Origin of the sequence: Synechococcus sp. CS-1333 (assembly GCF_025128015.1) — a bacterium.
Lineage (GTDB): Bacteria > Cyanobacteriota > Cyanobacteriia > PCC-6307 > Cyanobiaceae > MW101C3.
The window spans coordinates 1-55,377 of the sequence record NZ_JAHLYO010000016.1; the positions used below are offsets into that span (position 1 = coordinate 1).

55 protein-coding genes, 1 tRNA gene and 1 pseudogene (1 of these 57 only partly in view) are annotated in these 55,377 nt (G+C 66.7%); 28 read left to right on the forward strand and 29 right to left on the reverse strand.

All coding sequences use genetic code 11. The features are described from left to right. Window positions 1-465 precede the first annotated feature (465 nt). Genes KQ303_RS06965 through KQ303_RS06975 form a run of 3 tightly spaced genes read left to right on the forward strand, consistent with a single transcriptional unit; the run spans window position 466 to window position 1,438 of the window. On the forward strand, window positions 466-603 hold the full coding sequence (locus KQ303_RS06965) for a hypothetical protein (protein WP_259729742.1): 138 nt from the start codon (window positions 466-468) through the stop codon (window positions 601-603). 42 nt (window positions 604-645) lie between these two features. Continuing rightward, on the forward strand, window positions 646-975 hold the full coding sequence (locus KQ303_RS06970; protein ID WP_259729743.1) for a hypothetical protein: 330 nt from the start codon (window positions 646-648) through the stop codon (window positions 973-975). A 31-nt stretch (window positions 976-1,006) separates the two neighbouring features. After that, window positions 1,007-1,438 carry a hypothetical protein gene (locus KQ303_RS06975; protein ID WP_259729744.1) on the forward strand — a complete coding sequence of 144 codons (432 nt, stop codon included), beginning with the start codon at window positions 1,007-1,009 and terminating at the stop codon, window positions 1,436-1,438. Between the two features lie 12 nt (window positions 1,439-1,450). On the opposite strand, the gene KQ303_RS06980 is transcribed toward KQ303_RS06975, so the two are convergent. After that, entirely contained in the window at window positions 1,451-2,416 is a 966-nt protein-coding gene (locus KQ303_RS06980) for an aspartoacylase (protein WP_259729745.1), read from the reverse strand. Between the two features lie 86 nt (window positions 2,417-2,502). Here KQ303_RS06980 and KQ303_RS06985 point away from each other — a divergent pair, with 86 nt between their 5' ends. The 4 genes from KQ303_RS06985 to KQ303_RS07000 all read left to right on the forward strand — a co-directional run bounded on the left by KQ303_RS06985 (window position 2,503) and on the right by KQ303_RS07000 (window position 6,465). Then, window positions 2,503-3,471, forward strand: a complete 969-nt coding sequence (locus KQ303_RS06985; RefSeq protein ID WP_259729746.1) for a glutathione S-transferase C-terminal domain-containing protein — start codon at window positions 2,503-2,505, stop codon at window positions 3,469-3,471. Further along, window positions 3,468-4,130, forward strand: a complete 663-nt coding sequence (locus KQ303_RS06990; protein ID WP_259729747.1) for a DUF2301 domain-containing membrane protein — start codon at window positions 3,468-3,470, stop codon at window positions 4,128-4,130. The genes KQ303_RS06985 and KQ303_RS06990 overlap by 4 nt, the downstream gene beginning before the upstream one ends. After that, window positions 4,127-6,100: an ABC-F family ATP-binding cassette domain-containing protein gene (locus tag KQ303_RS06995; protein ID WP_259729748.1), complete on the forward strand. Its 1,974-nt coding sequence runs from the start codon at window positions 4,127-4,129 to the stop codon at window positions 6,098-6,100. The genes KQ303_RS06990 and KQ303_RS06995 overlap by 4 nt, the downstream gene beginning before the upstream one ends. Before the next feature lie 146 nt (window positions 6,101-6,246). Beyond that, the gene (locus tag KQ303_RS07000; protein ID WP_094512775.1) at window positions 6,247-6,465 is read left to right on the forward strand and encodes a Calvin cycle protein CP12; all 219 of its coding nucleotides are present in this window, start codon (window positions 6,247-6,249) and stop codon (window positions 6,463-6,465) included. Here the strand turns inward: KQ303_RS07000 and cgtA are convergent. After that, window positions 6,453-7,472, reverse strand: coding sequence for an Obg family GTPase CgtA (cgtA, locus tag KQ303_RS07005; RefSeq protein WP_259729749.1), 1,020 nt, complete (start codon window positions 7,470-7,472; stop codon window positions 6,453-6,455). The two genes, KQ303_RS07000 and cgtA, sit on opposite strands and share 13 nt — an antisense overlap. A 64-nt stretch (window positions 7,473-7,536) precedes the next feature. Between cgtA and KQ303_RS07010 the strand changes: the two genes are divergently transcribed. Next, on the forward strand, window positions 7,537-8,796 hold the full coding sequence (locus KQ303_RS07010) for an ABC transporter ATP-binding protein (protein ID WP_259729750.1): 1,260 nt from the start codon (window positions 7,537-7,539) through the stop codon (window positions 8,794-8,796). Window positions 8,797-8,947: 151 nt separating this feature from the next. Here KQ303_RS07010 and KQ303_RS07015 read toward each other — a convergent pair whose 3' ends face one another. From KQ303_RS07015 to KQ303_RS07035, 5 genes are all read right to left on the reverse strand, one after another. Continuing rightward, a complete protein-coding gene (locus KQ303_RS07015; protein WP_259729751.1) occupies window positions 8,948-11,344 on the reverse strand; it encodes an endonuclease MutS2 in 2,397 nt (798 codons plus the stop codon). Next, window positions 11,341-11,823, reverse strand: a complete 483-nt coding sequence (locus KQ303_RS07020) for a VOC family protein (protein WP_259729752.1) — start codon at window positions 11,821-11,823, stop codon at window positions 11,341-11,343. The genes KQ303_RS07015 and KQ303_RS07020 overlap by 4 nt, the downstream gene beginning before the upstream one ends. 61 nt (window positions 11,824-11,884) lie before the next feature. Beyond that, on the reverse strand, window positions 11,885-12,133 hold the full coding sequence (locus KQ303_RS07025) for a hypothetical protein (RefSeq protein ID WP_259729753.1): 249 nt from the start codon (window positions 12,131-12,133) through the stop codon (window positions 11,885-11,887). Beyond that, a complete protein-coding gene (gene hemB / locus KQ303_RS07030) occupies window positions 12,130-13,131 on the reverse strand; it encodes a porphobilinogen synthase (protein WP_259729754.1) in 1,002 nt (333 codons plus the stop codon). The genes KQ303_RS07025 and hemB overlap by 4 nt, the downstream gene beginning before the upstream one ends. Before the next feature lie 71 nt (window positions 13,132-13,202). Next, the gene (locus KQ303_RS07035; protein WP_094512768.1) at window positions 13,203-14,183 is read right to left on the reverse strand and encodes a DnaJ C-terminal domain-containing protein; all 981 of its coding nucleotides are present in this window, start codon (window positions 14,181-14,183) and stop codon (window positions 13,203-13,205) included. A gap of 149 nt (window positions 14,184-14,332) precedes the next feature. On the opposite strand from KQ303_RS07035, the gene KQ303_RS07040 reads away from it, so the two are divergent. After that, a complete protein-coding gene (locus tag KQ303_RS07040) occupies window positions 14,333-14,779 on the forward strand; it encodes a hypothetical protein (RefSeq protein ID WP_259729755.1) in 447 nt (148 codons plus the stop codon). On the opposite strand, the gene KQ303_RS07045 is transcribed toward KQ303_RS07040, so the two are convergent. Next, a complete protein-coding gene (locus tag KQ303_RS07045; protein WP_259729756.1) occupies window positions 14,757-15,452 on the reverse strand; it encodes a GAP family protein in 696 nt (231 codons plus the stop codon). The two genes, KQ303_RS07040 and KQ303_RS07045, sit on opposite strands and share 23 nt — an antisense overlap. Window positions 15,453-15,457: 5 nt before the next feature. Further along, window positions 15,458-16,000 (reverse strand): hypothetical protein, encoded by a 543-nt coding sequence (locus KQ303_RS07050; RefSeq protein WP_259729757.1) that lies wholly within the window; start codon window positions 15,998-16,000, stop codon window positions 15,458-15,460. Between the two features lie 105 nt (window positions 16,001-16,105). Between KQ303_RS07050 and KQ303_RS07055 the strand changes: the two genes are divergently transcribed. After that, entirely contained in the window at window positions 16,106-16,315 is a 210-nt protein-coding gene (locus KQ303_RS07055; protein WP_259729758.1) for a hypothetical protein, read from the forward strand. A gap of 41 nt (window positions 16,316-16,356) precedes the next feature. Here the strand turns inward: KQ303_RS07055 and KQ303_RS07060 are convergent, their stop codons facing one another. Continuing rightward, complete coding sequence (locus KQ303_RS07060; RefSeq protein WP_259729759.1) at window positions 16,357-16,992, reverse strand: M23 family metallopeptidase; 636 nt, start codon at window positions 16,990-16,992, stop codon at window positions 16,357-16,359. 496 nt (window positions 16,993-17,488) lie between these two features. Continuing rightward, window positions 17,489-17,686 carry a hypothetical protein gene (locus KQ303_RS07065; RefSeq protein ID WP_259729760.1) on the reverse strand — a complete coding sequence of 66 codons (198 nt, stop codon included), beginning with the start codon at window positions 17,684-17,686 and terminating at the stop codon, window positions 17,489-17,491. Between the two features lie 144 nt (window positions 17,687-17,830). Here KQ303_RS07065 and KQ303_RS07070 point away from each other — a divergent pair, with 144 nt between their 5' ends. From KQ303_RS07070 to KQ303_RS07085, 4 genes are all read left to right on the forward strand, one after another. Continuing rightward, window positions 17,831-18,001: a hypothetical protein gene (locus tag KQ303_RS07070; RefSeq protein WP_259729761.1), complete on the forward strand. Its 171-nt coding sequence runs from the start codon at window positions 17,831-17,833 to the stop codon at window positions 17,999-18,001. Between the two features lie 179 nt (window positions 18,002-18,180). Beyond that, on the forward strand, window positions 18,181-18,405 hold the full coding sequence (locus KQ303_RS07075) for a hypothetical protein (protein ID WP_259729762.1): 225 nt from the start codon (window positions 18,181-18,183) through the stop codon (window positions 18,403-18,405). Window positions 18,406-18,594: 189 nt separating this feature from the next. Further along, entirely contained in the window at window positions 18,595-18,984 is a 390-nt protein-coding gene (locus tag KQ303_RS07080; protein WP_259729763.1) for a hypothetical protein, read from the forward strand. 886 nt (window positions 18,985-19,870) lie between these two features. After that, window positions 19,871-20,125 (forward strand): hypothetical protein, encoded by a 255-nt coding sequence (locus tag KQ303_RS07085; RefSeq protein ID WP_259729764.1) that lies wholly within the window; start codon window positions 19,871-19,873, stop codon window positions 20,123-20,125. 1,072 nt (window positions 20,126-21,197) lie between these two features. Here the strand turns inward: KQ303_RS07085 and KQ303_RS07090 are convergent. Next, a complete protein-coding gene (locus KQ303_RS07090; RefSeq protein WP_259729765.1) occupies window positions 21,198-21,956 on the reverse strand; it encodes a virulence-associated E family protein in 759 nt (252 codons plus the stop codon). Between the two features lie 1,043 nt (window positions 21,957-22,999). Between KQ303_RS07090 and KQ303_RS07100 the strand changes: the two genes are divergently transcribed. Beyond that, window positions 23,000-24,175, forward strand: a complete 1,176-nt coding sequence (locus KQ303_RS07100; protein WP_259729766.1) for a class I SAM-dependent RNA methyltransferase — start codon at window positions 23,000-23,002, stop codon at window positions 24,173-24,175. A gap of 48 nt (window positions 24,176-24,223) precedes the next feature. Here the strand turns inward: KQ303_RS07100 and KQ303_RS07105 are convergent, their stop codons facing one another. Together KQ303_RS07105 and KQ303_RS07110 are read right to left on the reverse strand one after the other, a co-directional pair. Continuing rightward, on the reverse strand, window positions 24,224-24,628 hold the full coding sequence (locus tag KQ303_RS07105) for a phage holin family protein (protein ID WP_255101124.1): 405 nt from the start codon (window positions 24,626-24,628) through the stop codon (window positions 24,224-24,226). After that, window positions 24,625-25,041, reverse strand: coding sequence for a glycine zipper domain-containing protein (locus tag KQ303_RS07110; protein ID WP_259729767.1), 417 nt, complete (start codon window positions 25,039-25,041; stop codon window positions 24,625-24,627). The genes KQ303_RS07105 and KQ303_RS07110 overlap by 4 nt, the downstream gene beginning before the upstream one ends. A gap of 111 nt (window positions 25,042-25,152) precedes the next feature. Between KQ303_RS07110 and smc the strand changes: the two genes are divergently transcribed. Both smc and KQ303_RS07120 read left to right on the forward strand, forming a co-directional pair. Then, the gene (gene smc, locus KQ303_RS07115) at window positions 25,153-28,737 is read left to right on the forward strand and encodes a chromosome segregation protein SMC (protein WP_259729768.1); all 3,585 of its coding nucleotides are present in this window, start codon (window positions 25,153-25,155) and stop codon (window positions 28,735-28,737) included. Window positions 28,738-28,816: 79 nt separating this feature from the next. Further along, window positions 28,817-30,016, forward strand: coding sequence for a PRC-barrel domain-containing protein (locus KQ303_RS07120; protein WP_259729769.1), 1,200 nt, complete (start codon window positions 28,817-28,819; stop codon window positions 30,014-30,016). A 136-nt stretch (window positions 30,017-30,152) separates the two neighbouring features. Here the strand turns inward: KQ303_RS07120 and msrB are convergent, their stop codons facing one another. The 3 genes from msrB to KQ303_RS07135 all read right to left on the reverse strand — a co-directional run bounded on the left by msrB (window position 30,153) and on the right by KQ303_RS07135 (window position 32,000). Further along, entirely contained in the window at window positions 30,153-30,593 is a 441-nt protein-coding gene (gene msrB, locus KQ303_RS07125; protein WP_094512758.1) for a peptide-methionine (R)-S-oxide reductase MsrB, read from the reverse strand. Between the two features lie 38 nt (window positions 30,594-30,631). Beyond that, window positions 30,632-31,903, reverse strand: coding sequence for a glycosyl transferase (locus tag KQ303_RS07130; RefSeq protein ID WP_094512757.1), 1,272 nt, complete (start codon window positions 31,901-31,903; stop codon window positions 30,632-30,634). A 15-nt stretch (window positions 31,904-31,918) separates the two neighbouring features. Then, window positions 31,919-32,000 (reverse strand) — tRNA-Leu (locus KQ303_RS07135). 228 nt (window positions 32,001-32,228) lie between these two features. Here KQ303_RS07135 and accC point away from each other — a divergent pair. Then, window positions 32,229-33,578, forward strand: a complete 1,350-nt coding sequence (accC, locus tag KQ303_RS07140; protein ID WP_094512756.1) for an acetyl-CoA carboxylase biotin carboxylase subunit — start codon at window positions 32,229-32,231, stop codon at window positions 33,576-33,578. Window positions 33,579-33,732: 154 nt separating this feature from the next. Here the strand turns inward: accC and KQ303_RS07145 are convergent, their stop codons facing one another. Continuing rightward, entirely contained in the window at window positions 33,733-34,035 is a 303-nt protein-coding gene (locus tag KQ303_RS07145; RefSeq protein WP_259729847.1) for a YggT family protein, read from the reverse strand. 105 nt (window positions 34,036-34,140) lie between these two features. Here KQ303_RS07145 and psbX point away from each other — a divergent pair, with 105 nt between their 5' ends. The 5 genes from psbX (at window position 34,141) to KQ303_RS07170 (ending at window position 38,265) form a co-directional block, all read left to right on the forward strand. Continuing rightward, window positions 34,141-34,263: a photosystem II reaction center X protein gene (gene psbX, locus KQ303_RS07150; protein ID WP_094512754.1), complete on the forward strand. Its 123-nt coding sequence runs from the start codon at window positions 34,141-34,143 to the stop codon at window positions 34,261-34,263. 312 nt (window positions 34,264-34,575) lie between these two features. Beyond that, complete coding sequence (locus KQ303_RS07155) at window positions 34,576-35,589, forward strand: Ycf66 family protein (RefSeq protein ID WP_259729770.1); 1,014 nt, start codon at window positions 34,576-34,578, stop codon at window positions 35,587-35,589. Between the two features lie 13 nt (window positions 35,590-35,602). Beyond that, window positions 35,603-36,163: a TolB family protein gene (locus KQ303_RS07160; RefSeq protein ID WP_399233163.1), complete on the forward strand. Its 561-nt coding sequence runs from the start codon at window positions 35,603-35,605 to the stop codon at window positions 36,161-36,163. After that, window positions 36,160-36,645, forward strand: a complete 486-nt coding sequence (locus KQ303_RS07165; RefSeq protein ID WP_259729771.1) for a hypothetical protein — start codon at window positions 36,160-36,162, stop codon at window positions 36,643-36,645. Before KQ303_RS07160 ends, KQ303_RS07165 begins: the two co-directional genes overlap by 4 nt. An 87-nt stretch (window positions 36,646-36,732) precedes the next feature. Then, entirely contained in the window at window positions 36,733-38,265 is a 1,533-nt protein-coding gene (locus tag KQ303_RS07170; protein WP_259729772.1) for a DUF2079 domain-containing protein, read from the forward strand. Between the two features lie 21 nt (window positions 38,266-38,286). On the opposite strand, the gene KQ303_RS07175 is transcribed toward KQ303_RS07170, so the two are convergent. The 3 genes from KQ303_RS07175 to KQ303_RS07185 are packed head-to-tail and all read right to left on the reverse strand — an operon-like array spanning window position 38,287 to window position 40,930. Next, complete coding sequence (locus KQ303_RS07175; protein WP_259729773.1) at window positions 38,287-38,520, reverse strand: chlorophyll a/b-binding protein; 234 nt, start codon at window positions 38,518-38,520, stop codon at window positions 38,287-38,289. Between the two features lie 7 nt (window positions 38,521-38,527). Next, window positions 38,528-40,513, reverse strand: a complete 1,986-nt coding sequence (locus KQ303_RS07180; RefSeq protein ID WP_259729774.1) for an ABC transporter ATP-binding protein/permease — start codon at window positions 40,511-40,513, stop codon at window positions 38,528-38,530. Window positions 40,514-40,570: 57 nt separating this feature from the next. After that, entirely contained in the window at window positions 40,571-40,930 is a 360-nt protein-coding gene (locus tag KQ303_RS07185; protein ID WP_094512749.1) for a histidine triad nucleotide-binding protein, read from the reverse strand. A gap of 56 nt (window positions 40,931-40,986) precedes the next feature. Between KQ303_RS07185 and KQ303_RS07190 the strand changes: the two genes are divergently transcribed. Beyond that, window positions 40,987-42,615, forward strand: coding sequence for a YifB family Mg chelatase-like AAA ATPase (locus KQ303_RS07190; protein ID WP_259729775.1), 1,629 nt, complete (start codon window positions 40,987-40,989; stop codon window positions 42,613-42,615). Window positions 42,616-42,988: 373 nt separating this feature from the next. Here KQ303_RS07190 and rpsU read toward each other — a convergent pair whose 3' ends face one another. The 4 genes from rpsU to def all read right to left on the reverse strand — a co-directional run bounded on the left by rpsU (window position 42,989) and on the right by def (window position 45,078). Next, complete coding sequence (rpsU, locus tag KQ303_RS07195) at window positions 42,989-43,159, reverse strand: 30S ribosomal protein S21 (RefSeq protein ID WP_006172073.1); 171 nt, start codon at window positions 43,157-43,159, stop codon at window positions 42,989-42,991. 56 nt (window positions 43,160-43,215) lie between these two features. Continuing rightward, window positions 43,216-44,205 carry a DUF3747 domain-containing protein gene (locus tag KQ303_RS07200; RefSeq protein WP_259729776.1) on the reverse strand — a complete coding sequence of 330 codons (990 nt, stop codon included), beginning with the start codon at window positions 44,203-44,205 and terminating at the stop codon, window positions 43,216-43,218. 63 nt (window positions 44,206-44,268) lie between these two features. Then, window positions 44,269-44,466 (reverse strand): hypothetical protein, encoded by a 198-nt coding sequence (locus KQ303_RS07205; RefSeq protein ID WP_259729777.1) that lies wholly within the window; start codon window positions 44,464-44,466, stop codon window positions 44,269-44,271. Between the two features lie 6 nt (window positions 44,467-44,472). Continuing rightward, entirely contained in the window at window positions 44,473-45,078 is a 606-nt protein-coding gene (def, locus tag KQ303_RS07210) for a peptide deformylase (RefSeq protein ID WP_259729778.1), read from the reverse strand. A gap of 34 nt (window positions 45,079-45,112) precedes the next feature. Here def and KQ303_RS07215 point away from each other — a divergent pair, with 34 nt between their 5' ends. Both KQ303_RS07215 and KQ303_RS07220 read left to right on the forward strand, forming a co-directional pair. Beyond that, on the forward strand, window positions 45,113-47,212 hold the full coding sequence (locus KQ303_RS07215; RefSeq protein WP_259729779.1) for a prolyl oligopeptidase family serine peptidase: 2,100 nt from the start codon (window positions 45,113-45,115) through the stop codon (window positions 47,210-47,212). Next, window positions 47,209-48,633: a sodium/glutamate symporter gene (locus KQ303_RS07220; protein WP_259729780.1), complete on the forward strand. Its 1,425-nt coding sequence runs from the start codon at window positions 47,209-47,211 to the stop codon at window positions 48,631-48,633. Before KQ303_RS07215 ends, KQ303_RS07220 begins: the two co-directional genes overlap by 4 nt. Before the next feature lie 870 nt (window positions 48,634-49,503). Here the strand turns inward: KQ303_RS07220 and purB are convergent. Beyond that, complete coding sequence (purB, locus tag KQ303_RS07225) at window positions 49,504-50,805, reverse strand: adenylosuccinate lyase (protein WP_259729781.1); 1,302 nt, start codon at window positions 50,803-50,805, stop codon at window positions 49,504-49,506. A 176-nt stretch (window positions 50,806-50,981) separates the two neighbouring features. On the opposite strand from purB, the pseudogene KQ303_RS07230 reads away from it, so the two are divergent. Beyond that, window positions 50,982-51,737, forward strand: a pseudogene (locus tag KQ303_RS07230) (TlyA family RNA methyltransferase); the annotation flags it as partial. Between the two features lie 582 nt (window positions 51,738-52,319). Here the strand turns inward: KQ303_RS07230 and KQ303_RS07235 are convergent. Both KQ303_RS07235 and KQ303_RS07240 read right to left on the reverse strand, forming a co-directional pair. Then, window positions 52,320-52,658: a P-II family nitrogen regulator gene (locus KQ303_RS07235; RefSeq protein ID WP_094512742.1), complete on the reverse strand. Its 339-nt coding sequence runs from the start codon at window positions 52,656-52,658 to the stop codon at window positions 52,320-52,322. Window positions 52,659-53,012: 354 nt separating this feature from the next. After that, a complete protein-coding gene (locus tag KQ303_RS07240; RefSeq protein ID WP_094512741.1) occupies window positions 53,013-53,234 on the reverse strand; it encodes a DUF4278 domain-containing protein in 222 nt (73 codons plus the stop codon). Between the two features lie 350 nt (window positions 53,235-53,584). Between KQ303_RS07240 and queF the strand changes: the two genes are divergently transcribed. Beyond that, window positions 53,585-53,989 carry a preQ(1) synthase gene (gene queF, locus KQ303_RS07245; protein ID WP_094512819.1) on the forward strand — a complete coding sequence of 135 codons (405 nt, stop codon included), beginning with the start codon at window positions 53,585-53,587 and terminating at the stop codon, window positions 53,987-53,989. A gap of 76 nt (window positions 53,990-54,065) precedes the next feature. Here the strand turns inward: queF and KQ303_RS07250 are convergent, their stop codons facing one another. Continuing rightward, on the reverse strand, window positions 54,066-55,377 hold the 3' portion of the coding sequence (locus KQ303_RS07250; protein ID WP_259729782.1) for a cytochrome c biogenesis protein ResB. 53 nt of this gene lie beyond the right edge of the window; only the last 1,312 of its 1,365 coding nucleotides appear in the window; its start codon lies off the right edge, out of view; its stop codon occupies window positions 54,066-54,068.

A 55,377-nucleotide genomic window follows, 5' to 3' on the forward strand; every position in this document is an offset into this window, starting at 1 on the left:
AGTAAGGCGAAAGCGTCGGGGGAACGTCCCCTCCGCAGGCCGGAGCCTTTCGCCTGACGCAATGTAACAGCACATTGCGGGATGTGTGGGGCGCTTAAGGTTTGGCTTCGGTTTTCAGCAGTGGCGGCGCAGGAGCGTTCAGCTCGGACGCGGTCAGGTTCAATTTTGAGAGGCGCAAAGGGCCCGCGCTGCGGCCGAGCGTGATCGGGAAGGTCCCAGCTAGCCAGTTCTCTCGCCAGTGCGTTGGCTCACGGCGGAGGAGCGCCGATGGAGTGGCTGGCAGGCACAAGGTGTCCCTGACTGGCAGGCGATCGAAACACGCTGCCAACACTGGGATCAGACAGCAAAGGAGGGGGGCATGCTCCCAATACAGACGCGGGGTGGGGGTCATGAATCGACCACATAGCGACCGCGCCACCGGCAGCGGTCTTAAGGTTTTCTTTGTATTCCCGGCCACCTGTCGCCATGGTTCTGATTTGCTGGGACCTGCACGGAAACCGTTGCACCGAAACGGTTCCTGTCCACCAAGCCCGCCACCGCCGCCTGCAGCTTGAGCAGCAAGGTGCCGTCGTCTATTGGAGCGAGCGGCTGGCCAACGTCTAGTCCGATTGCTAGGAGTGCATCGACCTGACTGCGCTTCCGGCGATGTCGTTGCCTGCACCCTCAAGACTGACCCTCACGGTGCTGGCACTAGGGGTCAGTGCTGCCGGCCTGAGCGGCTGTTTCAAAACAGCGGACCAGACGCCTGAACGGCTGGATCGGGTCGAACTCAGGCTCCAGCAGCTGGAGCAGCGGCTGGCTGCTCCCTCCCGCCCCAACCCTGCCGACCCCGCAGGTAAACCGCCTGCCGGCGTCGTCAAGTCGCTCACCTTCCGTATGGGTAGCCAGGACGACCGGCTCAGGATTTACTGGGCAGATGGATCCAGCTCGGACCTTCCCTGCACCAAGGAGCAAGGCACCTGGGTCTGCGGTTGATCTCCGGCGCCCCTGCCGCTCTTTTCCCCTGATGCGACTCTCCCCCGTTCTCCTGGGCGCCAGCCTGCTGCTGTCGGCCTCCGCCGTGATCGGCCAAACCACCGATCCCTACAACACCTTCCCCTTCACCCGCCAGCGGGCCACCAACCTGGCCCGCATGCAGGCCGAGAAACTCAATGGCGGGCTCAGCATTTACCGCCCTGACGCCTGCATGTACAACCGTGCCGCCGGCAACTGCTTGATCAAGGCCGATGCCGAGGGTTACACCTTCCGTTTTCTGGGAGGCCCTCCTGGCTGGCAGGTGCTCGGCCTGCCGCCGAACACCGAAACCGAGCTGAGGATTTCGGCCGATGGCCGCCAGGTTCTTGGCGTGGTCTACAACGGCGTTCCCCGGCCCACCCCCGCCCCCCAGGCAGCTCCGCTGAATCAGGCCAGCCCCGATGGTGGCCAGGCCCCTCGCTGAGCGCCTCACCCTTCAACGGGCACAAGCGAGATCCCGGGCCAGCTGCTGGAGGGCTTCCCCCCACGCCTGGCTGCGGGGCCACCGCTCCCGGGTGGTGAGGCTGAGGGCAATTCCCTTCTCGCCATACGCCGCTTCGTTGATGAACACCGGCCAGGCGCAATCTCCTGCTGCCATGGCAGCGCCGATCATGCCGGCCGCTTCCGCCTCGAACGGCACGGTGGCCCCATCGGCGCCTTGAAACAGGGGATCGCCGAGCTGCAAGGGCTGCCAATCGCGGTGCTGACGACTGGGATGCAGGCAGCAGGCCGGACGGCCATCCGGATGGCGCGGCAGATCGAGGCTGCAAAGGTGGCGGTGGACGGTGAGAGCCACCGGCAGCCGTAGCGACCCGGCGCGTGCCGCTGCCAGGGTGGCCAGCGCCGCCTCCACGGCCAGGGCCGTCTGGTGGCAGATGGTGGCGGTGATCACCCCCTGCGGCACCGGACCCACCTCGATCACCACACCGCAGGGCCAACGCTCCACCAGAAAGCCGCTCTGGGCGGGGTCGCCCTCGTGCAGGTAGATCGGCAGCCCCAGCTGCGCCTGAATGCCGGCGGCCAGGGCCAGGTCGGTGGGGCGGCGCCCGTAGAGCACCAGGGAGCTGCCCATCGCCGCCGTGGTGCTGTGCAGATCGAGAACCACCCCGCAGGGGGTGGCGCCTGTGGGCCCGAAATCGGCGAGCAGCTGGCGCGCCCGCAGCAGCTCCAGGGAGCTGCGCTCGGAATCCGCCAGAGCCTCCAGGCCAAAGGAACGATTGAGATCGTGATCGAGGTAGCGCACCCCTGCCGCCAGAGCCGCGGGATTGCCCACCGCCAGCTCCACCGCCAGCCCGGCGCGGTCGAGGTGGGCGGTGTGGCGGCCCCAGTGCTCCAGCAGCCAGGGGGCATTGCGTTCGTTGCCGTGGGTTCCGCCCACCACCAGCACCTTGTCTGCGGCCATTTGCGCCCGTCCCTGCGAACACCTGCGCCACAGGCTGGCAGGGGATCCCGGCCAGGCCAGAGTCGGAGCACTCGCCCGTAGTGGAAATGGCCGTTCCTCCGCCCGTGGTGGCCTGCGTTCGCGCGGCCTGGCGCTGGCAATGGCAACAGCTGATGGGTGGATTGGGCCCCGCTGACGCCGAGGGCAACTACTGCCGTCCCGCCGGGGCCTTCGCCGTGCTGCCGCCCCTGCCGGCCACAGCCGGCACCAGCGCGGGCCATGTGCTGATCGTGGGCCGCAGCTGCCCTTGGGCCCATCGCGCCTGGCTGGTATGGACCCTGCGCCAGCTGCAATCGACGATTGATCTGGTGGTTGTGGAACCGGACCCCGGCGCCGGCCGCTGGCAGTTCTCAACGCCCTTCGAGGGGGCCCAGGCTCTGGCCGACCTCTACAGCAGCTGCGGAGCTCCAGCGACCGCGCCGGCTTCGGTGCCGGTGCTCTACGACCGCGCCGAACGCCGCATCGTGGTGAATGAGAGCGCGCGGCTGATCGAACTGCTCAACCGCTGGCCGGCACCCGAGGGGGTGCCCGATCTGGAACCTGCCGATCAGAACGAGCGCCGCGATGCCTGGCGCCAGCGCCTGCAGGGAGACGTCAATGACGGCGTGTACCGCTGCGGCTTCGCCCGCAACCAGGCGGCTTACAACCGCGCTGAATCGGCCCTGTTCGAGGCCCTCGAGGCCGCCGAGGCGGAGCTGCAGGCCGCCGGGCCCTGGCTGTGCGGCACCGCCCCCAGCCTCGCCGACGTGGTGCTTTTCCCCACCTTGATTCGCCTGGAACTGGTCTATGCCCCCCTGTTCGGCTGCAGCCGCCGGCCGCTCTGGCAATTCCCCGCCCTATGGGGCTGGCGGAGCCGCTTCCATGCGATCGAAGGAGTCGCCAAGACCTGCTTCCCCATGGCGTGGCGGCAGGATTACTTCGGTGCTCTGTTTCCACTGCACCCCTCCGGCATCATTCCGGCCGGCCCCGACCTGACCACACTGGTGAAGGCTTCTCCCCTCGAGATGATGCGATGAACGCCCGATCGATCGATCCCAGCGCCAGCACCGATCCGGTGTTCGAGGGTGTCTACGGACTGTTCACGATCACGGCCGAGGACCGGCGTGAGGTGCTCGGCTATCGCCTCGCTCTGCTGACGCTCGCGATCGCGGAGCTGGCCCTGCTGTGGCAGTGGCAACGCTTCGGCGGGGTCTGGTCGTGGCCGTGGCTGGTCGTGATGGCGGCAGGGCTGGGGCTGGCGCTGCAGTGGATTCACATCTACCTGCGGCCTCTGCACCGGGCGCTGCAGCTGTTCTGGCTGCTGGGCTGCGCCGGTGGTGTGGGACTGGCGCTGCGGGTGGGCCCCGACGCCATGCTCGACTCGCTGGCGGCCGATCCCCGCTGGATCTGGGCGATCGGCCCCTTCTTCGCCGCCCAGGCCGGCATCGGCTTCAAGGAGTTCTTCTGCTTTCAGCGGCCGGAGGCGATCGGCGTCACCCTCGTGCTGCCCGTGGCCCTGCTGGGCCGGCTCAGCGGGCTGCTGGATCCCCGCCAGACGTTCGGGTTGCTGCTGCTCCAGGCGGCCCTGTTGCTGGTGCTGTGCCTGCGCAAATTCCCGATGGCGGCGCAGGCTGATGTGGGTGACAAAAGCGTGTTCGCCCATCTCGAGGCCCAGGCGCAGGGCGTCAGCCGATGAGCCTGATCAGCCTGGTGGGGGTCGCCAAGGACTTCGGCATCAAGACCCTCTTCCGCGACCTCACCCTGCACGTGGGCGAGCGCGATCGGCTCGGGCTGATCGGCCCTAACGGCGCCGGCAAATCGACCCTGCTCAAGGTGCTCGCCGGGGTGGAGCCGGCGGGGGAAGGGGAACGCCGCTGCTCGCCCCGCCTGAACGTGGTGCTGGTCGACCAGGACCCCACGCTCGACCCCCAGCGCACCGTGCTGGAGCAGGTGTTCGCCGGCAGTGGCGAGAAGACGGAGCTGCTGCGGCGCTTCACCGCGGTGAGTGAGGCGCTGGCCGGATCGTCCGGGGCCAGGCACGACGCCCTGCTGGCGGAGCTGGGCGATCTGCAGAGCCGCATGGACCACTGCCAGGCCTGGGATCTGGAGCAGCAGTGCCGCGAGGTGCTCGACCGGCTCGGCATCCGCGACACCCAGCGCAAGGTGGGGGAGCTCTCCGGTGGCTTCCGCAAGCGCCTGGCCCTGGCCTCCGCACTGGTGGCTGAGCCGGACGTGCTGCTGCTGGATGAACCCACCAACCACCTGGATGCCGACTGCATCGAATGGCTGCAGAACCACCTGGACCGCTTCCGCGGCGCTCTGGTGCTGGTCACCCACGACCGCTACGTGCTCGACCGGGTCACCCGCCGCATCGTGGAGGTGGACCGGGGCGAAGCCCGCACCTATGAGGGCAACTACGCCAGCTACCTGCAGATCAAGGCGGGTGAGGAGGCCGCCGAAGCAGCCAGTGCCGCCAAGTTCAAGGGAGTGCTGAGGCGCGAACTGGAATGGCTGCAACGCGGACCGCAGGCCCGCAGCACCAAGCAGAAGGCCCGCATCCAGCGGATCGAGGCGATGCGGGAGGCGCCGGTGCGCGCCGGCAAGGACCAGCTCAGCCTGGCCACCACCAGTCGGCGGCTGGGCAAGAGGGCGATCACGGCGGAGCATCTCAGCGTGTGGGCGCCGCAGGGCCCGGCCAGGGCAGAGGCGGCCACCACGCCCACCACCCCAAGCGGCACGCCGTTGCTGCGCGACTTCAGCTACGACTTCAGCCCGGAAGACCGGGTGGGCATCATCGGCCCGAACGGCTCCGGCAAGTCCACCCTGCTCGACCTGATCGCCGGGCGGCGCCAGGCCCAGCAGGGCCGCCTGGAGCTGGGCAGCACCGTGCAGCTGGCCTACTTCGACCAGCAGACCGACGATCTGTTCGCCGGCAAGGGCATGGAGCGCAAGGTGATCGATTTTGTGCAGGAGGCAGCCAGCCGTATCGATCTGGGCGGTGTGCAGGTGAGTGCGTCCCAGCTGCTGGAGCGCTTCCTGTTTCCCCCCGCCCAGCAGCACAGCCCGATCGGCAAGCTCTCCGGGGGCGAGCGGCGGCGGCTCTGCCTGTGCCGGCTGCTGATTCAGGCGCCCAACGTGCTGCTGCTCGACGAACCCACCAACGACCTGGACGTGCACACGCTCACGGTGCTGGAAGACTTCCTCGAGGATTTCCGCGGCTGCGTTGTGGTGGTGTCCCACGACCGCTACTTCCTCGATCGCACCGTGGACCGGCTGTTCTGCTTCGAGGGCGGGGTGCTGCGGCGCTTCGAGGGCAACTACAGCGCCTACCTGGCCCAGTCCGCCCAGGCCGCGGCCAAACCCTCACCGGCGCCCACTGCAGCGCGACCCACGCCTGAAGCGTCCGCCCCGCCGGCCAGGGGAACGGGCGAACGCACCGAGCGGCCCCGGCGCCGCAGCTACCGGGAAAGCCGCGAGCTGGCGGATCTGGAGCAGCAGTTGCCGGGCTGGGAGGAGCGCCGCAGCCGGCTCGAAGCAGAGCTGGCCGGCGGCGGGCAGGGCGACTACGCCCGGCTGGAGAGCCTCACCCAGGAACTGGCCGCCCTGGTGGAACGCATCCATGCCGGCGAGGAGCGGTGGCTGGAACTGAGTGATCTGCCGGCCTGAGACCAGGGCAAAACCACCCGCTGGCAGAGGGATCTACCCCATGCTGGCGGGGGGTTGATGAGCTGGAGCCCACACGGCCCGGCGAAGCTGGCGCACGACCCGTAGGGTGGACTGGAAAAATTCGGTTGCCGCAGGTCGGCCGTCTTATGACTTCCATCGACGAGCACATCCTCAAGGACCAGATCGAAATCGAAACCGCCAAGGCCACGGGCAACGAGGCCAAGGTTCGTCACCTTGAGGAAGAGCTCAAGTCTTTGCAGGAATACAAGACCCATCACCCCGAGGACAATCACGATCCCAATTCGCTCGAGGTCTACTGCGACCTGAACCCTGAAGCCCCTGAGTGCCGCGTCTACGACGACTGAGCCACCAGGGCCTGTTCGCTGCGGTCGAGTTCCTTCCAGACCGCTTCCAGCAATCGATCGAGCCCCTGACGCGTTGCCCCGGAGATGGCCAGCACCTCCCGGGGCCAACGCTCCTTCAACGCGTTTGAAGCCGCTGCCAGAGCATCTTCATCCAGCAGTTCCACTTTGTTAATGGCCAGCAGCCGGGGGCGATCGGCCAGCCCATGGCCGTAGGCCACCAGCTCCGCTTCCACCACTGCCAGGTCGTGGGCCACATCCGTGCTGGAGCCATCCACGAGGTGCACCAGCAGTCGGGTGCGCTCAATGTGGCGGAGAAAGTCGTGGCCCAGCCCCGCGCCCTGGGCGGCGCCGGCGATCAGACCGGGGATGTCGGCGAACACCGTGCCATCCCCACTGGGTTTGCGCACCACACCGAGATTCGGGATCAAGGTGGTGAAGGGGTAATCGGCGATCTTCGGCTTGGCGGCCGACAGCACACTGATGAGGGTGCTCTTGCCTGCATTCGGCAGCCCGATGATGCCCACCTCCGCCAGCAGCTTGAGTTCGAGCTGCAGTTGCCGCTCTTCCCCGTCCTTGCCTTCGGTGAACTTCTCGGGGGCCCGGTTGCGATTGCTCAGGTAGTGGGCGTTGCCCAGCCCGCCGCGGCCTCCGGCTGCCACCCGCAAGCGATCCCCTGGCTCGATCAGATCGCCGAGCAGGGCTTCGGTGTCAGGGTCGCGCACCTCGGTGCCGCAGGGCACCCGCACCACGAGATCCTCCCCGCCGGCGCCGGAGCAGCGGTTCGGGCCGCCGCGGCGGCCTTCCGGGGCGGCAAACAGCCGCTTGTATTTGAAATCCAGCAGGGTCTGCAGGTTGGCATCGGCCTGCAGCCATACGGCCCCACCATGGCCGCCATCACCGCCGGAAGGACCACCGGCCGGCACATATTTTTCCCGACGAAACGCGACGATGCCGTCGCCGCCCCGGCCGCCCTGGACCGCTATGCGGGCTTGATCGATGAACTGCAAGGAATCCCTTAACGAAGGCCGAACCTGAGGCCAACCCTAGGATCGGCCGGTCAGAGGCTCCGTCTTGGCAGAGGTTCGCTTCCAGCAGGTCAGCAAAACATTTCCACCACGGCGGGGCAGCGAGCCTGTGGAGGTGCTTCGCCAGCTCGACCTCGACGTGCCCGATGGTGAATTCCTGGTGCTGGTGGGTCCCTCCGGCTGCGGCAAGAGCACTCTGTTGCGCATCCTGGCGGGCCTGGAAACCCCCACCGATGGCGAAGTGCTGGTGGGCGGGAGGCCCGTGAGTGGCCTGCGCCCGGCCCAGCGGGACGTGGCGATGGTGTTTCAGAGCTACGCGCTCTACCCGCACCTGAGCGTGGCCGACAACATCGGCTTCGGGCTGCGGCGCAGCCGTCCCCGCAGCGTGGCCCAGCAGCTGCAGGACAGCCTGCATCGCTGCAGCCGCGGGCTGCCCGCCCCCCTGCGCCTGCCCTCGAAGCGGGAGCAGCGCATTGAGGCGCGCATCGCCGGGGTAGCCGAGGAGTTGGGCCTCACGCCCCTGCTCGACCGGCGTCCCAAGGAGTTGTCCGGCGGCCAGAAGCAGCGGGTGGCCCTGGGGCGGGCGATCGCCCGGGAGCCCGCCGTGTTCCTGATGGATGAGCCGCTCAGCAACCTCGACGCCAAGTTGCGCACGGGCACCCGCGCCCAGATCGTGGCGCTTCAGAAGCGGCTGGGCACCACCACGCTCTACGTGACACACGACCAGGTGGAGGCGATGACGATGGGGCATCGCATCGCCGTGCTCAACCAAGGCCGGCTGCAGCAGCTGGGCACGCCGATGGAGCTCTACACCTGGCCTTCGAATCTGTTCGTGGCCCAGTTCATCGGCAGCCCACCGATGAATCTGCTGCCGGTGCAGGCCGCAGGTGGCGATCAGATTCAGCTCGATGCCCGTCGCTTTCTGGTGGAAGGCCCGATGGCCGCCGCTCTGGCCTCCCATGCCGCCCGTGGAGTTTCCACCCCCCTTACAGGCGGGCTCCGGCCGGAGCATCTGAAGCTGGCACCGGCCACCAACCGGAATCTGCCGGGCGACGTCACCCATGTGGAGGCGCTCGGCAATGAACTGCTGGTCAGCGCCCGGCTTCTGGAGGGCGGCCATCTGGTGCAGCTGCGGGCCGACCCCTCCCAGCGGGTGGTGCCGGGGCAGCGGATCCACATCGACGTGGACCCCAGCGGCTGGCGGCTGTTCGATGCCGCCGGGGAGGCACTGGCACTGCCACCGACCACCACCGCCGGCCCCGAGCGCACGGGGCCGGAACCTCAACTGCCCGTGCTCGATCTCTGAGCCCAGCAGGGCGGAGGTGCATAAGGGGAAGACCACCTCGTTAACTGGTCAGCCATTTCAAGAGTGAAATGCCCCTGGGTCGTTCCCACCCTGCACACTCTCAGCCCCGGTCTGGCACTCACCATCACCGGTGTTGTAGTGATCTGAGGCTTCATGCCACCCAGACCACACTGCAGCCTGGGCCACCGTCACCCTGCTCCGCATCGCTCACCCGCTCCACGTAGGGCACGGTGTCCAGCCACTGGCGCAGACCTCGCTTCAGCTTGCCGCTGCCGATCCCGTGGATCACCCACACCGGCCCTTCCGCCGCGCGCAGCCGTTCCTCCACCGCCGCCTCCGCTTCATGCACCCGCAGGCCGCGCACATCCACGGTGTTGCGTTCGGTGCGCACCTGGGCACCGCCGCCGCCGCGGCCGGGCTGGCGGCGCACCTGCACAACGGGCGGCTCCGGTGGCGCCGGCTTTTCGCCACTGAGCGATTCCACCCCGTCGAGCGGCACCGTGAGACGCAGCACGCCGCAGCGCACCGTGAGCTCATGCCCGTCGGCGGCAATCTCCAGCACTTCCGCCGCCTTGCCGAGCGAGAGCACGCGAATCCGCTCCCCCAAAGAGGGCCGCCAGCCGCGGTGCTGGCGGCGTTCCGGCTTTGGCTGGTGTTCTTGCTGCAGGCGCTTGAGCCGTTGGCCCGCCTGGCGCGCCTCCTCCCCATCAGTGTCGCCCTGGCGCAGGCGACGGATGATGCGGCGCACTTCCCGCTGGCCATCGCGGATCGAGTGCTCCAGCTGGCGGCGCCGCTGCTCCTGCAGTTCCGCCGACTGCTCCTGTTGGTGCTGCCAACGCTGCAGCAGTTCCTCGTGAAGCAGTTCAGTGCGCACCAGCAGCACAGCCGCCTCTTCGGCAGCCTCCTGCTGGCGGCGCCGCTGATCCTCCAGGCCACAGATCACCTGGTTCAGCTCCCCTTCCCCCTTCGGCGCCAGCAGGGCGGTGGCGCCCTCGATCACGGCCGGCTCCAGGCCGAGGCGGCTGGCAATGGCCAGGGCGTTGCTGCGGCCCGGAATGCCCCACTGCAGTTGATAGGTGGGCGAGAGGGTTTCGACGTCAAAGCCCACCGAGGCATTCTCGAAGCGGGCATCCTCGTACTTGAGCGCCTTCAGCTCACCGAAGTGGGTGGTGGCGATGGTGAGGCGGGCGCGGGCGGCGAGATGGCGCAGCAGGGCGATCGCCAGGGAGGTGCCCTCGGTGGGGTCGGTGCCGGCACCCACCTCATCGAGCAGCACCAGGGAGGCGCCACCGTGCGTTCCCGGCGGCGGCAGCGCTTCGAGGATGCGCGCGATGCGGCGCACGTGGCCGCTGAAGGTCGAGAGGTTCTGCTGCAGCGACTGCTCATCGCCGATGTCGGCCAGGACAGTGCCGCACCAGGGCAGCCGCGGCGTACCGCGGCAAGGCAGGAACAAGCCGGCGCGTGCCATCAGGGCCGCCAACCCCACACTTTTGAGCGTGACTGTCTTGCCGCCGGTGTTCGGGCCGGTGATCGCCACCACCCGCAGGTCGCTGCCCACGGTGACCGTGACCGGCACCACCACCCTGCCGCCCTCGCGCCGCTCCTGCCAGAGCAGCAGCGGATGGCAGAGATCCACGAGCTGGAAGGGGGCCTCGGCAGTGGCGGACAGCTCGGGGCGCACCCCGCCAAGGTCCTGGCCGTAGCGAGCGCGGGCCACGGCGCCATCGAGCTGCACCAGCACCGTCTGCAGGGTGTGGAGAGCGTCTGTGTCCGCCGCCACCAGGCTGCTGAGCTCCGCCAGCACCTGTTGCTCGAGCTCGCGCTCCTTTCCTTCAAGCTCCCGCAGCCGGTTGCCCAGGGTGATCACCGCCTGGGGCTCGATGAACACGGTGCTGCCGGAGGCCGAACTGTCGTGCACCAGGCCGCTGAGCTGGGAGGCCGCCCCCGCCTTCACCGCCAGCACTGGCCGGCCGTTGCGTTCGGCGATCACGTTGTCCTGCAGCAGGGGCGCGCAACGCCGAATCAGCTCCTGGAGCCGCTCACGCCGCTGCTGGCGCAGAGCCGAGAGCTGCAGCCGCAGCGCGGCCAGCGCCGGGCTGGCGCGGTCGGCCACACGCCCGCCTTCCTCGATACAGAAGCGCAGACGCTGCTCCAGCTCCGGCAGGGTGCGCAGGTTCTGCACCAGGCCGCTGGTGACGGGCCGCAGGTCCTCGTCCTCGATCTGGCGGCGCAGGCGGCGGCCGGCCGCCAGGGTGGTAGCCACCTCCAGCAGGGGCTCACCGGAGGCGGTTCCCCCCTTGCTGCAGTGCTGGAGGGTGCCACCGAGATCGGCGACGCCCTGAAAGCTCAGCCCCCCCTCCAGCACGCCATCGAGGCCCAGCAACTCCGTGGTTTCACAGAGCAGGCGCTCGCTCTCGGCGCAGCTGGCGGCGGGCACCAGGGAGCGGCAGTGGCGGGCACCGGCGCGCGTGCTGGCGAAGCTGGCCAGGTGCTCCGCCAGGCGAGGCCACTCCAGCAGGTCAAGGGCTTCCGCCTCGATCGGGTTCAAGCCAGCCCCTGCACCTGTCCGGCTAGGGCAGCGGCTCTGGTGGCTCCGGCGCCGGCCATGGCGGCTGAGGAGCCATCAGGCAGAGCCGCAGCGATCGGCTCCTCGCCCTGGTTGGAGGGGATGCCTTCGGGAGGCTCGTAGAGCATCTCCAGCCAGTTTCCTTCCGAATCCTGGAGGTAAAAGGAAGCGGTGCCGTCGCGGTGATCATGCAGCGGGCCCACCGGATGGCCAGCGGCGCGCAGCTCGCCGTGGACAACATCCACCTCGGCGCGCTCGCTGAAGTGAAAAGCGAAGTGGGGCCCGGCGGCGGTGTAGGCCGGGCTCAGCAGGGCCACCCCGTCACCGCCCTCGGGGGCCTGCAGATAGGACCAATCGTCGGCTTCCCAGGTGAGGCGCAGGCCGAGGGCCTGATAAAACGCCTTGGCGCGGGCCATGTCCTGCACCCGCAGGGCCACGTGGCCCAGTCTTCGCACCGGCATCGACAGTGTCCTGGTCTTGAGTCCATTCTGAGCCGCCGCAGGCCCCGCGGTGAGGCGGAGCTCAGCGCCGGTCGGCCAGCAGCAGCGACACCCGGCAGACGCAGCCGATCGAGAAGCAGATGGCAGCGCTGCCCAGCAAGCCCCAGCCGGAGGCCTGAAGATTGAAATCCTCAAGGGCGAGCAGGCGCAGGGCGAGCAGCACGAGCAACAGAGCCACCAGCCAGGGGGCCAGCACCCACACCATCAATGGGGAGGGGCGCCGCCGGGCCTGACCAGTGGGGCGACGTGCCGCCGGCTCGGAGGAGGTCACCGTTCGCTAAGCCATCGGGCCGCATCGCAGGCGTGGTAGGTGAGGATCAGATCGGCACCGGCGCGCTTGAAACAGAGCAGCGTTTCGAGCACCACGGCGCGCTCGTCGATCCAGCCGCGCTGGGCAGCCGCCTTCACCATGGCGTACTCGCCACTCACGTTGTAAGCCGCAATCGGCAGTTCAGATTCCTCGCGCAGGCGATGGATGATGTCGAGATAAGCCAGGCCCGGCTTGACCATCAGGATGTCGGCCCCTTCCTGCTCATCCAGCGAGGCTTCGGTGAGCGCCTCGCGGCCGTTGCTCGGATCCATCTGATACGTGGACTTGTCTTTGGGGATCGGCTTGTTCCCCACCGGACGCGGGGCGGAATCGAGTGCCTCCCGGAAGGGGCCGTAGTAAGCGGAGGCGTACTTAGCGGTGTAGCTGATGATGCCGATGTGCTCAAAGCCTTCTTCATCGAGCGCCTCCCGGATCGCTCCCACCCGGCCATCCATCATGTCGCTGGGGCCGAGCAGATCGGCGCCGGCGCGGGCCTGAGCCACCGCCTGACGGCACAGCTGGGCCACGGTTTCATCGTTCAGCACCACACCTTCGCTGTTGACGATGCCGTCATGGCCATCGCAGGAATAGGGATCAAGAGCGACGTCGGTCATGATCGCCATGGCCGGGTGTTCCTGTTTCAGGCGGCGAATGGCACGAGGAATCAGCCCGCCCTCGTTGAAGCATTCTGCGCCGTCTTCCGTTTTGAGGCCATCGGCCACCTTGGGGAAGAGCACCACGCAGCGGATGCCCAGATCCCAGGCCCGGCCCACTTCTTCCACGAGCCCTTCCAGGCTCCAGCGCTGGCAGCCGGGCATGGCCTCAATCGGCTCATTGCTGGCCCCTTCGTGCACGAACAGGGGGTAGATGAAATCGGCGGGGTCGAGGTGAAACTCGCGCACCATCGCTCGAAGAGCCGGGGTGCGGCGCAACCGGCGGGGTCGATAGGTGAGTTCCATACGGGCAGACCTGCTGGCCGGATCCTACGGATCAGCGCTCCCCGCCTCGGAGGCCCTCCTGTGGCAGGGGTTCAGAGAATGGCGGCTTTGCACCACTCCCGCCTTGGGTCGGTGCTGCGCGCATCGCGCAGCTGCTCGAGCAGCTTTCGCTCCTGCTGGCTGTAGGTGTCAGGCAGGGCAAGGGTGAGGGTGAGCAACAGATCGCCGCGGCCATCTTTCTGGGGCCAGCCCTTGCCCTTCAAGCGCAGGCTGCGCCCCAGGGGCACACCGGGGGGTACCTGAACGGTGGCATCGCCGTCAGGGGTGATCACCCGGATATCCCCGCCAAGGGCGAGCTCGTCGAGGCTGAGTGGCAGATCGGCCCGTAGCTGATCCCCCTCCAGCTTCCAGACTGGATGCTCCTGCAGGGTGAGGTTGAGGTAGAGGTCGCCTCGCCGGCCGGTGCCGGGCTGGAGGTTGCCTTTGCCCTTGAGGCGCAGGCGGCTGCCGTTCTTCACCCCAGCGGGCACGCGCACCTGAACCCGCTCTTCGTTGACGGCCAGGGTGCGCTCGCAGCCGCGAAAGGCATCGGCAAAGGTGATGGTGATCGTGGCTTCCGCATCCAGCTGGGCGCCGCTAGCGCGGCCGGTGCCTGGAGTGAAGCCACCGCCGAACCCGGCCGGAAAGCCTCCCGAGAAGCCGAACCCGCCCGGTGCACCCGCGAAGCCACCGGGGCCGGCGGCCCCGCCGAAGCGACCGAGCAGGTCGTTGATGAAGTCGTCGAAGTTGCCGTAGCGGCTGAAATCCACATCGACACCCGGTGCGCCGCCACCGCCCATCTGGCTCCAGTACTGGCCGAACTGTTCATACTTGCGGCGCTTGTCAGGATCGGAGAGCACCTCATAGGCCTCACTGATCTCCTTGAAGCGTGCTTCTGCCGCCGCGTCGCCGGGGTTCACATCCGGATGGTGCTGACGGGCCAGCTTGCGGAAGGAACGCTTGATGGCGTCCGCGTCGGCTCCCCGTTCAAGGCCCAGCACTTTGTAGTAGTCGCGATAGCCGTTGGCGCTCATCGAGGCAGGCTCATCGGCACGTCAGCAAGAACGTTCAGCCTCTCCAGTTTCCCAGCCGGAGCGTCGTGGTGGAAGGCCGGCGGAGGGCGGAAGCCCGAACGCCGCCGTTGGGGCTCTGCCTACGCTGCAGGTCGTGATTGGCGCTGCCGATGCCTTTGCTCGCCGTGGTTCTCGCCCTCAGTGCCCTTGGTGCCCAGCCAGGCCCGGCAGCGCTGGCAGCTGCGCCCGCTGTGGCCTCCGGCTCCAGGCCAGCAACCTCCAGCACCGGCACGCTCGGTGATGCCCTCAAGCCCTCCAACGCCGAACAACTGGCACTGGTCGACTTTCTGATCCAGCAGGGGGCGGTGTTCTATGGCGCCTGGTGGTGCCCCTACTGCTTCGAGCAGAAGAACCTGTTCGGCACCGAGGCGGGCCGCCGCCTCCCCTACGTGGAATGCGACAAGGACGACGCGGGGCGGCTGCGCTGCAGCAGCGCCGGCGTGCGGGCCTACCCCACCTGGACCCTCAAAGGGGAGCGGCGGGAAGGCCTGCAGACCCTTGAGCAGCTCAAGGCCTGGAGCGGCTTCCGCAGCCCTACAGCCGAGCCAGCCCGTTGACGGTGAGCAGAGCGGCGAACACAAAGCAGAGCGTGGCACTCACCTGGCGCTGATGGCTGTTCAGCCAGCGCCCGAGCCGCTCCAGCAGCTGCTCACCGCGGCGGCCACTGGCCAGCACCAGACACGGCGGCAACAGGGCAGGCAGGAGGGTGAAGCCCACCAGAAATGCCGACAGGCCGGCGCGCTCAGCGGCGTCGAGCGAGGCGCGGGCAAGATCCTGCACCGCCGGAAGAAACAGCGCCAGAGAACTGAGGTTGGCCGCCATCGCCCCCAGACCGAGCCGAAACGCCGACCACGGCGCGGCGGCCCTTGCAGGTGTCGGGGGTGGTGGGGCAACCGCGAGACCAGGCTGTGCACGCAGCAGATTGGCCGCGCCCAGCGACACCAGCAACGCCGCCACGGCCAGATGCAGGGTCGCCGCCACCGGATCCGGCCCCGTAGGGCGGGGCGGCAGCAGATCGCCAACGGCCAGGCCGAGCCCCAGCCACACCAGGGTGATCACGGCAGCGCCCAGCAGGAACGCCCAGGCCCGCGCCAGCCCCAGAGCAGGTGCCAGCAACTGGCGCACCTGCAGCACCAGCACCAGCGGACTCATCGCCGCACCCACTGCCAGTGGCAGCACCGCCGCCAGCACGGCTGCTGCAGAGAGGGTTGTTGACGCAGCGGCCGCCATCGCGCTCAGGTCGCCTGACCGGCCGGTGGCTGGGGCGGGGCGGCCGGTGGGGCGGCCGGCGGCAGCAGCAGGCTGTTGAGGCCGATCAGCAGAAACGACAGCGCACCGACCCCGGCCAGAATTCGCAGCGGCAGCGGCATGCCCGTCCGCTCTGGCATTGCGTCATCGCCCGCCAGCGGAGCACGGGCAGCAACGGCGGCCAGGACGGCCGCCTTGGCGGAGTCGGCGGTGACGCTGCCGCCTGCGACGAGATCCTGCACCAGCGGATGGAAACGGGGCTCGAACCAACGGCGGAACACCCCGTAGCTGCGGTCCTGGGGCCAGAGGTGCTGCACGGGGCACCACACCGCCAGTTCCGTTTCAAAGATCACAGCGTGGGCGCGGCGCAGCAAGCCTTCCGCCTCCGCATCGGTGGCATAGGGGGGGAGCAGATACAGCCCGGCTTCACGCGCGGCTGCTCCCGGCAGCTCCAGGCCGAGCCCTACGGCCCAGTCGAGCAGGGGCTGGCGCGGCACGACGCTCACAGCGCAGCGGTTCAAGGCAGGCATGGCCCTCCCCGGGGCGGCGGGTCCCAGCGTGCCACCACCGGTCGGCCCCGGCTGCTGCCGCCAGCGCCCTGCCGCGCCATGCTCAGTCCACACCCTTGCTCCGCCATGGGACTCCTCACGCTGTTGATCGCCGCTCTGCTGATGGGCGGCCTGTGGTGGACACGCATGGGCGCCCCCGCTCCACCCACAGGTGCCGCTCCGACCGGCCCTGCGGCGATGGACGGCAGCCTGCGCCGCGCCCAGGAAGCGGCACGCCAGCAAACCCAGCTGGAGACGCAACGGGAAGACGCCATCATGAAACCACTGCAGCCCTGAGGACCGGGGCTGCGACATCCGCCTTCTGCAGCCATCGCGGTTCAGCGGCCTACAGCCGCCGCGCCAGCCAGCAGCGGCTCCGCCATCACCGGCCATGGATCCATGGCCACGGTGCGGCCGTCCCGTTGGCGCCGCAGCTCGAAGTGCAGGTGGGGCGTGGTTGCTCTGCCTGTCTGGCCTACCCGGCCGATGCGTTCACCGCTGCTCACACCCTGCCCGGGCACCACGGCCACATCCAAAAGATGCGCATAAAGCGTGAGCCAGCCATCGCCGTGATCGATCACCACCGTGAGGCCGTACCCGCTCACGTCATCCACCAGCCTGGTGGTGCCGGGCAGGGCCGCCAGCACGGCCGATTCAGCGGGCACGATCAGGTCCACACCGGCATGCATCCGCCAGCGACCACGCGACTCGGAGTAACGCCAGCCGTAAGGGTCCAGCTCGGTGGCCGGCACGGCCAGGGGATAGGCCAGCACGGGGCTGTTCCCCAGCGGCAGCAGCAAGGGTGGCAGTGGCGGTGGCAGCGCGCCGCTGACCAACGGCAGCGGCTCCGGATTGGGCTGCAGCAAGGCCTGCAACTGCTCCGGCAAGGCCTCGTTGGCGCCCAGATCCGCCACCGGCGTTTCAGCGGGCACCTCGAGCGGCCTGGGCGGCAGACCGCTCTCGTAGGCGGCCACAACGCCGCAGGTTGCCCAGGTAAGGCAACACAGGGCCAACAGCAGAACCAACATCTTGTCCCGACCGCCCGTGCCACACGCCCCAACGCGCCACGCACCAGAACGCTTCGCGCGCCGCCTGCGCCTCACGCTCGTTTCAGCCGGCACCTCCATGACTGCTCTGCGCCTACGGCCGGCTCAACATATCGGCGCTCTTCGCTTTGCCAAGAGGCATCGACCGGTGGCGAGAGTGGAAGACAGAAGCCCGGGAAGGGTCAAACCAAGCAAGTCCAACACTATTACGAATGGAGGAAGATTACCGATGCAGGGAGACGATCAGAGGAGGGAGTGATCACGAGAAGATAGAACAAGATGCTGCCAGACAGCCAAGAGCACTGTTCTTGACATTGCCAGGTTGTGATGAACATTTTGTCCACATCGCTCACAACCCTCACGAAGCACCATCGCAACAGTTCTGACCACCTTGAACAGCCTGAGCATGAGCCTGGAAGCCAGGTCAGTCGTCTCGAACGTCAGCGCGGCAATCCCCGATGCCGGTGTTGATTGTGCCACCAACTGTGATCGTGCTGCTGGCGGTGATGCTGTCTTTACCAGCCCGGGCATTAACAGTCCGCTCTACTGGAATCTCCCAGCCGTGATCTGATTCGGCCCGGTCGGAGAGATACGCGAACAGACTTTGGCTGAAGGTTGTCATGGCTTTGTTTGTATGCGCACATACTGTGTCAGCAGACTCCGCCTTGCTGTCGACAGCGGTGTTGCTGCAACACAACAACCTCCATTTCTGCACCGTTGAGCCATCTAGCCGCTTGGATGCCCCTTCATCCATTCGGAGCTGAGGATGCGGCTGGAGATCAGCAGTGCGATGGAGAACCATGCTGCGTACCTGGGGCACTGGACCGAGCTGCTCAAGGCAAATCCGCAGGTGCTCTTCCAGGTGCAAGGTGAAGCCATGCGGGCGGTGGAGCTGATCGCGCCAGGAGCCGGCGGTTCCTTAACACTCGATCATTGAGGAGTTGGACGCCAGGATGTGTCGGGCAAGACCATGATGTGCCGTGAGAGCGAACAGGATTTACGTCGGAATCCTCTCCACAGGCCGAGAGAGGATATACTGATCATTCTCAACTATAGTGAACTGATTCACTTTGGGCTGCTCGCAAAGGGGCTGCCAGGTCGAGTTCACCTAGCCCTATGAACACTGCCAAGCAAGTCATGAAGCTCTTTGCTGTTGCTATGGCCAAGCAGTCAAACTACTACGACGACAAGAAGACTGACTCTGAGCATGATCAGAATCAGTTGGACTGGTTTAGGGAGCAAGCGCAGAACGGGACACTTCTCCTCCATGGCCATTCTATCCTCATGATGGCACAGGGCTTTGGATCATACAGGCAGAAACTCTTGAAGCTGCCAGATTGATTGCTGTATCTAGCCCTAGAGCAAAGGATGAAATACTGTCTGATCAAGCGCGAGTTGTGGAGTGGGAGGCGCATTTTGGAGTCAGCCGCTTCCAGCAAGCTATTCTCATGCTTCCCAATACGCACCTATGGCGACTGCCTCAGGCTTGAGTGATGGGCTCGAGGATGTGCGGGTTTCTGGAGGCTCAGAATGAATCGACTCCTGCATGCCGTTGGCGCCATCGTCGTAGTGCCATACGTTGCGCTGGCACTATTCTTTCTTTCCATCGGTGAGGTTGCACGGGCAAGAGGCCTTGGTGGCCTTCTTGAGATCGCCTGGAATAGCCTTGACTGGTTCGCCTGGGGTATCTACTTAGCTCCTACGTTTTGGGTTTGCCTGGTCGCAACAGGTTTTGTTCCAAGCCTGCAAAGAGCAAGTTCACTTTGCTTGTGCCTTCTTGCTGGTGCCAGCTTCCTTGTGGTCGTCACGTTGTCCTCGAATCAACTTGGCATTGGCGAGTTCATCTTCCTGCTTCCATGCATCGGCGTTGCCGCGACCAGCGCTTGGGTATTCGCTCGGATTCGTCGCAAGACGCCGTAGTCATTTTGCTATGCAGACTGCTCAGCAGAGCTCAAGAGTGACTGCGTACTTGAACAAAGGTGCAAAGCCTAATGGGTTTACAGTCTGCATGACCCACGGAGTTCACATCCAAACTGATCCTGGTTTAATCCTACGTGATGTTCAAGGCCTGCTGGGCTTCGATTGCATTGGCTGCAGGGCGTAGCCCACTGATGGTTCTTGGCCATCCGGCTCAAGGAGAACGTCAACCCCCGCCCCGATGTCCACCGCCACCCTGAGGTGGTCTGGTTTTTCTGGACAGGCCCGATCGTCAACCTGTGAGGATGGGAACGGCCCCTGAAAGGGGCTGCCACCGTTGGCGGAGCCTTCTCCAAAGGTTTCAAAAGGAGTTAAGCAAGCGCCGCAGCCACGGGCCCGAGTTCACCAGGTTCACAATTGAGGCGATCAGTGCGCGTAAGACGCTCCAGGAGAACGCCGCCGACCCGGTGATCCACCAGGGGTTCCGCCGGTTCTCAGGGCAAGTCGGTATGGACCGGCACTTTTTGCGTCTCCTTGTGTTGCGGAAACGCAGCCAATGCCTTCAGCGATTGCTGAGCCGAGCAAAATCAATGAGCTCGTGGACTAGGAGGAATCGCATGGCCTGGAGCAATTCGGGTGCCGTGGTGACCTTGGAGCCTGGGGCTACGGTTTACTGGACATACGTGTTCCGCGGTGGAGCCGACAAAGGCGTGCAGATTGCGGGCGCTCATACCGGCTCGTTTGCTAGTCCCGGCGCATTAGGAACGGCTATTGCCTTCGACCAAGGGAAGATCGTCGATGGAATCAACCAGGTGACTTATGTGGTAAGTATCAGGAACGCTTCAGCGACCTCGGAGTTGAGGCACAACCTCGAAGGTGGAGGTGTCACATGAAGATGACCGTTGTCACAGACAAGCAGGGCAGGTTGCTTGCGAGCATGTTTGGGTATGCATCAGAGTACGCCTCCGAGCCTCATCAGGCCTCGAAGGATGATGACGACCGGAGGCCCATGGCGACACTGGTGTGTGGGCCTGATCAGGTATTCCACGAGATCGAAGTACCAGCAAAATACGAGAAGCTCGCGCCAGTCGATCTGCACGCTGCACTACGGCAGCAACTGGACCAGGGCGGCAAGCAGCAGTGAGCGCACAGCGGCGCGGCGAGCAATGGCGCGATCCTTCCCTGGGCAGATAACTCCCTCGGGATGTTCACATTGAGTAAGCCCCCCTTGGCGCGCTACCTGCCCGTGCCGGAAATGGAGCCAAACCCATCGCCGCCACTGCGTGGTGGAGGATCGTCATCCCGTCCGTCGATCCGCCCCAGGGTTCCAGGGTTCCCCGCTTCGCCACGAATCTCATCTGCGCCAAGCATGTGCAAGCGCCCATACATGAACCTCTACAAGTCCAAGCAGCGAGCGTCAATATCCGGCAAAAGCAATGCCCCATGGCTGGTGTGAAAAAGCCGCTTTTCGCCATTGCCACGCTCACTCAGGCGGTGGCTAGGGCCAAGGCCAGCTCGGCGGAGCTGCTGAAGGTGGCGCGGAACCTACCACTGGCTGATGGGGTTGGGTTGGGATCCATGGCGGATGCCAGGGGTGAAGGGGCTGGGACATGGGGGCATGGTTTCCATCCTCGGGAGGTGGATACTTCTCCGCGCATAAGCACCTGTTGAATTCCTCCCTACATCCCCTTTCCTGTTCTTGCTTATTGAAGTCCCCATGTCCCCACAGAGAGGAGAAACCATTGCAGTGCAAAGGATTTGGACTGGGGACATCCCTGGGGTCATCGCCACAGAAACTACCTTCCAGCGGTGAGCACCGCCTGGGCGGAGTCGATCTGCTGCGTCATGCCGGGTCCGGCGTGGAAGCTGATGCCCCCAGTTCTGGGCGGCGCAGCCATAGCTCTTGTCCATCCGGGTGCCATCGGGCAGCCAGTAACGGGTCAGCCCTGCAGTCCGTCGCCAGCCGAGCGCCGTCAAGGCGTTGGCTGCCTTGTGCCGCAGTCCCTGATCCTTCAGCTGATCGCTGTAGCCCACTGCCTTAAGGATCTGGACGCTCGGCGCTTCGATCACCTCGGGATGGTCGTCTGCCCACCCTGCGATCGCCTCGCGCAACGGGTCCTCAGCGGCGAAGGCAGTGGCATGGGCGCTACCAGATCGCCTTCCTCCGGCGTGTACAACCACCGCTCACCACGGCGATATGCGGCCACCGCACTTCCTCAGATCCTGTCCCGGTTCGCCCTGACCAATGGCAGGGCCACGCTCTGAATGTGGATCACCGGAAGGCGACGGTTTCCCGTTGGGTCTTTCATGAAGTCCCGGCGGTTCGTTGTACCCACCAGGCCACATGATCGCTTCAGGTGCTCAACGCCTCGACCATATGGTCGCCGGCAATCAACCTGGCTGCAGGAGACGAACCGCTTAAGGGTTTCGCTCTCCCGCTTGCCAATGATGTTGTCGATCTCGCCCCACTCATGAATCCAGGCAGAGTGAAGCTGAATCCGATCCTCTCGGATGTCGCGCAGATCGCCGAGCGAATCAGAGAACCATTCACCGCCCAGGATCTTCCAGAACTCACTTTTCCCGATCCCTTGTGCTTCGGACGCCGACACCAGGCAGGTGTGGACCCAAAGGCGCACCTTCGCGAACAGCTCGCAAAGGACTGGCGCCAACGTTGCCGCTTGCCGTTTCAGCTGTCGCCGCGCTGCTGACCTGAAGTCCAGGTGGTCGACGTGGGGGCGCAGGATGTGGCTGTTACCAGCGAATCCACCAGTGAGGCTCACCACGGCCCAGCGGCCACCGTCGATGTTCAGCACCTTGCCGAGCAACATGCCGGCGGGTGAACTGAACCGCTCCCCCCAATAAGCGCTGATCGAGCTGTCAGTGCGGCGGCATTTGCCGTCAACGTCCCTGCCGCAGAGAGGACATGGGCTCTGCTTGCCGCTGGGAATCCACGGTCCGCTGCTGAAGGCGGTCATCGCCCCACCTCCAGATCCTGCAGTTGCCGCGCAGAAGCCGGCACTGAGAAACCGGGCGCACTTGCACCGCCCACTACTCAATCCTCAACGCGGGGAAAGGCTTCGACACGGGAGGGATCGACCCGCGAGAAGGAAGTGAAGGCCAACTCAGTTTCTGCCGGTTGCCATTGAAGCGGAGCTGCAGTTGTGATCCCCCCCCAAGCGAAAGTGCTTGCCTTGATTGAGCGGGCTGAAATTCTGACGACGAAGATGTAGCTGCGTTTTCGGATGGATTCCCAGACGCCGTGCCATACCGGAAGTGGTGAGCCACTTCGGGAGCTTAATTGGACGCATTGGCGACTGACGGCTATCTCAGTGCTGACAAAAGAGCACAAAAGAAGTTAGTGAATTACCACGGAATCAGAGACTCATAAGAAACGCGAATAGCCACACAAACGCAATCTCTACCTCTTCAATAAAGCGGACACAAATACAAATACGCAACGGAGACTAGCCAGGCAACCACCTAAATGAATGCTGCGTGAACTTGAAGGGCGGGCCAGGAAGCAAGTCGGCGCCGAAGCCAAGGACACTCACGGGAGAGCTTGAGCATTGGGCGATGGACGCACCATCTCAGCCAACGTTCACAGCCGGAAGGTCACGGAGATGGTCACAGGCTCGGAACTGAAGACGTGCGAATCCCGAAAACACTTGCTGTGCCAATGAAATGGGGGCCTTCCAGCCCCCGTGAGTCATTTGGGTGATAAGGCTGACTTACCCCATCTCCCTATAGGAGTCAGGCAGCCACAGGGGCGGTCTGACGGGAGAAACGAACGATGTTGTTCGCTGTTACGGGTTTGCTCTTACCGAGCAGGCTTCAGTCACCCTCCTCATACCCCGTCGAAACCATTGCAGCCCCTGGAGGCCCGCAGATGCGGGAATGGAGCTGAGCGGAATCGAACCGCTGTCCGAAGCACCGGTGTGAGCCACCTAGTCCGCCCGAGGACGGACCTTGTCATTGTGGCAGCAGTGAGGGCACAGGGCATGGGGGAAAGCCGGTGGGCATGACCGAACCTGTCGCTGCCGTGGCGGTGCTGCCCCAGGGCCTGGAGCAGCAGGGCGCTGAGGAACTGGCCCAGCTCGGTGCCAGCGATGTGCGGCCCTTGCGGCGGGCGGCCAGCTTTCGGATCGAGCCGGGGGGCTTCTATCGCGTGCTGCTGGAGGCTCGCCTGCCCTTTCGCCTGCTGCGGCGCCTGGCGGTCTTTCCCTGTGCGGGCGCCGATGCGCTCTACGACGGCATCCAACGGGCAGCCGACTGGGACCGCTGGCTGCCGCCGGACGCCAGCTTCCGCGTCGATGTGACCGGCTCGGCCCCGGGCCTCAACCACAGCCACTTCACGGCCCTGCAGGTGAAGAACGCTCTTGTGGATCTGCAGCGCCAGCGCCACGGCCGCCGCTCCGGCATCGACCTGGACCATCCCGATCTCAGCCTGCAACTGCACCTGGGCGGCGGCCAGGCGCAACTGAGCGTGGAAGCCGCCGGCAGCAGCCTGCACCGCCGCGGCTGGCGGGCGGCCATGGGCCTGGCGCCGCTCAAGGAGAACCTGGCCGCCGGCCTGATCGCCTGCACGGGCTGGGATGGCCGGGTGCCGCTGGCGGATCCGCTGTGCGGTTCCGGCACCCTGCTGATCGAGGCGGCCTGTCTGGCGCTGGCGCGGGCTCCGGGGCTGCTGGATGACGCCAACGGTCAGCCCCAGCCGCGCCGTTTCGCGATCGAGGGCTGGCCCGACTTCGACCCGGAGCTGTGGCGGCAGGCGGTGGCTGCTGCCGCCTGCCGCCGCCGCACCGGTCTGGCCGACGGCAGCCCGCTGGCGCCGATCGTGGGACGCGAGCAGGACGCGGACGTGCTGGAGCAGGCACGCCACAATGCCGCCGCGGCCGGTGTGGCCCCCTGGATCGACCTGCAGGCCGGTGATGTGCGGGACTTCCAGCCCCCGGAAACCCCCGGCGTGCTGGTCTGCAACCCTCCCTATGGCGAGCGCCTCGGCGCCGACGACGATCTGGAGGCGCTCTACAGCGATCTCGGCCGCCTGCTCAAGGAGCGCTGCTCCGGCTGGTCGTTGTGGCTTCTGAGCGGCAACGCCGCCCACACCGGCGCCCTGCGCATGAAGGCCAACCGGCGCGTTCCGGTGAGCAACGGCGGAATCGATTGCCGCTGGCTGAATTACACGATCCGCTGAACTCTTCCGCTGAACGCCTCCGCTGACCGCGACCGCCTGGCGCGTGCCTCAGCGGCCCAGAATCGCTCGCGTGGTCTTGGTCAGGCCAGCGGTGGTCTGGGGCAGGTAGGGCCCCTTGGTGAGCTGCCCGCCGATGCGCAGGAACAGCCCGGCCAGCACCAGATCGAGGGCCATCACGGCTAGCACCGACCGGATCCAGCCCCAGGCCAGCCCAAGCTGCAGCCAGAGCACCAGGGCCAGCTGGCTGGCCACCGTGGCCAGCATCACCATGCTGATGCCCGCACCGAGCAGCAGGCCGCCGCTGATCAGGCGGCGCTTCTCCTTGTCGGCCTCCTGCAGGGCGATGCGCACGTGCAGGTCCATCACAGAAGCCACCAGGGCGGTGATGCGTCCCGCTGCCATGCGGCCCACGCCGGCGCCGTCGTCGTTGCGGCGGTGGTTGTCGCCACTCATTCGGAGCGCCGCCCGGTGGAGAGCAGCAGGCCGACCACGACCCCGACGGCCGCCGCCACGCTCACGGCCAGCAGGGGGCGCTCTCGCACTGGCTTCTCAAGGCGGGGCCGCAGGCTGGTGTTCAGGTCGTCGAGCAGGTTCTCCAGCTGCTCCTCCAGGGGACCGATGCGATCGGCCAGCTGGCGGGTCTGATCGGAGGCGCCATGAAGCAGATCCAGCAGCTGGCCACGCACTCCGCTGACGGTGCGGCCGGTGTGCTCGGCGATCAGGGAGGCCACCTCGTCGAAGCTGCCGCGGGTGGCTTCTAGGGTTTCCCTTGCCACCTGGGGCCATTCCTGCTGGATGGTGGGTAGCAGGGCCTCGAACCGCTCGCGGAACCGTTCGGCGCTGAGCGTCGGGGTGTGCTGATCCATGGGGCTGCCCGGGGGTGACGCTTGCGGTTCCAGGCTAAGCAGCGCCTCGCGGGTGGGGGTTGAGATTGTGTCGGAGTCCGATAGATTCGGCCTGCTCGAAGCGCGGGCCTGTTGGTTCACATCAATCAGGTCGAGTTCAAACATTTCAAGTCGTTCGGCGGATCGCTGGCGATCAGCCTTGAACCCAATTTCACCGTGGTCACCGGGCCGAACGGTTCGGGCAAGAGCAACATCCTGGATGCAGTGCTCTTCTGCCTGGGCCTGGCCTCCAGCCGCGGCATGCGGGCCGAGCGCCTGCCGGATCTGATCAACAGCGCCGTGTTGCGCCAGGGCAAGGCCGCCGAAACGGTGGTGAGTGTGCGCTTTGATCTCGGCGACTGGCAGCCGGATGGCGCCGAAGAGGGCCTTGAAGCCCCGGCAGAGGGTCCCTGGATCCAGGCCGGCCAGCGCGAATGGACCGTGAGCCGGCGCCTGAGGGTGGCGCCAGGCGGCACCTACAGCAGCAGCTACAGCGCCGATGGCGTGCCCTGCAACCTGCAGCAACTGCAGACCCAGCTGCGGCGCCTGCGGGTGGATCCGGAGGGCAGCAACGTGGTCATGCAGGGCGATGTCACCCGCATCGTGTCGATGAGCGCACGTGAGCGGCGGGGCCTGATCGACGAACTGGCGGGCGTGGCCCTGTTCGACAGCCGCATCGAGCAGACCCGCGCCAAGCTCGACGAGGTGCAGGAGCGACAGGAACGCTGCCGCATCGTTGAGCAGGAGCTGCTGGCTAGCCGCCAGAAACTCGAGCGCGATTGCGCCAAGGCCCGCTTGTACCAGGACCTGCGCCAGCAACACCACGACGGCCGCCTGCAGGAACAGCTGCTGCGCTTCGAGCAGGCCCAGGCGCAACGCGCCGACCTGACGCGCCGCCAAACGGCGCTCACGGCGCAGCAGGACGCCGACCGGCTGGCCATCGCTGCCGCCCAGGAGGCTCTGGAGCAGAACGCGCAGCAGCTTGAAGCCCTTCAAGCGGAAGTGAAGGCCCTCGGCGAAGACCAGCTGCTCGGCGTTCAGGCCGAACTGGCCGGCCTCGACTCCAGCAACCGGGAACTGGCCCGTCAGGGCGAGCGGAATCAGCAGGAAGCCGAGCAATTGCAGCAGCAGCGCCAGGCGCTCAGCCGCCAGCAAGGGGAACTGCGGCAGCAGCAGCACGCCCTCACGGGCGACGACGATCGCCAGGAGCTGGAGGCGGCCGAGCAGGCCTGCCACAACGCTGAAGCAGCCGTCAACCTCTCGCGGCGTCGGCTGGGCGAGGTGGCCGGGCGTTCGGGCAGCTGGCTGGACGCGCAGAAGCGACGCAGCCAGCAGCGCAGCCAGCTGCAGAGCGTGATTGCCCCGTTGCTGGAGGAGCGGCAGCAGTTGGCTGAGCGGTTGCGCCAGCAGCAGGAGCGCCTGCTGGAACTGGGCGCCGAGCTGGAGGGTGGCAGCGGCGACGACCAGGAGCTGCAGCAACGGCGGGCCGGTCTGGAGACGGAAACCCTCGCGCTGCAGCGCACCCTGGCCGGGCAGCAGCAGCAGGCCCAGCAGCTGGCCGAAGCCCTGGCGCTGCAGCAACGCACCCGCGCCCGGCTGGAGCAGGAACAGATCGGCCTGGAGCGTGATATCGCACGCCTGGAAAGCCGCCGCGAAACCCTGCAGGAAAGCCGGGGCACCGGCGCGCTGCGCTTGCTGCTCGAATCCGGCCTGGAGGGCATCCACGGCCCTGTCGCCCAGCTGGGCGATGTGGAGGAACGGGTACGACTGGCGCTGGAGGTGGCGGCCGGGGCGCGCCTGGGCCAGGTGGTGGTCGACGACGATCGCATCGCCGCCCGGGCGATCGAGCTGCTCAAGAGCCGCCGGGCCGGCCGGCTCACCTTCCTGCCCCTGAACCGCATCCGCGGCGGCGGCAGCCAGGCGGCGCCCAGCAGCTGGAGCAACCCCGGTGGGCTGGTGGGGCGGGCGGTGGATCTGATCCGCTACGAGCCCGTCTACGGCGAGGTGTTCCGCTACGTGTTCGGCGACACGCTGGTGTTCGAAGACCTCTCCAGCGCCCGCAAGGAGCTGGGGCGTTGCCGCGCCGTCACCCTGGAGGGCGAGCTGCTGGAGCGCAGTGGCGCCATGACCGGCGGCAGCCTGCAGCAACGCAGTGACAGGCTCAGCTTCGGCAGCAGCGGCGAGCACGACGAGGCCGAACCGTTGCGGCGGCGCCTGCTGGAACTGGGCGAAAGCCTGGTGGCCTGCCGCCGCCAGGAGGCTGAGCTGGGGCGCCAGCTGGAGCAGTTGCGGCCGCTGCTGCAGGGAAACCAGCAACGGCTGGCCGGCCTTGAAGCCGAGCGCGCTGCCACTGAGCGGGCTGCCGGCCCCCAGCTGGAGCGGCTGCGGCAGCTCAACGAGCGCCTCGCGCACACCCGCGCCGCCGAAGCTGCCGATCAGCAACGCCACAGTGAGGTGGTGGCGCTGCTGGAAGCACCGCAGCAGCAGCTGGCGGCCCTGGAGCAGGAGGAGGCCGCCGCCCAGGGCAGCGGTGACAGCGACCGCTGGCAGGGGCTGCAGCAGGAGCTCGAAAGCGCCGATGCCGCCTTGCACGAGGCCCGCCAGCACCGCGACGCCCTCCTGACGGCGCGCCGGGAACGCACCCTGGCGGCGGAGCGGCTCGGCCATCAGCTCGACGCCCTGGCCAGCGAGGAGCAGCGGCTGCGTCAGGCCGTGCTCGCCTTGTCTGAAGCCCATGGCCAGTGGCGGGAGCGGCAGAGCGAGGCCCTACAGCGCCGTGCCGCCCTGGAAGCGCAGCAAAGTGCGCTGCAGGAACGCTTCGGGGAGCGGCGGCGCGCGCGCGATGAGGCCGAAGCCCGCCTCGCGGCCGCACGCCTCGCCCTGCAGCAGCAGCAGTGGGATCTGCAGCGGCTGCAGGAGGAGCTCGCTGCTCTGGCTGAGCAGGAGCGGGGGCTGGGGCTGCGGCTGGAGGCGATGCAGCGCGAGCTGCCCGATCCCCTGCCGGAGCTGCCGGCGGGCGTGCGCGAGGCGGGGCTGGCTGCACTGGAGCAGTCGCAGCTGCAGCTGCAGCAGCGGATGGAAGCGCTGGAGCCGGTGAACATGCTCGCCCTTGAGGAGCTGGAGGTGCTGGAGCGGCGGATTGCCGAACTGGAGGAGCGCCTCGAGGTGCTCAGCAAGGAGCGGGAGGAGCTGCTGCTGCGGATTGAAACCGTGGCCACGCTGCGTCAGGAGGCCTTCCTGGAGGCCTTCCAGGCTGTGGACGGGCACTTCCGCACGATCTTCGCCGGGCTCTCCGATGGCGAAGGGCACCTGCAGCTGGAAAACCCGGAGCAACCGCTGGAAGGGGGACTCACCCTGGTGGCCCACCCCAAGGGCAAGGCGGTGCGGCGGCTGGCCTCGATGTCAGGGGGGGAGAAATCGCTCACGGCACTGAGTTTCCTGTTTGCCCTGCAGCGCTTTCGCCCTTCTCCCTTCTATGCCCTCGACGAGGTGGACAGCTTCCTCGATGGGGTGAACGTGGAGCGGCTGGCCGCCCTGATCGCCAGCCAGGCGGACCAGGCCCAGTTCCTGGTGGTCAGCCACCGGCGCCCGATGATCGCGGCCGCCACCCGCACGATCGGCGTCACCCAGGCCCGTGGCGCCCACACTCAGGTGGTGGGTCTGCCTACTGCCGCCTAGACCGAACCCCCAGCACCGGGGTCGTGGGTCACAATGACCCCCAGCCCCAATGTCGCCGACACCCCGCGGGATCTGGCCGTTGACCTCTTCCATTCCTCCTTCCGCCGATCCCGCCGCCGCCGCACCCAGCGACCGTCTCTGGCTGCGGTCGGAGCTGATGGGCACCCAGGTGATCACCCGTGACACCGGGCGCCGCCTTGGGGTGGTGGGCGAGGTGGTGGTGGACATTGACCGGCGTGAGGTGGTGGCCCTCGGCCTGCGCGACAACCCCCTCACCCGCTTCCTGCCGGGCCTGCCCCGTTGGATGCCGCTCGACCGCATCCGTCAGGTGGGCGATGTGATCCTGGTGGATTCCGCCGATTCGCTGGCGCAGGGGTTCAATCCCGAGCGCTACAGCAAGGTGATCAACTGCCAGGTGATCAGCGAGTCGGGCGAGCAGCTCGGCCGGGTGCTCGGCTTCAGCTTCGACATCGAGACCGGTGAGCTCACCACCCTGGTGCTGGGGGCCCTCGGCGTGCCCCTGCTGGGCGAGGGGGTGCTGAGCACCTGGGAACTGGCGGTGGAGGAGGTCGTCAGCAGCGGCCCCGACCGCATCATTGTGTACGAGGGGGCGGAAGAAAAACTCAAGCAACTGGGCACGGGCCTGCTCGAGAAGCTCGGCATCGGCGGCCCCAGCTGGGAGCAGGAAGAGCGCGATCGCTTCCGCCAGACGATGGTGCCGGTGGAGAACCAGCTGGCCTCCGGGCAGCCCAGCGTCCAGGAGCAGCGCCGGATCCAGCCCGCCACCAACCGGGCTGTGGAGCCCAGCGTCGATCAGGAGCTCGAATACGTGGAGCTGGAGCGGCGGCGGCAGGAGCCGCTGCGTCAGCGCCGCTACCTCGACGACGAGGAGGAGGAGTCTTATGGCCGTGGCGAGTCGCGCCGCTTCGACCGCGACGACGACCGGGGCTTCAACCGGGAAGAGGGCCGTGGCTATGGCAACGACGAGGTCCGCGGCCTCGGTCGTCCTCAAGACCGGGACTTCATCCGCGGCGAGGAGAGCGGCTACGGCAATGACCAGCCCGGCCGTGAACCACTGGAACCACTCGATCCTCTCCCGCCACGCTCAGAGCGCACGCTGCCCCTGCGCGAGCGCCCTCTTCAGGCGCGCCCGGACAGCCGTCGGCGCCCACCCATGGCCGAGGATCCCGTCGATGTGGACGTGGAGCCGTACAGAGATGAGGATGTGACCGATCAGGCCGCTCGGCGCCGCCGTAACGATTTTGAAGATCCCTGGTGATCACGGCCTTCTGTGATGAAGGTCCACGGTCACCGCGCGGCCTGAAGTGATGCGGACTGTAGGTTTGGCGGCCAAGACTGATTGCGCCCGTCGCTGATCATTGCCTGGTCTGATCACAGCGCTCGTGGAGCGATTTTCATCCTGCCCCTTCCTTCGGTTCAAAGTCGAGCGAAGCCGAGTTCACGCAGTACCTCAAACCCGTGGGCGCTGGACCGTCGGTGAACAGGTGTCCAAGGTGCGCCTCACAGTTGGCACAGCGGATTTCCGTGCGCACCATGCCGTGGCTGCGGTCTTCAACGGTGGTGATCGCCTTGGGATCGAGGCCGCTCCAGAAGCTGGGCCAACCGGAGCCGGAGTCGTACTTGGCGTCGGAGGTGAACAGCCGGGTGCCACAGCAGACGCAGTTGTAGTGCCCGGCCTGCTTGTTGTTCCAGTAGGCACCGGTGAAGGCCCGCTCCGTGCCCCCGAGGCGCGCCACCTGGTATTGCTCAGGCGTGAGCTTCTGCTGCCAGATCTGATCCGCTTCCGCCGGGGTGGGAGCGGGGGATGAAGCGGCAGCTGAATCGGAAGGGGCCATGGCCGGAGGCGACGAGCGGCAAGAAGGCAGCCCTCAACCTACGCAGTGGGAAGCAGATCAGTCACCATCGCGGCCAGAGCGGCCACAGCTCCGGGCTGCCCCCGCAAGCTGCGCAGGTCCTCCCGCTGCCCCGCCAGACGGTCCGGATGGGACAACCAGTCAGCGGCTTCAGCGGCGATCTCCTGGGGAAGGATCGGCCCCACCCGCTCGGGCACCACAGCCCGCCCGGCGGAGATGTTCGGCCAGGCAAGGAAGCCGCGCTGGCGCATCCGCCAGGCGGTAAGCGCCACCCCCAGCAACCAGCGCAGCAGCGGCAGGCGTGCCACCAGCCCCAGCCATCCGTCCCAGGCCTGCATCACCTGAAGATGCTGGGTGGGCACCAGCACGATCATCGGCACCCCGAGGGCGCCGAGCTCGGCAGTGTTGGCGCCCACGGTGGTGAGGGCAAGGGCGCACTGGCTCAGCGCCCCGTGGGCGGGATGCTGCTCCACCAGCAGGATGCGCGTGCCGGCGGCGGTTTCCAGCCAGCGGGATGGCGCCTCGGCGGAGGGCTCCAGCAAGCGGGGCTCGCTGCTGCCGTAGTGCCGTTGCAGCGGATTGGCGGGTCCGGCCAGTGCGAGCAGTTCGGCCACGGTGGTGGTGGGCGCCACGGGTAACAGAAAGCGGCAGTCGGGCCTCAGAGCGGCGAGCCGGTCGGCGGTGTCGAGCAGAAAGGGCACCCCCACCAGCAACTTGGCGCGCTTCGAACCAGGCAGCAGGGCCACCCACTGGCCGGCCGGCAAGGGCGCCTCAGCACGGGCCGTCTCGGAGAGGTCAGCCATCAGATCGCCCACGATGGTGCAGCGGTGGCGCCAGCGGGCAGGCAGGCGGCGCTCAGCCTCCGTGCCCATCGCAGCAATCCGGTCGTTCCAGCGAGGCCAGCGCGCCACCCACTCCGCGTAGGTGAGGTGGCGATAGCCGAGGCGGGCCTTGAGCAGCACCGTCCAGAACTGATCGCCGCCCAGGAACACCACCACACCCCTGGCCGGCCAAGGGCCATAGCGGCGGGGACGCAGCAGCAGCTTCCAGAACCTGTCGGCTGGCACTATCGAGTTGAACAGGCCGAGCCTTTCGGCGGCCTGGCGCTCATGGCCTGTGGCATTCGGGCAGGGAACCAGCACCAGCCGCAGCTCGGTGGCCGCCTGAGGCTGGCGGGGACGCAAGGCCAGGGACGCATGCAACCGTTCGGCCAGAGGGCGCACCCAGGTGGTGAGTTCACCGGGGCCGTTGCAGACCAGCACGATCGCTGTGGCGGACGGCGGGCCGGTCAAGTTGGTGAAGAGAAATGCGGATGGCGAGACTTGAACTCGCAAGGCCGAAGCCACACGCCCCTCAAACGTGCGTGTCTACCAATTCCACCACATCCGCGTGGCCGTCAGGGGCGAACCCCCTTCGACTCGTCAATATACCGATCGCCCGGCCCACCCTTCCGCTGCGCCCCACACCTCGCGCGATGGCACAGCGCAGATGGGTCAGCATCAACCATCAGCGCTTAACTGGTGGGCCGCTTCCACCGGGCCGGCTGCCGGGATGGCACCGGGCGGCAGGCGCTTGATTGAGCGCTGATACAGTCCGCTGCGCCTAGATGCATATGGGATGCCCATCGGCAAGCTGCTGATCGCCAACCGGGGCGAAATCGCGCTGCGAATCCTGCGTTCCTGCCGAGAACTGGGCATTGCCACAGTGGCCATCTACAGCACTGTGGATCGCAACGCCCTGCACGTGCAGCTCGCCGATGAAGCGGTGTGCGTGGGCGAGGCGCCCAGCCGAAAGAGCTATCTCAACATTCCCAACATCATCGCGGCGGCCATCTCCCGCGGCGCTGACGCCATCCATCCCGGCTATGGCTTCCTGGCCGAAAACGACCGTTTTGCTGAGATCTGCGCCGCACACGGCCTCACCTTCGTGGGTCCTTCGGCGGAGGCGATCCGGGCGATGGGCGACAAATCCACCGCCAAGGCCACCATGCAGCGGGTGGGTGTTCCCACCGTGCCGGGCAGCGAGGGCCTGCTGGCCGATGCCGAGACGGCAGCGGCAGTCGCCGCGGCCATGGGCTATCCGGTCATGATCAAAGCCACCGCCGGTGGCGGCGGGCGGGGCATGCGGCTGGTGCCCGATGCCGACCAGCTCGAGAGCCTGTTCAAAGCGGCCCAGGGCGAGGCCGAGGCTGCCTTCGGCAATCCTGGCCTCTACATGGAAAAGTTCATCGACCGGCCCCGGCACGTGGAAGTGCAGGTGCTGGCCGACCGCCACGGCAACGTGGTGCATCTTGGGGAGCGCGACTGCTCGATCCAACGCCGTCACCAGAAGCTGCTGGAGGAAGCGCCCAGCCCGGCGCTTGATGCCGACCTGCGTCAGCGCATGGGGGAAGCGGCGGTGGCAGCGGCCCGCAGCATCACCTACGAGGGCGCCGGCACCGTGGAGTTCCTGCTCGACAAGAGCGGTGCCTTCTACTTCATGGAGATGAACACCCGCATCCAGGTGGAGCACCCGGTCACGGAGATGGTGACCGGCATCGACCTGATCGCCGAGCAGCTGCATATCGCCGGTGGTGAGCCCCTGCGCATGCGGCAGGCCGATGTGCAGCTGCGCGGGCACGCCATTGAATGCCGCATCAACGCCGAGGATCCACAGAAGAATTTCCGGCCAGCGCCGGGGCGCATCTCCGGCTGGCTGCCTCCGGGCGGGCCTGGAGTGCGGGTCGACAGCCACGTCTACACGGGCTACGAGATTCCCGTCTTCTACGACTCCCTGATCGGCAAGCTGATCGTGTGGGCACCCGATCGTGAGGGCGCCATCCGGCGCATGCGGCGCGCGTTGATGGAATGCGCCATCACAGGCATCTCCACCACGATCGACTTCCACCTCAGCCTGCTGGACCGGCCCGAGTTTCAGCGCGGCGACATCCACACCAAGTTCGTGGAGCAGGAGATGCTGCCGGGCTGATGCCGGCAGATCAGCCAGTGGTTTGCCGAGGCTGGCAGTTCTGGCTGCTGGTTCGGGGCCGGCGGCATTCAGCCACCATTCTGTGACGGGCGGCTTGTGGGTGGTGGTTCGGCCAGCACTCTGAGGCTGTCCTGTTCGCCCCGGGCGAACCGGTTCAGCCGGCCCCCAGGGTGGATCCATGCCGCGCCACAAGGGTGAGCAGGCCCTGCTGGCCCAGCAGCAACTCGCGCATCAGGCTGATCAGCCCCACCCAGATCACCGGTGTCACGTCGACGCCACCGATCGGCGGCACCACGCGGCGGGTGGTGGCCAGCAGCGACTCCGTGGGCCAGCCGATCAACCGCATGGCGCCCCGCTGCAGATCGATCTGGGGGTACCAGGTGAGCACGATGCGGAACAGAAACAGCAGGGTCCAGGCGCCCAGCACCAGACCCAGCAGCAGGTTCAGCGCCGGCATCGAACGCAGCAAGGTTGCAGCCGTCACAAAGCTCTAAGCAGAAAGACCATTGATCGTAGGAAGCGGTGGCCCTTGACTAGGATCCCAGCCACCACCAGCGCCACCATGACCCCTTCCCTCGCCAACTTCCTGAGCAGCCTCGTGTGGGGAGCGGTGATTGTGGTGATCCCCATCAGCATCGCGCTCGTGCTGATCAGCCAAACCGATCAGGTCGACCGCAAGCTCTGATCCGCTTGACCAACACGGCCAGCGCTCGCACAGGCAGACCCAAGTGTCGAGATGCAGCCAGGCCTTGAGCTACTGGAGGCCACGCCGGTCTCCAGTAGCAGTGCGTTGCAAAGATCCGCCGCAGAGCTCCGCAGCATCGGCCTGCAGAACGCAACCGGCAGGCTCCCGTCACGGGCTTGATTGCTGCTCACCCTTGGTGCGGCAACGGTGAGCGGGTCTTCCCGGCCGCGCTCTGGAGATGTCCCTAAAGTGCTTGAACGGGTTCTCCAGTCGGAGGATGCGGACGTCCGTTCTGCCTGAGGTCTTCCAGACGTGGTTAATGCCAGCCTGAACTGGGCGAGCATCGTCGGCATCGTGTTGGCCGTCGGCGGAGCCTTTCTCTATTTCATGAGGAGCTTCAAGCCCGCCCTCGCTCGCGACTACGACGTTTTCTTCGCGGCGATCGGCCTCCTCTGCGGTGGGATCCTCTTCTTCCAGGGCTGGCGCCTCGATCCGATCCTCCAGTTCGGTCAGTTTCTCCTGGCCGGCACCACCGTCTTTTTCGCCTACGAGAGCGTGCGCCTGAGGGGCGTCACCACTGAGCAGGCCCGGCGCTCCTCCTTCTTCGACGACGACGAACCCCTGCCACCTCCCGCCCGTGGCCACATGGGTGGCGGCGACTGGAACCCCGATGTCGACCGCCTGGAAGAACCCCAGCCCCTACGCCGCAGGATCCGTTCACGCGAGGCGGAACCCGAAGACGACGACTTCTACCGTCCGCGCCGCACCGCGCGCCCTGCCATCCCAGAGCGGGCCGCCAGCCGCCGCCCCGCCGACACCGACGACTGGGATCCTGCCCCCCGCTCCCCCCGCGTCGACGAGCGCCCCGCCGCTGTGGATCCCGCCTTCCGCGCAGGCTCATCCCCCCGCAGCACTGCAGCCCCCAGCTCCGGGCCCGCCTTCGGCGCCCGCCGTCGTGATCGGGATGTGGCTGCGGAGCCGCGCCGAGGCACCCGCCCTATCGCCAGCAGCGAGTCTGTTCCCCGCTCCAGCCGGCGCAGCGGCAACGCCCCTATTCCGGGTGCCGGTCCACTGCCCGGCGGCGCTGAGCCCTCGTCACGCCCCGCAGCCGGGGTACCCATGGGTTCACCGCTGCGCGGCGGTCTTGGCGGTGCACCAGCCTCCGGCAGCACCCCTGATCCGGCCAGCGACGCGGATTACACACCGTTGCGCTCCAGCAGCAGCGCCAGTGCTCGAAATGCGTCCGGTCCTGCCGGTGCACGCAATGCCTCCAGCAGCGCTCGCCCTGGCTCCAGCCGCGACAACAGCTCCCGTTTCGACGACTGACCTCCAGCCACCGGTGAGAGGTCTGGGCTGGGGCCGGCCAGGCCCCCTGCGCTGGGTGCCCTGGCTGTTGGCCCTGCAGCTGGTGGTCTGGCTCTCAGGCTGCGGGCTGGGCCCGAGAAGCCGGCCGGCCCCCTCCACCGGCCTCCGACCCGAGGCGCGCCAGGAGCCGGCATTGAGCGGGGATGGCCGGCTGCTGGCCAGCCTGGTGGAGCGCGGCGGGCGCACCACCGTGCTGCTCCAGGAGCGGCTCAGCGGCAGAGTGATTCCCCTGCGCCACCTGCAGCGGCAGCAGCCCCACAGCTCCCCGTCGTTGAGCTGGAACGGTCGCTACCTGGCCGTGATCGTGCAGCGGGGTGAGCGGCGCCTGGCGGTGATCGAGGACCGTGCCAACGGCCGTGGCATTCCCCTGCCCCTGCCGGGAGGCCAGGAGCCCGAGCGACTCAGCCTGGCCCCGGACGGCCGGCGCCTCGCCATGCAGTTGGTGCGAGGCGGCCAGCGGCAGGTGGAACTGTTCGATCTCAGTGGTCTGCTCGAACCCGATCTGCCGCCCGGGCTGGCAGTGCCGGGGCGATGAGGAAGCCGCCGACCCTGTTTGTTGGATTGCTGCTGGTCGGTCTGGCCGGCTGCAGTGCCTCCCCCCTGCGGCCGCTGGTACCGATCAACCAGGCCCTGGAGCAAGCCGGCGCCACTGGGCGTGAGCCGTCCCTGGCCAGCGGGTGGCTGGCCCTGATCAGCGGCCGCCAGGGCCGGGAGCAGGTGGTTCTGGTCGATCTGCGGACCAACCGGCCGGTTCCCGTGCCTGGACTGAACCGCCCCGATGCCCAACCGGTGAGCGCCAGCGTGGATGGGAGCGGTGAGCGGCTGGCGGTGGTGCGGCAGCGGGACGGCCGCACCGAGCTGGGGCTGTACCGGCGCTCGATCCAGGGGTTTCAGCCTCTGCCGCTGGATCCAGCGGGGGTGCCGCGCCAGGTGAGCCTCAGCGGCGATGGGCGCCAGCTGGCGGTGGAGGTGAGCCGCGGCGGGATCTGGCAGGTGGACCTGCTGGAGCTGCCATGAACCGAAAACCCGGCGCGATGGCCCGGCCATGGGTCATCAGGCAGGTGCGACGGCGGAGTGGGGGCCCTCACAGCCTGCTGTGGAAGCATGGCTGAGGCAGGAGATGGGCACGGCATGACCGAATCACGAAGAATGGAATCAACGCCCTCGCCGGGCAACAAGGTCGGAACCACCGCTGGCGTCAACGGTGTCGATCGGAAGGTTCCGCGTGGCCTGTGGCTGGCCTCTCTGGGCCTCTTCGTGGTGTTTTTCCTGAGCGCCTCCTACCGCCATTACACCCTTTCTTCCAGTGCCTTCGACCTCGGCATCTTTGATCAGGCCGTGTACCTGATCAGCCAGGGACTGCCACCGATCTCCTCCTACCTGGGCTTTCACATTCTTGGCGATCATGCCTCGTGGATCTTCTACCCCCTGAGTTTGCTGTACAGGATTCATCCATCGGTTCAGTGGCTGTTCGCCGTTCAGGCATTCAGCCTGGCAATCAGTGGGCCAATCGTCTACCTGATCGCGAAAGACTATCGGCTAAGCGATCAGGACGCAAGGCTGATGGCCTTCATCTACTTCCTCTATCCGGTGGTGATCAATGCAAGTGTTTCCGACTTCCATCCCGAAATCATTGCCATTCCATTTCTCTTCCTGGCCATCTACAGCCAGCGGAGAGGCCATCTCTGGATGACCCTTGTGGCGATCGGAGTGGTGTTGGCTTGCAAGCAGGCCCTGGCACTCACATGCATCGGGCTTGGTGCCTACTTCCTGATCAGGCGGGACCGCAGGACAGGCCTGTTGGTGATGGGCCTGTCCACCTTCTACCTCGCCCTGATCATTTCGGTCGTTACCCCATCATTCGGGGGTGGGGTGATAAAGCACGACTGGATTGGCCGGTTTTTCAGCTATCTCGGTAATTCCCACCAAGAGGTGGTCACAACCATCCTGTTCAATCCGATGGTTCTGATTCGCCATCTGTTCTCCGTTGAGAATGCCTTCTACCTGTTCCTGCTGGTTCTCCCTGTCATCTTCACCAGCAACATCAAGGCATTTCCTGAACTGATGGGCGCCACTCCTGCGCTGTTGCTGAATCTGCTGAGCGATCACCCCAATCACAAGGGGCTCATGCTCCATTACAGTTTGCCGATTGTTCCGTTCATCATTCTGTTTGCGATTTCCTCGCGAACCTACGGCTTTCCCAAGATCCGATCCAGCCTTTTGCTTGTGTGGGCTGTCCTGTGCATGTTCGGGCTAACGAAGTTCATCAGGATCATGACGAACCATTCGTCTTTCGAGCGGATTGAAGAGGCCCATCGCGTTGTGTCGTTGATTCAGCCAGACTCGGCAGTCCTGGCTCCCATCGACATCGCTCCCCACCTCTCCCATCGAAGGGTGATCAGCAAGCGCCTGCACAGTGATGGCGAGCGGTACATGACATCAAAGTTCCTGCAGCACTACGACTACATTCTGCTGAATGGCTCCGATTCGAAGAAGGATCGCGTGCTGCAACGGCGACTCAAGGCCGATCAATCCTTCCGCATGATCTACCAATCACCTGATTTCATGCTCTTTCGTACCAATCACCCACTGCCATGGTCCCCATCGGTGCTCAAATCGGTGGATGTGTTCTCATGACAACCCCGCCCCAAGCCAGGCTCAAGGCACCAGGCCAGCCCAGTGCAGGAAGGTGTCGCCGCTGAGGGCTTCGATCAGCAGCACGGAGGCAAAGCCGATCATCGCGAAGCGGCCATTGACCCGTTCGGCATAACCGCTCCAGCCGAAGGCAGGGGCATCGGCCGTGGTGGCGCTTGTGGGAGCTGCCACGGCGGTATCTGCCGCTGGAGCAGTGGCTTGGTCGGTGGCGGGTGCGGGTTCCGGATCGGTGGGCATGGGGCGTTCAGGTGCGAGTGAAGTCATAGCCGGTGGCCGGCAGCAGGCGCCAGCCGCCCTGGCCATCCAGTTCGAGCACGGTGTCGTGGAAGGCGGCAAGGGTGGGGCGGTGGCCCACGCTCACAAAGGCCATGTCCCGCTCGGTGAGCAACTTGTAGAGATGCTTCTCGGTGTTCACATCGAGGGCACTGGTGGCCTCATCGAGCACCACAAAACGGGGAGAGTTGAGCAGCAACCGGGCGAAGGCCAGGCGCTGCTGCTCGCCGAGTGAGAGGAGGCGGGGCCAGTCCTGCTTGATGTCGAGGTCGGGGTAGCGGCGCACCAGCTCCGGCAGCCGCACCTCTTCCAGGACGCTGCGCAGGTGGTCGTCGCTGAAGCGCTCGGGCTGCTGGGGGTAGCAGAGCTGTTCCCGCAGGCTGCCCAGGATCATGTAGGGCTTCTGGGGAATGAACAACAACTCCGCCAGCGGTGGCCGCTCCACCGTGCCGGCCGCAGCCGGCCACAGGCCACTCACCATGCGCAGAAACGAGGTTTTGCCGCAGCCGCTGGGGCCCACCACCAGCAACCGCTGAGCAGGGCCCACCTCCAGGCTGATGTCGTGAATCAGGCGGCGGTCGGTGTGGGGTGGCACCAGATCGGCATGCTTCACCAGGATGGTCTGGTGTGAGGCGTCTGCCAGCAGTGAATCCTGGTAGTTGCGTTCGCGGGCCTGGCTGCCGATCTCATCCACCTTGAGCTGGAAGCCCTCCAGGCGACTGATGCTGGCGGAGAAGGCCGCCAGGCGGTCGATGTTGTTGACGATGTAACTGACCGAGAACAGCACCTGACTGAAGGCGATGCTCGCCTGCCCGAACACGCCGAAATCAACTTCCTTTGCGAAATACACCGGAGCGATCACCAGCCAGGGCAGAAAGCGCGAGAAGTAGTCGTAGGAGCGCTGGATCACCTGGATCAGCGCCTCCCACACGATCAGCTTGTTGTAGTTCACGATCGCGCCACTCAGCCGGCGCTCCGCTTCTTTACCTTCCTGCTGTTCACCGCGGTAGAAGGCAATCGACTCAGCGTTGTCGCGGATGTGAACGAGGCCGTAGCGGAAATCGGCTTCCAGCTTCAGCTGCTGATAGTTCAAGGCCACCAGCTTGCGGCTGGCGAACACGATCAGTGCGGTGCCGCCCAGTGAATAGGCCAGTAGGAGCAGCGCGAGATTCACGCTGATGCTCCACAGAACAATGATGAAGCTCACGAAGGTGAGCAGCGCGGAGAGGATCTCCACCGTGACGCTCAAGCTGGTGCCAGTGAAGCTGGCGGTGTCCTGAGAAATCCGCTGGTCAGGGTTATCGATCTCCTGCTGGGATTCGTCGTTGGGATTGAGGATGTAATAGGCGCGGTTCGAGAGGTAGCGGGTGAGCAGGCGGCCGCTCAGCCACTCACGCCACAGCAGGCCAAGCTTGGGAATCAGGTAGCTCTGTGTGGCGCGGATCGGCAGAGCCAGCACCAGGCAGAAGGCATAAATCGCCACGATCTTCCAGAAGCCGTCCTGGTCGTAGGCCACCAGGGCGTTTTCAACGTTGCGGGCCACAAAGCTGATGCCCACGTTGATGCCGTTGATCACCAGGATCAACAACGTGATCACGCCGATCAACAGCCAGGGAAGCCAGCGCCCCTGGCGCAGCTTCGCCCGGAAGCTGCTGAACACCGCCAGGCCGCCGGCGAACAGCGCCATCACCACCGGACCGATCGGGCCGCTCCAGAGCGCGGCCACCTGCTCGGGCACCCCTGGCAAGAAGCGGCTGCGCAGATCGGGGATGAGCACACCCGCGGCGGCCACCGAGCCGGTGAGCAGCAGCAGGGTGACGCCCACCACCACCGCAAGCAGGGACAGCACCAGCAGCAGGAATTGCCAGGAACTGCTCTCCTCCAGGGGGAGGAAGTAAGGCTGGGCCAGGCGCTGCAGCTTGCCGAGCTGCTCGCGGAACGCCTTGAAGAAGCTCATGGACCGTGACAGGTCCGCCCATTGTCGCCGCTGGCAGGGAGCGGTGGGAGGGGGCGGTCAGCCCGGTGGCCAGTGCAATGGACGCCCACCGATCACATGCACATGCAGGTGAAAGACGGTCTGGCCGGCTTCGGCGCCGTTGTTGATGACGGTGCGCCAACCCGTGAGCCCCTCCTGGCGGGCCACCCTGGCGGCCACCAGCAGCAGATGCCCCAGCAGGGCCTCGTGCTCCTCCCCTGCCGCATTGAGATTCACCAGGGGTTCACGCGGGATCACCAGCACGTGCACCGGCGCCTGGGGGTTCACATCGCGGAAGGCCAGGCAGAGGTCGTCGGCGTGGACCTGATCGCAGGGGATCTCACCGCGCAGGATCCGCCCGAAGATCGTGTCGGCCGCGGGTGGGGTACTGGAGGCCATGACGCCACAGGGCAGGACAGGGCGGGAACCGGTGAGGTGACCCTGGTTTCCGATCGATGTTGGCACGCTGCAACAGCGCCACCCTGCTGGGACTGGAGGCGGCGCCGGTGGTGGTGGAGGTGGACATCGCCCCGGGCCTGCCGGCCCTGCAGCTGGTGGGCCTCTCCGACACCGCCGGCCGCGAATCCCGCGAGCGGGTGCGGGCGGCGCTGCGCAACAGCGGCTTCCGGCCCCCGCTCACCCGGGTGATCGTGAGCCTGGCTCCAGCCGACCTACGCAAGGAGGGGCCCGCCTTCGATCTGCCGATCGCCCTGGGCATGCTGCTGGCCAGCGGCCAGCTTGATCCCCAGCGGCTGATCGGCGTCTGGAGCACCGGCGAGCTGGGCCTCGATGGCACCCTGCGGCCTGGGCGCGGGACGCTGGCCATGGCCATGGCCGCCAGGCAGGCCGGCGCGCGGGCCCTGGTGGTGCCGGCCGCCAACGGTGCTGAGGCGTCCCTGGTGGAGGGGCTCACGGTGTGGCCGGCCGAAACGCTGCAACAGGTGGCCCAGCTGCTGATGGATCCGGCCCTGGCGTCCCCCTGCCGGCCCGCCGCAGATCGGCCCGTAGGGCCAGGCGAGGGGGCAGCGGCGGATCTGGCCGATGTGCGGGGGCAGCACCACGGCCGGCGGGCGCTGGAGATCGCCGCAGCCGGACACCATCACCTGCTGCTGGTGGGCCCTCCGGGCAGCGGCAAGACGATGCTGGCCCGCCGCCTGCCGGGACTGCTGCCACCGCTGCCGCCGGAGGAAGCACTCGAGCTCACCCAGGTGGTCTCCGTGGCAGGTCTGCTGAGCGGCGAGGCGGGCCTGATCCGCCAGCGACCCTTCCGCGCCCCCCACCACAGCTGCACCGCCACGGCCCTGGTGGGAGGCGGGGCGTTGCCGCGGCCGGGTGAACTGTCGCTGGCCCATCACGGCGTGCTGTTTCTCGACGAGCTGGCTGAATTCCAGCGGGCCGTGCTCGATCAGCTGCGCGAGCCGCTGGAGGAGGGGGAGGTCTGGATCAGCCGCCAGCGCCAGCGGACCCGCTTCCCCTGCCGGATAGCGCTGGTGGCGGCCACCAATCCCTGCCCGTGCGGCTGGTTCGGCGATCCGCTGCGCAGCTGCCAATGCCCGGAAGGGGTGCGCCAGCGTTACTGGGCGCGCCTGTCGGGGCCACTGCTGGATCGGATCGATCTTCAGGTGGTGATGCGGCGCCTGGAGGCTGATGAGCTGGTGGGGCTCCCCGCCGCCAGCGGCGAGGGCGGCGGCCATAGCCCACCGCCCAGCAGCGGGGCGGTGGCGGAGCGGGTGCGGCAGGCGCGCGAACGGATGACGCGGCGAAACCCGGCAGGGCAAGCGAACAGCGCCTTGACGGGCGAGGCTCTTCGGCAGAATCTGGCGTTGTCGGCGGCGGCGCTGGAGCGCTGGCGCGGCGCGATCCGGCAGCGGCGGCTCTCGGCCCGTTCAGCCGAACGGCTGGTGAGGGTGGCGCGCACGATCGCTGATCTCGAAGCCAGCAACGAGGTGCAGGCCTCCCACCTGGCGGAAGCCCTCACCTATCGCTCCTTCGATCAGCTACAAACCGGCGCCGACCAGCTGCTGAGTGGAGGCAACCAGCTGCTGGGTGGGGGCAAGCAGCTGGCCCGGGGAGACACGGGTTGAACCATGGGCAGTCGGAAAGCGCCGCCGACTACCCGCTCAGCCGCAGACAGCCAGGCGATCGGCTGGATGAGGCTGCGAGTCAGAGAGGAGCGGGCCAGCCCGTTCAGCGGGCCAACGGGCTGAACCCCTGCCTCCGCCGCGAGGCGGATGGGACGGAGACCGGATAGAACCTGCCGCCGAACGGACGACATACGGCTGACAAAGCCGGGCTGACGACACAGGGTTGAGGACGCTGGACCGACGAAGCCGGACCTACCAAGCCGATGGCCAGGTTTCCTGGAAACGCGAAAACCCCACGGAACAGAGGTTCAGCAGGGTTGAGCCGGCGTGGTGCTGGGAATGCGGCAGTGAGAGTTCCGAGCGGTCGGCTGGATCAGCGGCGGCGGCGGCGCTGCTGGGCCTTGCGCTTGTACTTCTCGGTGGGGGTTTCGTGGTGACGCAGGCGCTTGAGGTCGGCAAAGATCCCTGCCTTGGACACCTGACGCTTGAACCGGCGCAGCGCCGATTCGATGCCTTCATTTTCGCCGACGGTGACCTGGGTCATGAACCACGCAGTGGGGCTGGAGATTGCTCAATGTAGCAACTGCCTCCGCCCAGGCTTCACCGAGTGCGCGGTGCTGAGGTTGGCGCCGGCGGAACCACCGGGGGCGGCGACAGGGGAACAGCGGTGCGCGTGGCACCGGTAGCGGGCGCTGAGCCGGTCGGTGCTGCAGCACCCGCTGGCGATGAGGGCCGCGGGACGGTGGTGCGGGGCGCTGTGGTGCTGGGCCCGGTGGTGGCAGGGGCCGTGGTACCGGGTGCCGTTGCACCGGGAACCGCCGTGCGTGGAGCGGTGGTGCTGGGGGTAGTGCTTCGAGGAGCGCTGCTGCCGGGGACCGCAGGCGCGGAAGTGGGGCGGGCGGCTGGGGTCGTGGGCTGTGGTGTTGTGGCCCCTGGTGTTCCACGGCCCGCAGGGGCGGGAGCGGTGCTGCCAGGAGCTGTGCCCCCTGGTGCACCCGATCCGGCCGGGGCGGCCGTTGTTTCGCCCGGCCAGTTATCGCGATAGATGTAGACGTGGCCGAGGGCGCGGGTGCCGAAGTGACGACGCATTAGCCTCCACCCCGGCTCGGGGGTGAACTGCAGGAAGCCGGCGGCGTGGCCGTTGGTGCGGGCCAGGATCATCTCGGGGCCGGTTTTGCCGCGGTGCGGCGTGGCCAGCAGGATGTTGTCGTTGCCGCTGCGCACCACGCTGATCCGGTACACGGTGGCCAGATCGTTGTCGCCCACCCGCAGCGAATAGCCGTTGGCATCGATGTAGCGCGTGCAGATGCCGGTGAAGTCGAAGGTGCCCAGCAGCGGGTCTACGCGGGCCGGGTTGGCGCCGGACACGGCGAAACAGGGGCGGCGATTGGTGATCTGCTCGTAGATGTTGAGCTGGGCGCGGGTGCCGTCACCGATCGGCGCAGCCACCAGTACGAAGCGCTCCTGCGCCACATCGCGAGCGCCGAACAGTGCCCCTTGCGCGTAAAGGGGAGCAAGGGCCCCGCCCATCGCCACGACGCCGAGCGCGGACAGGAACGGCAGGGCGCGGATCGGCCGGAGATGTCGCATCGGAGGTGCCCAGCGGCAGGAGGTGCCGATGGTAGAAGTGAGGCTTGAGGGTGCCAGCCCCCCTTAGGCCGGCTTGTTGAGACGAATTGCGACCAGCAGGCTGAGGACCGTGCCAGGCAGGCAGGCCGCCAGGATCAGCCGGGTGGTGGTGACCCCGAGATCGGGGTCGCCATAGGAGAGCTCAAACACTGAGCCTGTGGCGGCGATGCCCAGCAGACAGGCGAGCGCCAGGAACACCCCGGCAAACGGTTTCATCGGCATTGGGCGTCAGCGCAGGGAGTGGACGGCGGCGCGCTCGAACCCGTGCTCCTTGAGCCCATCGTTGAGGCTCAGTTCATCGGTGACGCGGTCGACGAACAGCACTCCATGGAGATGGTCCATCTCATGGAGCAGGCAGCGGGCCAGCAGGCCATCGGCCTTGATCCGCCGGGGCCTGCCGTGCTCGTCACGGAAGCTCACCTCGGCGGTGGTGGGACGAACCACCTGCAGATACACGCCGGGAATGCTCAGGCAACCTTCTTCATAGGTGGTGAGCGAGCCGCTGGTGGCGCCAATCTCGGGGTTGATGAACACCTGGGGCGGGGTGGCCGGGTTCTCGGGATCGAGATCGATCACCACGAGCTGCTTGTGGACACCCACCTGGGGCGCGGCCACACCGATGCCATGGGCGGCATACATGCTGCGGAGCATGTCGCGGGCGAGATCCCGCACCGCTTCATCCACCTTGCTGATGCGTTTGGCCGGTTGGCGCAGCGCGGCATCGCCGAGGGTGTGAATGGTCAGCGGGGGGTGATCCAGCACCTCCTTGGAGACGTGAACCCCACGGCTGGTGAGCTCCGCCTGGCGGGCCATTTTGGCGAAGCTGCTGGCCAAGGCATCACCTGAAACGATGGGTGAATTCTAGAAGGTGCGTGTGGGGGGGAACTGGAGCCCGGCCGAGCCCGCAGCGTTGCCGGCCCGGGTGGCGGTGGAGGCGGCACCCACGGTGAAGGAGCCGCTGCTGCACGGACAGGAGCTGTTCTGGCTGGAGCAACGGCCCCTGGAGCAGGGCCGCGTCACCCTGCTGTGGCGCCAGCGGCCCGGTGGCCCCAGCCAGGAGCTCACCCCCGCCCCCTGGAACCTGCGCAGCCGGGTGCACACCTATGGCGGCGGTGTGGTGGCGGTGGGAAGCGTGGCCGGCGGCACCACCGTGGTGTTCGTCAACGACGGCGACCGCTGCCTGTGGGCGCTGGAGTTGCCGGCGGTGCACCCTGTGTTGCAGGAGGGGAGCCTGCTCCTGCCAGAGAAGGTGGAGTCTTCGCCAGCGGCATCGCCATCGCCGCCGCTGCTGCCGGAGCCGAGGCGGCTCACTGCACCAGCGGCCCGGGCTTTCGCCGACGGCCTGATCGACGGCCCGCGCCAGCGCTGGATCGGCGTCATGGAGTGTGATGGCGTCGATCAGCTGGTGGCCGTGCCGCTGGCGGGCGGAGAGCCCGTGCTCCTGCACCAGCCCACCGACTTCTGCGGCAGCGCCGTGCTCAGCCCCCATGGCAGCCATCTGGCCTGGGTGGAATGGCAGCAGCCGTTCATGCCCTGGGACCGCAGCCAGCTGTGGCTGGGCCGCTTTGACCCCAGCGGGGTGTTGCACGACTGCCGGCCGCTGGCCGGGGGTGCCGCCACCGGGCCCACCGCCGCCGATGTGTCGGTGGTGCAACCGCTCTGGCTGCCGACTGGCGACCTGGTGGTGGCCACGGACCGCAGCGGCTGGTGGAACCTGGAGCGCCTGCCGGCGGCAGAGCGCCTGGCGGCGGTGGAGCCCTCGGTGGCGGCCGGGCCGCTGCCCCTAACTGTGGCCGCCCTACCCCCCACCACTGCCTTGCACTGGCAGCCGCTGTTGCCGATGGAGGCGGAATTCGGTCTCCCGGCCTGGGTGTACGGGCGGCGCACCACGGGCTGGGATGGCCAGCAACTGGTGGCGGCGGTCTGCCGGGCCGGCCGCTGGGAGCTCGGCACCATCGCCCTGCCGGAGCCAGGCGCCGCCGAGGGGCGCTGGCAGCCGCTCGCCCAGCCTTTCGACGCACTCGATGGCCTCAGTGCCGGCGGCGGCCGGGTGGTGGTCGTGGCCGCCGATGCCGTCACCCCACAGGGCCTGCTGGAGATCGATCTTCACCACGGCAGCTGGAGCCACACCCCAGCGGGCGGCGGCGAAGCAGCAGCGGCCCCAGCGGGAACGCCCCCCCTGGCGGCGGAAGCGATCAGCACCCCGCAGGCGCTCTGGTTCAAGGGGCACGGCGGCCTGCCCACCCACGCCTGGTACTACCCGCCGATCGGCGGCGCCCAGCCGCTGGCCCCCTTGCTTGTGAAGAGTCACAGCGGGCCCACCGCCATGGCCGGCACGGGGCTGAATCTGGCGGTTCAGTTCTGGACCAGCCGCGGCTGGGGCGTGGTGGACGTGAACTACGGCGGGTCCACGGGCTTCGGCAGGGCCTACCGCGATCGTCTCGCCGGCCAATGGGGTGTGGTGGACGTGAGCGACTGCGCCGCGGCGGCCACCGCGCTGGTGGCGGCGGGTGCGGCGAGCCCAGAGCGTCTCGCGATCGAGGGCGGCAGCGCCGGCGGATTCACCACCCTGGCGGCGCTCTGCTTCACCGATGTGTTCCGCGCCGGGGCCTGCCGCTACGGCGTGGCCGATCTGGCGGCGCTGGTGCGCAGCACCCATCGCTTCGAGGCCGGTTATCTCGAGGACCTGGTGGGCCCGTGGCCGGCGGCGCAGGCGCTCTATGCGCAGCGCTCGCCGCTGCACCATGCCGGCCAGATGCGCTGCCCGGTGATCTTTTTCCAGGGCCTCGACGACGAGGTGGTGCCACCCGAGCAGACCGACGCCATGGCTGCGGCCCTCGCGGCCAACGGCCTGCCAGTGGAGGTGCGTCGGTTCGCCGGTGAAGGCCATGGCTTTCGCCGCCCGGAGGTGCGCATCGAGGTGCTGGAGGCCACCGAGGCCTTCTTCCGCCGGCAGTTCGGCCTGTGAGGCTTCCGGACGCTGTGGAATCGCTGCTGCGGGGCTGGCACTGGCCGCTGCTGGCGCTGGTGGTGCTGGTGGTGCTGCTGCTGCTGGGGCGCCTGATCGGCAACCGGCTCGGTATGAAGCGCTGGGGCCTGCCGGAGGCGTTGCTGGCCGGCGGCCTCGGGCTGCTGGTGGCCCCGGCAGGGCTGCTGCCACTGGTACCACAACCGGTGATCGACCTCTGGAACCAGTTGCCGTTGCCACTCCTCACGCTGGTGTTCGCCAGCCTGCTGCTGGGCAAGCCGTTGCCAAAGCTGGGCGGGCTGTGGCGACCGCTTTCCGGGCAGGTGCTGATGGCCCTCACGCTCGCCTTCGGCCAGTTCCTGGTGGGCGGGCTGGCGGTGCTGCTCGTGCTGCAGCCCCTGCTGGGCACGAGTCCTGTGATGGCCCTGCTGATCGAGGTCGCCTACGAGGGCGGGCATGGCTCGGCGGCGGCGATGGGCCCCACCTACGAACGCCTGGGACTGGAGGGCGGTCAGGCCCTGGGGCTGGCAATGGCCACCGTGGGGCTGCTGGCCTCCACCGTGGTGGGCGGGCTGGTGGTGGTGCTGGCGCGGGCACGGGGCTGGCTCAGCTTCGGCGCGGCGATTCCGCTGCAGGAGGCCGTGGAGATTGTGCTAGAGGAGACCCCACCGCTGGAGGCAATCCCTGCCGACCAACCCCTTGAGGAAGGAACACTGGAACTGCCGGCCTGGTGGCGGCAAGGGGCCGACTGGGCGGTGAACATGGCCCTGGCGGGCATCGCTGTGGCGATTGGGTGCTGTCTGCTAGCTGCGCTGCGCTGGGGTGCCGATCGCAGCGGTGGGGTGTTCGCCATGGTGATCGACGCCCTGCCGGTGTTCCCGCTGGCGCTGGTGGGGTCGCTGCTGGTGCGGCTGGCCCTGGAGAAAAGCGGCCAGGAGCGCTGGGTGTCCACACCGATCCAGAGCCAGACCGGCACGCTGGCGGCGGACCTGCTGATCACGGCAGCCACGGCCTGCCTCGACCTGCGGCTGCTGGCCGCCGACTGGCTGCCACTGACGGTGCTGGCGCTGGCGGGCCTGTTCTGGAACCTGGCGGTGGTGCTGCTGCTGGCTCCGCGGATCCTGCCGGCCGACTGGTTCGAGCGGGCGATTCTGGAATTCGGCCAGGCCACCGGCGTGGCCGCCAGCGGCCTGTTGCTGCTGCGCATGGCCGACCCGGACGATCGCAGCGAAGCAGTGACGGCCTTTTCGATCAAGCAATTGCTGCTGCAGCCCCTGCTGGCCGGTGGCGTGATCACCGTGGTGGCCCCGCTGGTGGTGGTGGGCTGGGGACTGCCGGCCTGGACCTCCCTCTGCCTGGTGCTTGTGCTGCTCTGGATCGCTCTGGGGCTCGTTCTGGCACAGCAGGCGAATACTGACTGACACGCGCGGCTTTGAGAGTGGCAATCAAGGCACCTGCCAAGAAAAATCCAGGCAATCAAGTCTGCAAGCAATACTTGTAACCCAACAATGCTCGCGGCGGCCCTTCACGCTGCAGGCCAAGAGTTGACTGTAGTGATGTCAGCTTCTTCGAACGAATGCTCCTTTTTTCTTGCCTTTATCAGCACTGATGGACACACCATTTGACCGAGAATGACCTGCCGAGAAACCTGGGACGCACCAAACACAGATTGATCAAGGCGGCCAACACGCTCAACTGGCAGCTGGTTTTGAGCAACCCCACGTAGATCCTCCCAAAGCCGAACGACTACTTGATTGCGCGAAAAGGATGTTCACCCTTTAGCGGGAAGTGGGACGGCTATAGGCAGGCGCCTACGACTTGGCGCAGCCAACCCGGATCATCCAATGGTCCATCCACAGCAATGGCAGGTCGCGCCACCTGCTTCGTCGCAGGAGAGTTCGGAAGGGGATGAACATGCCCTCAAATCAGGACGATTTTCAATGCCTTGCTTACCATCGCAGGCATCGGCAGCATCTTGCTTACCTTGGCGCAACTCAGGCGCTGGCATGAGGTCATGAACATGAGCGACTGTGGTCTCCACCTCAATCCCGGGCGACTGGTCGCCCGATCAGTTGCTTAATGCATCCCCGCGGTCAACAAAATTGCTGGCGGAAACCAGCAATAAAGAGTGAAGTCATTGAGATAACGCGTTGACACATAGTAGTTGACTGGTCGTCAGGGGAGCAATACTACGACGCCCAATACAACGAAAATGGCATCCGGGCGTCTCCTTTTGGGTTTCCGTGAGCAATTCTGCGTGTGCGCCCCGCTTGCAAGAACGGGCGCACACCTCAGTCGTCCAGGCCTAGTCGGGCCCAGATCACCCCGAGCTGGGCGCGGTGCAGATCGGTGGAGAAGCACATGTCCAGTTCGGCAGTGCTCAACACGCCTGTCACCTCGGGGTCGGCCAGCAGGTTGGCGCGAAAATTCCCGCCCTCGGTGTTCCAGGCGCTGTGGGCATGGCGCTGCACCAGCTGATAGGCCTGCTCACGGCTGAGCCCATGCTCCACCAGTGCCAGCAGCACCCGTTGGCTGAACACAACGCCTCCGTAGATGTGAAGATTGCGGGTCATGTTGTCGGGATAGACACCCAGCCCTTGGACCACCTCCGTCATTTCACGCAACATGAAATGCAAGGTGCAGGAACAATCCGGCAGCATCATTCGCTCCACGGAGCTATGACTGATGTCACGTTCATGCCAAAGCGCCACGTTTTCCAACGCCGCCACCGTGTAGCTCCTCAGCACGCGGGCCAGCCCGCTGATGCGTTCGCTGCGGATCGGGTTGCGCTTATGGGGCATCGCTGAACTGCCTTTCTGCCCTTTGGCGAAGTTCTCTTCCACCTCAAGCACATCAGTGCGCTGCAGATTCCTGATCTCGGTGCTGAAGCGCTCCAGGGAGGCCCCCACCAGTGCCAGGGTCTGCACATACTCCGCATGGCGATCCCGGCTGATCACCTGCGTGCTGGCCGTATCCGGCTCCAGCCCCAGGCTGGCGCAGGCCAGAGCCTCCACCTGGGGATCAGTGTTGGCATAGGTGCCCATCGCCCCGCTCACCTGGCCCACGGACACCGTGGTCTCGAGCTGCTGCAGGCGCTGGCGGTTGCGCAGGCTTTCGGCCAGCCAACCCGCCACCTTGAAGCCGAAGGTGATCGGTTCGCCGTGGATGGCATGGGAGCGCCCGATCATCACGGTGTCCTTATGGGCGCACGCCAGCTGCCGCAGCGCTTCCACCAAGGCCTCCATCTCTTGCAGCAGCACGCGTACCGAGCGCTTCATCTGCAGGGCGAGCCCGGTATCAAGCACGTCCGAGCTGGTCATGCCCACATGGATGTAGCGCCCCGCAGGCCCCACGTGCTCATTCACGTTGGTGAGAAAGGCGATCACGTCGTGACGCACCTCTGCCTCGATCTCCAGGATGCGCGGCACCTCAAAGCGGGCCTTGGCACGGATTTCGGCCATGGCCTCAGCGGGCACCCGGCCGAGGGTGCAGTTGGCTTCGCAGGCGGCCAGCTCCACATCCAGCCATCCCTGGAACTTGGCCTCTTCGCTCCACAGAGCGCCCATTTCGGGCAGGGTGTAACGCTCGATCAAGGCTCCACGGCGCAGGCACACCTGGCCAATCTATGGGGCAGTCCTCTGGCCTCCGTGCCGCAGCGTCCGGTGGCGCTTCAACACTCTTGCGGGCGCTGGCCAGCTGGTCCCGGCGTGGTTGGATGGCCTCAGATCCGCCGGGGATCCCAGTCGGATATACCCAGAGCCAAGGCGTCATGGGCAGAAAACAACGCCTTGATCTGCTGCTGGTCGAGCTGGGTCTGGTGACCAGCCGCCATCAGGCCCAGCAGCTGATCCGCGCCGGCCGGGTGCGGCTGCAGGGCCACGTGCTCGACAAGCCGGGGCAGGAAGTCGACAAGGAGCTGGTGCCTGAGCTCGAAGCCCCGCCCCGTTTTGTGTCCCGCGGCGGCGAGAAGCTGGCCGCGGCGCTCCAGGCTTTCCCGCTGGCATTGCGTGGCCGCATCTGCCTCGATGCAGGCATCTCCACAGGTGGTTTCACCGATTGCTTGCTGCAGAACGGTGCCGCCAGGGTCTACGGCATCGATGTGGGCTACGGACAGACCGCCTGGTCGCTGCGCAGCGATGAACGCGTGGTGCTGCGGGAGCGCACAAACCTGAGGCACCTCGATCCCGCCGACCTCTATCGACCGGAGGATCCCTGGCCCGACCTTGGTGTGGCGGATCTTTCCTTTATTGCGTTGGCGCGGGTGCTGCCTGCACTGCGCGGCTTGCTGCGCAGCGATGCGGCTGAAGCGGTGGTGCTGGTGAAACCCCAGTTCGAAGTGGGGCGCGAGCGGGTCGGCAAAGGTGGGGTGGTGCGCGATCCCCGCGCCCACGTGGATGCAATTTCAGCGGTGATTGCGGCGGCGCTGCCCTGCGGCTGGAGCGCAGCGGGTCTGGTGGCCTCGCCGCTCACGGGGCCCGCCGGCAATCACGAATACCTGCTCTGGCTTCGCCCCCAATCCTTCGCGAGCAGCAGCGCTGCAGGGGACGAACCCCTCAGGAACACTGGGCTGATGGGAACTGCCGAGTGCTCACAAACGGGCGTGCTCTCAGAAGAGTGTGGTCACCCACAGCACCTAGAGCGCTCAGAACACGGAGAGCCAAGGATCAAGGCTGGGAATGCAGTGCCCGCTGAGCGTGCAAGGGCCGCCGAGATTGCAGAGCTCGCTGAGAGTGCAAAGCTGGCTGCGGGTGTAAATTCGGCTGCGATTGGAAGGGAGGCTCAGCTTGTTTCCACGGCAGAGTCTCCAAACGCTGCTGAAGCGCCGCATGGCGGTGAACAGTCATCCGTTGATGAGCAATCACCCGACGCTGAGCGGACATCAGACGCCTGGCCTACGCGCCATGGTGAGAGTTCTGAGATCAATGCTCCCTCAGATGATGCGATTGGCCAGCAGAGGGAACTCGCAGCGGCAGGTGGAACACTTGAGGCTGCCGCTATTGAAAGGATCGTGAAATGGACACTGCACTGAACTCAGTGCTTGCCCTTCATCGGCGCTGACCTGAAGGTGAGCTTCAGGTCAGCTGAATCCAACAGCTGAAGCGATGCTTCAGATTGCCGTGCTGTCGCGATCGCCGGTGCGAATCCGGATCACGGTGCCAATGGTGCTAATGAAGATCTTGCCATCGCCAATCTCTCCGGTGCGTGCGGCGTCCTGAATGGCGGTCACCACTGTGTCCACATTTTCGTCTTCAACCACCACTTCCAGCTTCAGCTTCTGGAGGAACTCCACTGTGAACTCGGAGCCGCGGTAGCGCTCCACCTGGCCCTTCTGACGGCCAAAACCCCTGACCTCACTCACGGTCATGCCAACGATGCCCGCATTCACCAACGCAACTTTGACATCCTCGAGCTTGAAGGGACGGATGATGGCCTCAACTTTTTTCATGAATTCTCCTGAGATTTCAGAACGAAAAGGTTAGTTTGAAGATTGGATCGAGACAGGCAGGATAGGGGTGCGACAGACAAGCAACCCAGCGGCCCTGGCATCCTCGCAGAGCAGATCCGCAGAGGATCCGTCCACTTGGATTTGACCAGCGGCCAACAGCGACCAGTGCTCGATTTCGAAGTGGGTTTGCAACCACAACATACCGATGGCCGATTGAGGGCCCAGCCTGAAGCCCCCATCGCTGGTGGACGTAAGAGCGAGATCCATGAAAAGACCCTGCAACTCAGGCCATTAGGCCCGAGCCTGCAGGGCTCCGGTGTAGCAGTTGCTACGGGGAGATCCCCGTGTCAGCGTTCAGCCGGCGTTCACCTGGCGGGCGGCTTCGGCGCGCCTGTGGTGATAGGCATGGCCGCGGTAGTGAAGCTCAAGTGCTTCGTCGGGCTGGGTGGGCTCGTGACGCAGGGCCTCGCGGTAGTGAACGCCTCTATAGACGTGCTCAACGGGCTGGGCCGGGAGTTCAGCGTGTTGGGTACCGTCGTAGGCGACGCCGCGGTAGACGAGTTGGGTCTTGGTCATGATGGATGGCCTCGAAGAGGGTGGGGATCACCAGCCCGCTGGCTGGTGCCGCTTCGTGGGAAGGAGCGTTGCTTCGCCTCGCGGTGGGGCTACTTCCGACAGGGGTGGAGAGCGGATCGCCCCTCACCTGGTCAACGGTTTGTCCTTCGATGCCTTTCTAGCAAGTTCGCACTGTTCGCGACGAACATTTTCCTTTCATCTTCGTAAATCGTTGTGAACGGCCTGTCTTTGTAGCATTCCCCCACAACCCGCTCACCCGTGCCTGCTGGCCCTGTGCTCCACTACCGGTGGGCCCGAGCTGCCTACAGCAAAGCCGGGACAGGCCTTTCCCCAGCCCTGCTGCCGTGACCCTGCCCACCCCACCGGCCACCACCACTCCGCATTACGGCGAGCGGGTGATCGCCGAGTCCCAGTTGATCGGTTTTGACAATCCCCGGCCGGGTCGCGCCTACGAAGTGGCGATCGAGCTGCCCGAGTTCACCTGCAAGTGCCCCTTTTCCGGGTACCCCGACTTCGCTGTGCTGCGCCTGCTGTACCAGCCGGGCGCCAAGGTGCTGGAGCTCAAGGCGCTCAAGCTCTACGTCAACAGCTGGCGTGACCGCAGCATTTCCCATGAGGAAGTGGCCAACCGAATCCTTGACGACCTCGTGGCTGCCAGCGATCCGCTCTGGATGCAGCTGGAAGCCGATTTCAATCCCCGAGGCAATGTCCACACTGTGATCCGGGTCAGCCACGGCGTTCGGCTGCCCTGCTGACCCGACGGCTGGAAGCGCTGCTCTCTCCGGAGCCGGCCCTGAGGGCCAGCTCCTGGGCGTACCCCGGCCCTGAGTTTCAGACCGTTTGCGGTTGCCCCTGCTCCTTGGCTTCGCCGGTGGAAGGGCGCAGCTGACGAATCTCCAGGAGCAAGGCCGGCAGCTCCCCGGCCAGCGCCGTGAGATTGCGGTTGCAGAGGCCACCCACGTGCAGCTGATCGTGTGCCGGGTCGGAGATGCCCCAGAGCTGGCGTGTGGCGATCAGGCTCAGCGCGCCGCCGGCGAGGGCAATCGCAAAACCGCCGTAGACCAGTGGCACACCTGGATCTTTCTTGAGCAAAAGGCCGCTTGCAGGCATTACCTCGGCCACGCGCAGGGATAACCCGTTGATGTCGATCGGAGCGCCGCCGGGGCTCAGCCGGCCGATGGGTTGAGCGTTAGCTGCGTAAACCTCCACGGGGCCCTGCTCGCTGCTGAGGGTGAGCAGGACCGGTTCGCTGCCATCCGGGCGGGTCGGGACGGCCAGGCCCCAGACCTGCTCGCCCAGTTCGGGCAGTGCGCGCAGCGGAAATTGCAGCAGGGGGCTGCGACCCAGCTGAATCGTGATCGCCGCCAGTGACCAGTCGGCCTGATAGACGGTCATGCCCCGAAAGCGCAGCGGGTGGTTGACGCTGATCTCGGTTTCTTCCACAGGCGCCCCGGTGGAATCCAGCAGCTTGAGCTGGGAGCGGAACTGCTCCGGGCGGCCGACCGAATCACGATCAATCTCGAAATGCTCGAGCGCCACGGTCAGCTGGTTATCCCCTCTGGAGTTGAGCAGCTCGAGCTCGCGGCCAGGCGCCAGATAGCGCTCCAGCCGCTGGCCCGCCAGTGCGCCCCAGGCCGAACCCACCATCAGCACCACCAAGCCGGCGTGCACCAGAAGTGGCCCCACCCGGCCCAGCACCCCTTTGCGGGCGGCCAGGCGACCGTTGGCCGCCTGCAACTGCCAGCCCTTGGTGTGCAACAGGTGTTGCAGGTTCTGCAGGTCGGTGTCCGGGTCTGCGCTGGGAATGGTTTCCGCCAGGCTGAGCTTGCTGAGCTGCCGCGGGGAGTGATAGTCGACCCAGCGCAGCGCTGCCTGCAGGGCGGGCCATTGTCTCCGCCAACTGCACAGCACAAGCGAGAGGCCCAGCAAGGCCAGGAGAGCGAGGAACCAGCTGCTGGCGTAGACGTGGTCGAGCTGCAGCTTCAGGATCCAGTCGCCGGTGACCACGCCCAACCAGGGCTTGCGGTCGTAGAGCTGGTGATAGGCCTCACTGGCCTCACGCTGGGGAATCAGCGTGCCGATGGCGCTGGTGGCGGCGATCACCAGCAGCAGCCCGATGGCGAGGCGAAGGTCGGAGAGCCAC

Bases quoted from the DNA above. Each gene is read 5' to 3' on its own strand.
- KQ303_RS07035 (WP_094512768.1), bottom strand. From the start codon at position 14,183: ATGAGCGCCAACGGCTATCGCGACTACTACAAAGTGCTGGGCCTTGAA.
- KQ303_RS07075 (WP_259729762.1), top strand. From the start codon at position 18,181: ATGAACACTGCCAAGCAAGTCATGAAGCTCTTTGCTGTTGCTATGGCC.
- KQ303_RS07070 (WP_259729761.1), top strand. From the start codon at position 17,831: ATGCGGCTGGAGATCAGCAGTGCGATGGAGAACCATGCTGCGTACCTG.
- KQ303_RS07055 (WP_259729758.1), top strand. From the start codon at position 16,106: ATGGGACTCCTCACGCTGTTGATCGCCGCTCTGCTGATGGGCGGCCTG.
- KQ303_RS06965 (WP_259729742.1), top strand. From the start codon at position 466: ATGGTTCTGATTTGCTGGGACCTGCACGGAAACCGTTGCACCGAAACG.
- KQ303_RS06980 (WP_259729745.1), bottom strand. From the start codon at position 2,416: ATGGCCGCAGACAAGGTGCTGGTGGTGGGCGGAACCCACGGCAACGAA.
- KQ303_RS07020 (WP_259729752.1), bottom strand. From the start codon at position 11,823: ATGCCGGTGCGAAGACTGGGCCACGTGGCCCTGCGGGTGCAGGACATG.
- KQ303_RS07180 (WP_259729774.1), bottom strand. From the start codon at position 40,513: ATGAGCTTCTTCAAGGCGTTCCGCGAGCAGCTCGGCAAGCTGCAGCGC.
- KQ303_RS07190 (WP_259729775.1), top strand. From the start codon at position 40,987: ATGTTGGCACGCTGCAACAGCGCCACCCTGCTGGGACTGGAGGCGGCG.
- accC (WP_094512756.1), top strand. From the start codon at position 32,229: ATGCCCATCGGCAAGCTGCTGATCGCCAACCGGGGCGAAATCGCGCTG.
- KQ303_RS06990 (WP_259729747.1), top strand. From the start codon at position 3,468: ATGAACGCCCGATCGATCGATCCCAGCGCCAGCACCGATCCGGTGTTC.
- KQ303_RS07065 (WP_259729760.1), bottom strand. From the start codon at position 17,686: ATGACAACCTTCAGCCAAAGTCTGTTCGCGTATCTCTCCGACCGGGCC.
- hemB (WP_259729754.1), bottom strand. From the start codon at position 13,131: ATGGAACTCACCTATCGACCCCGCCGGTTGCGCCGCACCCCGGCTCTT.
- rpsU (WP_006172073.1), bottom strand. From the start codon at position 43,159: ATGACCCAGGTCACCGTCGGCGAAAATGAAGGCATCGAATCGGCGCTG.
- KQ303_RS07185 (WP_094512749.1), bottom strand. From the start codon at position 40,930: ATGGCCTCCAGTACCCCACCCGCGGCCGACACGATCTTCGGGCGGATC.
- KQ303_RS07090 (WP_259729765.1), bottom strand. From the start codon at position 21,956: ATGACCGCCTTCAGCAGCGGACCGTGGATTCCCAGCGGCAAGCAGAGC.
- KQ303_RS07045 (WP_259729756.1), bottom strand. From the start codon at position 15,452: ATGGCGGCCGCTGCGTCAACAACCCTCTCTGCAGCAGCCGTGCTGGCG.
- KQ303_RS07235 (WP_094512742.1), bottom strand. From the start codon at position 52,658: ATGAAAAAAGTTGAGGCCATCATCCGTCCCTTCAAGCTCGAGGATGTC.
- KQ303_RS07205 (WP_259729777.1), bottom strand. From the start codon at position 44,466: ATGCCGATGAAACCGTTTGCCGGGGTGTTCCTGGCGCTCGCCTGTCTG.
- KQ303_RS07240 (WP_094512741.1), bottom strand. From the start codon at position 53,234: ATGACCAAGACCCAACTCGTCTACCGCGGCGTCGCCTACGACGGTACC.
- KQ303_RS07100 (WP_259729766.1), top strand. From the start codon at position 23,000: ATGACCGAACCTGTCGCTGCCGTGGCGGTGCTGCCCCAGGGCCTGGAG.
- KQ303_RS06985 (WP_259729746.1), top strand. From the start codon at position 2,503: ATGGCCGTTCCTCCGCCCGTGGTGGCCTGCGTTCGCGCGGCCTGGCGC.
- KQ303_RS06970 (WP_259729743.1), top strand. From the start codon at position 646: ATGTCGTTGCCTGCACCCTCAAGACTGACCCTCACGGTGCTGGCACTA.
- psbX (WP_094512754.1), top strand. From the start codon at position 34,141: ATGACCCCTTCCCTCGCCAACTTCCTGAGCAGCCTCGTGTGGGGAGCG.
- KQ303_RS07000 (WP_094512775.1), top strand. From the start codon at position 6,247: ATGACTTCCATCGACGAGCACATCCTCAAGGACCAGATCGAAATCGAA.
- KQ303_RS07040 (WP_259729755.1), top strand. From the start codon at position 14,333: ATGCCTTTGCTCGCCGTGGTTCTCGCCCTCAGTGCCCTTGGTGCCCAG.
- KQ303_RS06975 (WP_259729744.1), top strand. From the start codon at position 1,007: ATGCGACTCTCCCCCGTTCTCCTGGGCGCCAGCCTGCTGCTGTCGGCC.
- KQ303_RS07165 (WP_259729771.1), top strand. From the start codon at position 36,160: ATGAGGAAGCCGCCGACCCTGTTTGTTGGATTGCTGCTGGTCGGTCTG.
- KQ303_RS07175 (WP_259729773.1), bottom strand. From the start codon at position 38,520: ATGCCCACCGATCCGGAACCCGCACCCGCCACCGACCAAGCCACTGCT.
- KQ303_RS07145 (WP_259729847.1), bottom strand. From the start codon at position 34,035: ATGCCGGCGCTGAACCTGCTGCTGGGTCTGGTGCTGGGCGCCTGGACC.
- msrB (WP_094512758.1), bottom strand. From the start codon at position 30,593: ATGGCCCCTTCCGATTCAGCTGCCGCTTCATCCCCCGCTCCCACCCCG.
- KQ303_RS07105 (WP_255101124.1), bottom strand. From the start codon at position 24,628: ATGAGTGGCGACAACCACCGCCGCAACGACGACGGCGCCGGCGTGGGC.
- KQ303_RS07170 (WP_259729772.1), top strand. From the start codon at position 36,733: ATGGCTGAGGCAGGAGATGGGCACGGCATGACCGAATCACGAAGAATG.
- KQ303_RS07110 (WP_259729767.1), bottom strand. From the start codon at position 25,041: ATGGATCAGCACACCCCGACGCTCAGCGCCGAACGGTTCCGCGAGCGG.
- KQ303_RS07050 (WP_259729757.1), bottom strand. From the start codon at position 16,000: ATGCCTGCCTTGAACCGCTGCGCTGTGAGCGTCGTGCCGCGCCAGCCC.
- KQ303_RS07080 (WP_259729763.1), top strand. From the start codon at position 18,595: ATGAATCGACTCCTGCATGCCGTTGGCGCCATCGTCGTAGTGCCATAC.
- KQ303_RS07085 (WP_259729764.1), top strand. From the start codon at position 19,871: ATGAAGATGACCGTTGTCACAGACAAGCAGGGCAGGTTGCTTGCGAGC.
- KQ303_RS06995 (WP_259729748.1), top strand. From the start codon at position 4,127: ATGAGCCTGATCAGCCTGGTGGGGGTCGCCAAGGACTTCGGCATCAAG.
- KQ303_RS07200 (WP_259729776.1), bottom strand. From the start codon at position 44,205: ATGCGACATCTCCGGCCGATCCGCGCCCTGCCGTTCCTGTCCGCGCTC.